Source organism: Nonomuraea roseola, assembly GCF_039535395.1.
Taxonomy (GTDB): Bacteria; Actinomycetota; Actinomycetes; order Streptosporangiales; family Streptosporangiaceae; genus Nonomuraea; species Nonomuraea roseola.
In genome coordinates this window covers 396308-451705 of the sequence record NZ_BAAAXC010000006.1, presented here as the reverse complement: position 1 = coordinate 451705, position 55398 = coordinate 396308, and the positions used below count along the sequence as shown (strand labels likewise).

Annotated in this window: 54 protein-coding genes and 1 riboswitch (2 of these 55 only partly in view); of the genes, 24 read left to right on the top strand and 30 right to left on the bottom strand. The window is 71.1% G+C overall.

Annotated elements, in window-relative coordinates:
• Positions 1 to 85 carry the 5' end (the start) of a pyrimidine reductase family protein gene (locus ABFX55_RS07805; protein ID WP_346119038.1) on the bottom strand. It extends 635 nt beyond the left edge of the window, so only the first 85 of its 720 coding nucleotides appear in the window; the start codon lies at positions 83 to 85; the stop codon falls past the left edge of the window.
• A gap of 156 nt (positions 86 to 241) precedes the next feature.
• On the opposite strand from ABFX55_RS07805, the gene ABFX55_RS07800 reads away from it, so the two are divergent.
• Positions 242 to 613 (top strand): hypothetical protein, encoded by a 372-nt coding sequence (locus ABFX55_RS07800; protein WP_346119036.1) that lies wholly within the window; start codon positions 242 to 244, stop codon positions 611 to 613.
• Between the two features lie 21 nt (positions 614 to 634).
• Here ABFX55_RS07800 and glgX read toward each other — a convergent pair whose 3' ends face one another.
• The 4 genes from glgX to ABFX55_RS07780 form a co-directional block, all read right to left on the bottom strand.
• A complete protein-coding gene (gene glgX, locus ABFX55_RS07795; protein WP_346119034.1) occupies positions 635 to 2761 on the bottom strand; it encodes a glycogen debranching protein GlgX in 2127 nt (708 codons plus the stop codon).
• 124 nt (positions 2762 to 2885) lie between these two features.
• Entirely contained in the window at positions 2886 to 3314 is a 429-nt protein-coding gene (locus ABFX55_RS07790) for an OsmC family protein (protein ID WP_183646218.1), read from the bottom strand.
• A 97-nt stretch (positions 3315 to 3411) separates the two neighbouring features.
• Positions 3412 to 3939: a hypothetical protein gene (locus ABFX55_RS07785; RefSeq protein ID WP_346119032.1), complete on the bottom strand. Its 528-nt coding sequence runs from the start codon at positions 3937 to 3939 to the stop codon at positions 3412 to 3414.
• A gap of 119 nt (positions 3940 to 4058) precedes the next feature.
• Complete coding sequence (locus ABFX55_RS07780; RefSeq protein WP_346119030.1) at positions 4059 to 5426, bottom strand: ankyrin repeat domain-containing protein; 1368 nt, start codon at positions 5424 to 5426, stop codon at positions 4059 to 4061.
• 145 nt (positions 5427 to 5571) lie between these two features.
• Here ABFX55_RS07780 and ABFX55_RS07775 point away from each other — a divergent pair, with 145 nt between their 5' ends.
• The gene (locus tag ABFX55_RS07775; protein WP_346119028.1) at positions 5572 to 6231 is read left to right on the top strand and encodes a DUF1707 SHOCT-like domain-containing protein; all 660 of its coding nucleotides are present in this window, start codon (positions 5572 to 5574) and stop codon (positions 6229 to 6231) included.
• Positions 6232 to 6329: 98 nt separating this feature from the next.
• On the opposite strand, the gene ABFX55_RS07770 is transcribed toward ABFX55_RS07775, so the two are convergent.
• The 6 genes from ABFX55_RS07770 to ABFX55_RS07750 all read right to left on the bottom strand — a co-directional run bounded on the left by ABFX55_RS07770 (position 6330) and on the right by ABFX55_RS07750 (position 10107).
• Complete coding sequence (locus ABFX55_RS07770; RefSeq protein WP_379478998.1) at positions 6330 to 7184, bottom strand: sirohydrochlorin chelatase; 855 nt, start codon at positions 7182 to 7184, stop codon at positions 6330 to 6332.
• Positions 7166 to 7894 (bottom strand): phosphoadenylyl-sulfate reductase, encoded by a 729-nt coding sequence (locus ABFX55_RS07765; RefSeq protein ID WP_346119026.1) that lies wholly within the window; start codon positions 7892 to 7894, stop codon positions 7166 to 7168. The genes ABFX55_RS07770 and ABFX55_RS07765 overlap by 19 nt, the downstream gene beginning before the upstream one ends.
• Positions 7891 to 8034 carry an Insertion element protein gene (locus tag ABFX55_RS07760; RefSeq protein WP_183646205.1) on the bottom strand — a complete coding sequence of 48 codons (144 nt, stop codon included), beginning with the start codon at positions 8032 to 8034 and terminating at the stop codon, positions 7891 to 7893. Before ABFX55_RS07760 ends, ABFX55_RS07765 begins: the two co-directional genes overlap by 4 nt.
• On the bottom strand, positions 8031 to 9704 hold the full coding sequence (locus tag ABFX55_RS07755) for a nitrite/sulfite reductase (protein ID WP_346119024.1): 1674 nt from the start codon (positions 9702 to 9704) through the stop codon (positions 8031 to 8033). Before ABFX55_RS07755 ends, ABFX55_RS07760 begins: the two co-directional genes overlap by 4 nt.
• 116 nt (positions 9705 to 9820) lie before the next feature.
• Positions 9821 to 9904 (bottom strand): putative leader peptide, encoded by an 84-nt coding sequence (locus tag ABFX55_RS49710; protein WP_350655632.1) that lies wholly within the window; start codon positions 9902 to 9904, stop codon positions 9821 to 9823.
• A gap of 62 nt (positions 9905 to 9966) precedes the next feature.
• Entirely contained in the window at positions 9967 to 10107 is a 141-nt protein-coding gene (locus ABFX55_RS07750) for a hypothetical protein (protein ID WP_346119022.1), read from the bottom strand.
• 1 nt (position 10108) lies between these two features.
• Between ABFX55_RS07750 and ABFX55_RS07745 the strand changes: the two genes are divergently transcribed.
• The 6 genes from ABFX55_RS07745 (at position 10109) to ABFX55_RS07720 (ending at position 15819) form a co-directional block, all read left to right on the top strand.
• The gene (locus ABFX55_RS07745; protein ID WP_346119020.1) at positions 10109 to 10879 is read left to right on the top strand and encodes a TIGR03084 family metal-binding protein; all 771 of its coding nucleotides are present in this window, start codon (positions 10109 to 10111) and stop codon (positions 10877 to 10879) included.
• 32 nt (positions 10880 to 10911) lie between these two features.
• Positions 10912 to 11283, top strand: coding sequence for a YccF domain-containing protein (locus ABFX55_RS07740; protein ID WP_183646197.1), 372 nt, complete (start codon positions 10912 to 10914; stop codon positions 11281 to 11283).
• 65 nt (positions 11284 to 11348) lie between these two features.
• Positions 11349 to 12311: a YihY/virulence factor BrkB family protein gene (locus ABFX55_RS07735; RefSeq protein WP_346119018.1), complete on the top strand. Its 963-nt coding sequence runs from the start codon at positions 11349 to 11351 to the stop codon at positions 12309 to 12311.
• Positions 12312 to 12323: 12 nt separating this feature from the next.
• Positions 12324 to 12406, top strand: a riboswitch (ZMP/ZTP riboswitch).
• Between the two features lies 1 nt (position 12407).
• Entirely contained in the window at positions 12408 to 13685 is a 1278-nt protein-coding gene (gene glyA / locus ABFX55_RS07730) for a serine hydroxymethyltransferase (RefSeq protein ID WP_428834758.1), read from the top strand.
• Between the two features lie 303 nt (positions 13686 to 13988).
• Complete coding sequence (gene rsgA, locus ABFX55_RS07725) at positions 13989 to 15089, top strand: ribosome small subunit-dependent GTPase A (RefSeq protein ID WP_346119016.1); 1101 nt, start codon at positions 13989 to 13991, stop codon at positions 15087 to 15089.
• A 100-nt stretch (positions 15090 to 15189) separates the two neighbouring features.
• Complete coding sequence (locus ABFX55_RS07720) at positions 15190 to 15819, top strand: phosphoribosyltransferase (RefSeq protein ID WP_346119014.1); 630 nt, start codon at positions 15190 to 15192, stop codon at positions 15817 to 15819.
• Positions 15820 to 15822: 3 nt separating this feature from the next.
• On the opposite strand, the gene ABFX55_RS07715 is transcribed toward ABFX55_RS07720, so the two are convergent.
• Positions 15823 to 16287: an ATP-binding protein gene (locus ABFX55_RS07715; protein WP_346119012.1), complete on the bottom strand. Its 465-nt coding sequence runs from the start codon at positions 16285 to 16287 to the stop codon at positions 15823 to 15825.
• A 179-nt stretch (positions 16288 to 16466) separates the two neighbouring features.
• On the opposite strand from ABFX55_RS07715, the gene ABFX55_RS07710 reads away from it, so the two are divergent.
• Together ABFX55_RS07710 and ABFX55_RS07705 are read left to right on the top strand one after the other, a co-directional pair.
• Positions 16467 to 17357, top strand: coding sequence for a helix-turn-helix domain-containing protein (locus ABFX55_RS07710; RefSeq protein ID WP_346119010.1), 891 nt, complete (start codon positions 16467 to 16469; stop codon positions 17355 to 17357).
• A 64-nt stretch (positions 17358 to 17421) separates the two neighbouring features.
• Positions 17422 to 17655, top strand: coding sequence for a DUF397 domain-containing protein (locus ABFX55_RS07705; protein WP_346119008.1), 234 nt, complete (start codon positions 17422 to 17424; stop codon positions 17653 to 17655).
• Positions 17656 to 17889: 234 nt separating this feature from the next.
• Here the strand turns inward: ABFX55_RS07705 and ABFX55_RS07700 are convergent, their stop codons facing one another.
• From ABFX55_RS07700 to ABFX55_RS07685, 4 genes are all read right to left on the bottom strand, one after another.
• On the bottom strand, positions 17890 to 18201 hold the full coding sequence (locus ABFX55_RS07700; protein WP_183646185.1) for a WhiB family transcriptional regulator: 312 nt from the start codon (positions 18199 to 18201) through the stop codon (positions 17890 to 17892).
• Positions 18202 to 18301: 100 nt separating this feature from the next.
• Positions 18302 to 19135 (bottom strand): sucrase ferredoxin, encoded by an 834-nt coding sequence (locus ABFX55_RS07695; protein WP_346119006.1) that lies wholly within the window; start codon positions 19133 to 19135, stop codon positions 18302 to 18304.
• A 160-nt stretch (positions 19136 to 19295) separates the two neighbouring features.
• Positions 19296 to 20777 (bottom strand): glycerol-3-phosphate dehydrogenase/oxidase, encoded by a 1482-nt coding sequence (locus ABFX55_RS07690; RefSeq protein ID WP_346119004.1) that lies wholly within the window; start codon positions 20775 to 20777, stop codon positions 19296 to 19298.
• A complete protein-coding gene (locus ABFX55_RS07685) occupies positions 20774 to 21271 on the bottom strand; it encodes a TetR/AcrR family transcriptional regulator (protein WP_346119002.1) in 498 nt (165 codons plus the stop codon). Before ABFX55_RS07685 ends, ABFX55_RS07690 begins: the two co-directional genes overlap by 4 nt.
• Positions 21272 to 21303: 32 nt before the next feature.
• Here ABFX55_RS07685 and ABFX55_RS07680 point away from each other — a divergent pair, with 32 nt between their 5' ends.
• A complete protein-coding gene (locus tag ABFX55_RS07680) occupies positions 21304 to 22842 on the top strand; it encodes an FAD-binding oxidoreductase (protein ID WP_346119223.1) in 1539 nt (512 codons plus the stop codon).
• Here the strand turns inward: ABFX55_RS07680 and ABFX55_RS07675 are convergent.
• On the bottom strand, positions 22811 to 23194 hold the full coding sequence (locus ABFX55_RS07675) for a hypothetical protein (protein ID WP_346119000.1): 384 nt from the start codon (positions 23192 to 23194) through the stop codon (positions 22811 to 22813). The two genes, ABFX55_RS07680 and ABFX55_RS07675, sit on opposite strands and share 32 nt — an antisense overlap.
• 100 nt (positions 23195 to 23294) lie before the next feature.
• On the opposite strand from ABFX55_RS07675, the gene ABFX55_RS07670 reads away from it, so the two are divergent.
• Positions 23295 to 24782, top strand: coding sequence for a metallophosphoesterase family protein (locus ABFX55_RS07670; RefSeq protein ID WP_346118998.1), 1488 nt, complete (start codon positions 23295 to 23297; stop codon positions 24780 to 24782).
• A gap of 138 nt (positions 24783 to 24920) precedes the next feature.
• On the top strand, positions 24921 to 26519 hold the full coding sequence (locus ABFX55_RS07665) for a bifunctional 3'-5' exonuclease/DNA polymerase (protein ID WP_346118996.1): 1599 nt from the start codon (positions 24921 to 24923) through the stop codon (positions 26517 to 26519).
• 600 nt (positions 26520 to 27119) lie between these two features.
• On the opposite strand, the gene ABFX55_RS07660 is transcribed toward ABFX55_RS07665, so the two are convergent.
• From ABFX55_RS07660 to ABFX55_RS07635, 6 genes are all read right to left on the bottom strand, one after another.
• On the bottom strand, positions 27120 to 28385 hold the full coding sequence (locus ABFX55_RS07660) for an MFS transporter (protein ID WP_346118994.1): 1266 nt from the start codon (positions 28383 to 28385) through the stop codon (positions 27120 to 27122).
• A gap of 146 nt (positions 28386 to 28531) precedes the next feature.
• Positions 28532 to 29347, bottom strand: coding sequence for an MOSC domain-containing protein (locus tag ABFX55_RS07655; RefSeq protein WP_346118992.1), 816 nt, complete (start codon positions 29345 to 29347; stop codon positions 28532 to 28534).
• Between the two features lie 31 nt (positions 29348 to 29378).
• Positions 29379 to 31622 (bottom strand): serine/threonine-protein kinase, encoded by a 2244-nt coding sequence (locus tag ABFX55_RS07650; protein WP_346118990.1) that lies wholly within the window; start codon positions 31620 to 31622, stop codon positions 29379 to 29381.
• A 148-nt stretch (positions 31623 to 31770) separates the two neighbouring features.
• Positions 31771 to 33150, bottom strand: coding sequence for a YlbE family protein (locus ABFX55_RS07645; protein ID WP_346118988.1), 1380 nt, complete (start codon positions 33148 to 33150; stop codon positions 31771 to 31773).
• Positions 33147 to 34496: an AllF/FdrA family protein gene (locus tag ABFX55_RS07640; protein ID WP_346118986.1), complete on the bottom strand. Its 1350-nt coding sequence runs from the start codon at positions 34494 to 34496 to the stop codon at positions 33147 to 33149. The genes ABFX55_RS07645 and ABFX55_RS07640 overlap by 4 nt, the downstream gene beginning before the upstream one ends.
• A complete protein-coding gene (locus ABFX55_RS07635) occupies positions 34493 to 35356 on the bottom strand; it encodes an oxamate carbamoyltransferase subunit AllH family protein (protein ID WP_346118984.1) in 864 nt (287 codons plus the stop codon). Before ABFX55_RS07635 ends, ABFX55_RS07640 begins: the two co-directional genes overlap by 4 nt.
• Before the next feature lie 110 nt (positions 35357 to 35466).
• Here ABFX55_RS07635 and ABFX55_RS07630 point away from each other — a divergent pair, with 110 nt between their 5' ends.
• The 3 genes from ABFX55_RS07630 (at position 35467) to ABFX55_RS07620 (ending at position 38659) form a co-directional block, all read left to right on the top strand.
• Positions 35467 to 37047, top strand: a complete 1581-nt coding sequence (locus ABFX55_RS07630; RefSeq protein ID WP_346118982.1) for a PucR family transcriptional regulator — start codon at positions 35467 to 35469, stop codon at positions 37045 to 37047.
• 10 nt (positions 37048 to 37057) lie between these two features.
• A complete protein-coding gene (locus ABFX55_RS07625) occupies positions 37058 to 37267 on the top strand; it encodes an RNA-binding S4 domain-containing protein (protein ID WP_183646163.1) in 210 nt (69 codons plus the stop codon).
• An 81-nt stretch (positions 37268 to 37348) separates the two neighbouring features.
• The gene (locus tag ABFX55_RS07620) at positions 37349 to 38659 is read left to right on the top strand and encodes a uracil-xanthine permease family protein (RefSeq protein WP_346118980.1); all 1311 of its coding nucleotides are present in this window, start codon (positions 37349 to 37351) and stop codon (positions 38657 to 38659) included.
• Positions 38660 to 38837: 178 nt separating this feature from the next.
• Here ABFX55_RS07620 and ABFX55_RS07615 read toward each other — a convergent pair whose 3' ends face one another.
• The 5 genes from ABFX55_RS07615 to ABFX55_RS07595 are packed head-to-tail and all read right to left on the bottom strand — an operon-like array spanning position 38838 to position 43839.
• On the bottom strand, positions 38838 to 40310 hold the full coding sequence (locus ABFX55_RS07615) for an acyl-CoA synthetase (RefSeq protein ID WP_346118978.1): 1473 nt from the start codon (positions 40308 to 40310) through the stop codon (positions 38838 to 38840).
• 17 nt (positions 40311 to 40327) lie between these two features.
• Complete coding sequence (locus ABFX55_RS07610; RefSeq protein WP_346118976.1) at positions 40328 to 41638, bottom strand: MFS transporter; 1311 nt, start codon at positions 41636 to 41638, stop codon at positions 40328 to 40330.
• Between the two features lie 13 nt (positions 41639 to 41651).
• On the bottom strand, positions 41652 to 42110 hold the full coding sequence (locus ABFX55_RS07605; protein WP_346118974.1) for a MaoC family dehydratase: 459 nt from the start codon (positions 42108 to 42110) through the stop codon (positions 41652 to 41654).
• Positions 42107 to 42970, bottom strand: coding sequence for an amidohydrolase family protein (locus tag ABFX55_RS07600; RefSeq protein ID WP_346118972.1), 864 nt, complete (start codon positions 42968 to 42970; stop codon positions 42107 to 42109). The genes ABFX55_RS07605 and ABFX55_RS07600 overlap by 4 nt, the downstream gene beginning before the upstream one ends.
• Positions 42967 to 43839 (bottom strand): SDR family oxidoreductase, encoded by an 873-nt coding sequence (locus ABFX55_RS07595; protein ID WP_346118970.1) that lies wholly within the window; start codon positions 43837 to 43839, stop codon positions 42967 to 42969. The genes ABFX55_RS07600 and ABFX55_RS07595 overlap by 4 nt, the downstream gene beginning before the upstream one ends.
• A gap of 76 nt (positions 43840 to 43915) precedes the next feature.
• Here ABFX55_RS07595 and ABFX55_RS07590 point away from each other — a divergent pair, with 76 nt between their 5' ends.
• The 7 genes from ABFX55_RS07590 to ABFX55_RS07560 all read left to right on the top strand — a co-directional run bounded on the left by ABFX55_RS07590 (position 43916) and on the right by ABFX55_RS07560 (position 51496).
• A complete protein-coding gene (locus ABFX55_RS07590) occupies positions 43916 to 44758 on the top strand; it encodes a PaaX family transcriptional regulator (RefSeq protein WP_346118968.1) in 843 nt (280 codons plus the stop codon).
• A gap of 192 nt (positions 44759 to 44950) precedes the next feature.
• Positions 44951 to 46303, top strand: coding sequence for a uracil-xanthine permease family protein (locus ABFX55_RS07585; protein WP_346118966.1), 1353 nt, complete (start codon positions 44951 to 44953; stop codon positions 46301 to 46303).
• Positions 46300 to 47163 carry an FAD binding domain-containing protein gene (locus ABFX55_RS07580; protein ID WP_346118964.1) on the top strand — a complete coding sequence of 288 codons (864 nt, stop codon included), beginning with the start codon at positions 46300 to 46302 and terminating at the stop codon, positions 47161 to 47163. Before ABFX55_RS07585 ends, ABFX55_RS07580 begins: the two co-directional genes overlap by 4 nt.
• Positions 47153 to 47635, top strand: coding sequence for a (2Fe-2S)-binding protein (locus tag ABFX55_RS07575; RefSeq protein ID WP_183646152.1), 483 nt, complete (start codon positions 47153 to 47155; stop codon positions 47633 to 47635). Before ABFX55_RS07580 ends, ABFX55_RS07575 begins: the two co-directional genes overlap by 11 nt.
• Positions 47632 to 49986 (top strand): aerobic carbon-monoxide dehydrogenase large subunit, encoded by a 2355-nt coding sequence (gene cutA, locus ABFX55_RS07570; protein WP_346118962.1) that lies wholly within the window; start codon positions 47632 to 47634, stop codon positions 49984 to 49986. The genes ABFX55_RS07575 and cutA overlap by 4 nt, the downstream gene beginning before the upstream one ends.
• Positions 49983 to 50996, top strand: coding sequence for a leucine-rich repeat domain-containing protein (locus tag ABFX55_RS07565; protein WP_346118960.1), 1014 nt, complete (start codon positions 49983 to 49985; stop codon positions 50994 to 50996). Before cutA ends, ABFX55_RS07565 begins: the two co-directional genes overlap by 4 nt.
• 119 nt (positions 50997 to 51115) lie before the next feature.
• Positions 51116 to 51496 carry a hypothetical protein gene (locus tag ABFX55_RS07560; RefSeq protein WP_346118958.1) on the top strand — a complete coding sequence of 127 codons (381 nt, stop codon included), beginning with the start codon at positions 51116 to 51118 and terminating at the stop codon, positions 51494 to 51496.
• Here ABFX55_RS07560 and ABFX55_RS07555 read toward each other — a convergent pair.
• On the bottom strand, positions 51486 to 52715 hold the full coding sequence (locus tag ABFX55_RS07555) for an MFS transporter (RefSeq protein WP_346118956.1): 1230 nt from the start codon (positions 52713 to 52715) through the stop codon (positions 51486 to 51488). The two genes, ABFX55_RS07560 and ABFX55_RS07555, sit on opposite strands and share 11 nt — an antisense overlap.
• A 122-nt stretch (positions 52716 to 52837) precedes the next feature.
• On the opposite strand from ABFX55_RS07555, the gene ABFX55_RS07550 reads away from it, so the two are divergent.
• Positions 52838 to 54550: a M4 family metallopeptidase gene (locus ABFX55_RS07550; RefSeq protein ID WP_346118955.1), complete on the top strand. Its 1713-nt coding sequence runs from the start codon at positions 52838 to 52840 to the stop codon at positions 54548 to 54550.
• A 154-nt stretch (positions 54551 to 54704) separates the two neighbouring features.
• Here ABFX55_RS07550 and ABFX55_RS07545 read toward each other — a convergent pair whose 3' ends face one another.
• A protein-coding gene (locus ABFX55_RS07545) for a LacI family DNA-binding transcriptional regulator (RefSeq protein ID WP_346118953.1) crosses the window boundary here: on the bottom strand, positions 54705 to 55398 show its 3' portion. It continues 359 nt past the right edge of the window; only the last 694 of its 1053 coding nucleotides appear in the window; its start codon lies beyond the right edge, outside the window; its stop codon occupies positions 54705 to 54707.

Genomic DNA, 55398 nt, shown 5'->3' with positions numbered 1-55398 from the left:
CGCGCAGCCAGGGCCGGTCGGCGGGGTAGGCGTAGGCCTGGGGGATGTCTGGATCGTCTGTTATGTCGGGATGGATGCGACGCACCCCTCTACCTTGGCACACGGCCCCGACAACCGGGGTGAAGGGCGTTATTAGCAGTTTGGTGTATCAGAGGACGTACATAGCTGTTTGTGCATAACGTGGCGGCAGGGATCGGGGAATCTGGGAGGCCCTGTGGGTCTGGTCACGGTTGCGGCCTGGGTGATCAATGCTCTGATCGGCGTCTATCTGCTCTACCTCTGGCTGTCGGGCGGTGGGCTGCGCCAGCAGGCGACCAAGGTGACGCGCTTCCCGACCACCTTGATCTTCTCCCACCCCGCGCTGGCCGTCACGGCCCTGGCCTTCTGGGTGGCCTACCTTCTGACCGGCCAGCGCCTGCTGGCCTGGCTGGCCTTCGGCGTGCTGTCGGTGGCCGCGCTGCTGGGCTTCACCATGTTCACCCGATGGCTGGGCGGCGGACGGCACGCCAGGGGCGCCGAGCAGCGCTTCCCCGTGCTGGCCGTGGTGGCGCACGGCCTGGTCGGGCTGACGACCTTCGTCCTGGTGCTGGTGGCCGCCTCCTCGATCGGCTAGCCACGGCCCTCGCCCGGCGAGCTAGACGACCCGCCGCGGGTGGCGCAGAACCTGGATGCTCCTGGAGGTGACCTCCACCTGCGTGCCGGGCGCGAGCTGCTCGTCGGGATAGGGGTCCTCGCGGGGCGTGTCGTCGTTGGTGTCGAGCACGACCACCCACGAGGCGGAGAACTCCGCGCCGGGCAGCGTGAACGTCATGTCCTCATGGTGGGCGTTGATCAGCAGCAGGAAGGAGTCGTCCACGATCCGCTCGCCGCGAGGGCCCGGCTCGGTGATCGCCTCGCCGTTGAGGTAGACCCCCATGGACTTGGCGTAGCCGGTGTGCCAGTCACCCGCGCTCATCTCGGCGCCCGCGGGGGTCAGCCAGACCAGGTCGCGCCTGTTGTCCTCATGGGTGCGCCCCGCGAAGAAGCGGCGGCGCTGGAAGACCGGGTGCTCGCGGCGCAGCCTGGACAGCGCGCGGACGAAGTCGAGCAGCCCGTTCTCGGTGCGGGCCAGCGACCAGTCGACCCAGGAGATGTCGTTGTCCTGACAGTAGGCGTTGTTGTTGCCGCGCTGCGTGCGGCCGAGCTCGTCGCCGTGCGAGATCATCGGCACGCCCTGCGACAGGAACAGCGTGGTCAGGAAGTTGCGGCGCTGGCGGTGGCGCAGCCTGACGATCTCGGGATCCTCGACAGGGCCCTCGGCGCCGCAGTTCCACGAGCGGTTGTCGTCGGTGCCGTCGCGGTTCTCCTCGCCGTTCTCCTCGTTGTGCTTGCGGTTGTAGGAGACCAGGTCGTTGAGGGTGAAGCCGTCGTGGCATGTGACGAAGTTGATGGAGGCGACCGGGCGGCGTCCGGAGGAGGCGTAGAGGTCGGCGGAGCCGGCCAGCCTGGAGGCGAACTCGGGCAGCGCCGAGCCGGTGCCGCGCCAGAAGTCGCGCACCGAGTCGCGGTACTTGCCGTTCCACTCCGTCCACAGGGGAGGGAAGTTGCCGACCTGGTAGCCGCCAGGGCCGACGTCCCACGGCTCGGCGATGAGCTTGACCTGCGAGATCACCGGGTCCTGCTGGATGAGGTCGAAGAAGGCGCTCAGCCTGTCGACGTCGTGCAGTTCGCGGGCCAGCGCGGCGGCCAGGTCGAAGCGGAAGCCGTCGACGTGCATGTCGAGCACCCAGTAGCGCAGCGAGTCCATGATCAGCTGCAGCGCGTGCGGTGAGCGCACGTTGAGGCTGTTGCCGCAGCCGGTGTAGTCGAGGTAGTAGCGCCTGTCGCCGTCGTGCAGGCGGTAGTAGGCGCTGTTGTCGATGCCGCGGAAGCCGAGGGTCGGGCCCATGTGGTCGCCCTCGGCGGTGTGGTTGTAGACCACGTCGAGGATCACCTCGATGCCCGCCTCGTGCAGCGCCCGCACCATCGCCTTGAACTCCAGCACCTGCTCGCCGCGCTGCCCCGCGCTGGAGTAGGCGCCGTGCGGGGCCAGGTAGGCCATCGTGTTGTAGCCCCAGTAGTTGGTCAGCCCTCGGGCGACCAGGAAGTGCTCGGGGACGAAGTGGTGCACCGGCATCAGTTCGACCGCGGTGACCCCGAGCGAGAGCAGGTGGTCGATGACCGCGGGGTGCCCGATGCCCGCGTAGGTGCCGCGCTGCTCCTCGGGGATCGAGGGGTGGCGCATGGTGAGCCCGCGCACGTGCGCCTCGTAGATGACCGTCTGGTGGTACGGCGTGCGCGGCGACCTGTCGTTGCCCCACTCGAAGAACGGGTTGATCACCACGTTCTTCGGCATGTACGGCGCGCTGTCGACGGTGTTGAGCTTCGCCGGGTCGGTGAAGTGGTAGGGGAAGACCGCCTCGTTCCAGCGCAGCTCGCCCTCTATCGCCTTGGCGTAGGGATCGAGCAGCAGCTTGGCGGGGTTGCTCCGGTAGCCGCGTGAGGGATCGTAGGGGCCGTGGACGCGGTAGCCGTACCGCTGGCCAGGGGCGATCCCCGGTAGGTAGCCATGCCATACGAAGCCGTCGACCTCGGGCAGGTCGAGGCGTTCCTCGGAGCCGTCATCGTGAAACAGGCACAGCTCGATCCGCTCGGCGACCTCGGAGAACACCGCGAAGCTGGTGCCGACTCCATCCCAGGTGCCGCCGAGTGGATAAGGCTCGCCCGGCCAGACCTCTCGCATGTGGCCCAATTGTCGCATGTGTCCGCCCCTTCGTCGCCAGGACGGCTCTAGCACCTCACCTGGAGTTCCAATTCGGGTCATCTGAGCGGCCTCCCACGCGGGGCGCGCGGGAGGCCGCGATGCGTCAGGAGAGCAGTTCGGCGTTGAGCGTGATGGTCGTGCCGGTGAGCGCCTTGCTCACCGGGCAGTTCGCCTTCGCCGCCTCGGCCGTCTCCTGGAACTGCTCGGCCGTGATTCCGGGCACGTGGGCGCGCACGCTGAGCACGATGCCCGTGATGCCCTCGCCCGGCTGGAACGTCACGTCGGCCTTGGTCTCCACGGTCTGCGGAGGGGTGCCGGCCTGGGCGAGGGCGTGCGAGAACGCCATCGAGAAGCAGGAGGAGTGCGCCGCCGCGATGAGCTCCTCCGGGGAGGTCTTGCCGTTCGCGGCCTCGGCGCGCGAGGGCCAGGAGACGTCGAAGGTGCCGACCTTCGAGGTGTCGAGCGAAACGGTGCCCGAACCGTCGAGCAGCGCGCCCTTCCACTGGGTCGTCGCGGTACGAGTGGTCGCCATGGCGATGTCCTTTCGCTGGAAAATCCCAACATATCCCGGTAACCGTGCGTAACCTGCCACGCCAGGGGGCGTGTCATCGCGCGGGCTCGCCCGCCCGTCAGGCGCAGCCGTGCGACGAGGTCCGCAGGCAGGCCCAGCCCGCCCTGCCCACCGGCGCGGCCTCGCCGGGAGGCCTCGTGTCGCGGCTGCCGGTGTCGGAGGGGAAGATCTTGACCGTCGCCCCGGTCCTTTCGCGTCGCAGCAGCAGCTGGCCCGCGTGGTTGTTGTGCGCCGAGCCGAACGAGCCGACCCGCAGGTCGGTCCACCTGCCGGCGGCGCTCAGCACCCACTGCGTGCCCAGGTAGCCCGCCTTCTGCCAGAAGCAGGCCACGCCCGAGTCGCAGTCGCCGAGGCCGTCGAAGCGCGCGCAGGTCTCGGGGAAGACGTGGACGGACAGCGCCCCGCCGTCGTAGGAGACGGTGTTGGCGTCGACCCGCCTGCCCCCTGGATGCCGCCGCAGCTGGGCGTCGAGCGCCCTGGAGGCGTCGGCCGCGCACGCGTCGCGGCGCGGCGCGGCCGCCTGGGCGACGGGGACCGGCAGGAGGGCGACGAGCAACGCCGACGCGACAGCGAGTCTGGTCTTCACACACGCTCCTTGCGGGTGGCCAAGCCGGAAGTGACCACGGAACGTTAGCGCGACCTGACGCTCCGTGTGGCCCGAACGGCCTCACGGCGTGGCTCGTCAGCCGCCTCCCCCCGGCGCCGTCAGGAGCCCAGCGTCGCCCTGGCCTCCTCGGCCACGTCGCGGGCGTAGTCGTCGTCGCTTTCGGCCAGCACCCGCTCGATGCCCTGCCTGGCCCGCTCGTCCTTGCGCAGCGCGAGCCCGCGGGCGGCCTCGGCCACGGTGTGCAGGTCGGTGTCCGTCAGCCGCGCGGCCAGGGCCTCCCTGATGCCGGGAGTGTCGGCGTCGAGGTTGGCGAGACCGGTGGTGGCCCAGTCGCGGACCTCCTCCTCGGAGTCCCCCGTCATGTCGATCAGCAGCGCCAGCCCCTCGGCGTGATCGTTCGGCAGCACGTCGGCCAGGGCGATGGCGTCGGTCATCGTCCGCTTGTGGCCGGGCCTGCCGATGATGTCGAGCACCTGCGGCAGCGCCCTGTGGTCGCCCTGGTGGCCGAGCGCGGACAGCACCGAGCGCAGCACCTGCGGGTTGCCCTCCGTGGTGGCCATCTTCTGCAGCAGCGGCAGGGTGCGCTCGCGATAGGGCTTCTCGCCGTCCTCGGTGACGCCGAACTGGGCGATCGCGTCGACGCCGAACTCGCGCTCGCGGGCATCCTCACTGACGCACAGCCTGGACAGCGCCTCGTAGGTCTCCTCGTCGCCGCGCCTGGCGAGGTTGTCGGCGACGATCCACCACGTCTCGGCGTCCTCGTCGGTGTCGCGGTGCGCCAGCGCCCGCGCGACCAGCTGCTCCACCGGGGTCTCGACGCCCTCGGCCTCCTCCAGCACGGTCGCGATCGCGGCGTGGCCCCGCTGCGCCTGGGCCTCGACGGTGCGCTCGCCGTCGGCGGTCAGCGCCGTCACCGTCACCAGCTCGGTGCCGTCCTTGGCGTACTGCCTGGTCACCACGTACTGCCTGTCGTCGGGACCGTCGTGCTGGATCTGGTCGAGCAGCGCGCTCTCGAGATGCACGCCCACCCAGTCGGCCGCGATGTCGAGCGCGCTGTCGCCGTCGCCGTCGTACTTCCCGACGTCCGCGCCGGCCGCCAGCAGCACCTGCACCACGCCGAGCGCGCCGCGCCTGGCCGCCAGCGTCAGCGGCGTGTCACCGGCGTCGTTGGCGGTGTCGACCTCGGCGCCCGCCTCGATGAGCACCTGGGCGCTCTCCGCGTTCCCGTTGGCCGCCGCCCACGCCAGCGCCTGCCAGCCGCCGGGCTCCCTGCCGTTGACGTCGGCTCCCGCGGCCAGCAGCGCGCCCACGACCGGCACGTGGTTCCACGCCGCGGCCCCGCACAGCGGGAGCCCCTCGTCCTCGCCCTGGCTGACCACGTTGGGGTCGGCGCCACCGGCCAGCAGGTCGCTCACGGTCTCCAGGTTTCCGGCCAGCGCCGCCCGGTAGAGCTGTTCCTCATGCATGTCACGGACCCTAGCGCAGCCCAGGCCCTGGACCTGGATCTCGACCTGGATCTCGACCCGGCCGAGCCGTGCCCGCCGCCGTGGAGAGCGAGCGGTTCGGGGGTTGCCCCTCCGCAGGAACGACAAAACGCGATATGTTGCGTCTATGAGTGAACCGGGGGAACTGCGCGCCTCTGACATGGAAAGGGAGGCCGTCGTCGAGCGGCTGCGGGTCGCCTCCGTCGAGGGCAGGCTCACGCTGGTCGAGCTGACGGACAGGACCGAGGCGGCCTATCTGGCCACCACGCATGCCCAGCTGGCGCTGCTCACCCAGGACCTGCCCGCCGAGGGCACGTACGCGCCCTCGCCCGTTCCCGCGCCCTCCCGCAAACGGCGCTGGTTCGTGGCGATCATGGGTGACACCAAGCGGCGCGGCAAGTGGAAGGTCGAGCAGGAGCTCGGCGCGGTGGCGGTCATGGGCGACGTGCTGCTCGACCTGCGCGAGGCCGAGGTGCGCACCAACGTCATCGACGTCACCGCGGTGTCGGTGATGGGCGATGTGAAGATCATCGTGCCTGACGGCGTGGACGTGGACCTCGACGGCATGGCGATCATGGGCGACAAGAAGGTCGACGTGATGGAGGCGGCGCCCGGCATGAACGTGCCGGTGGTGCGCGTGCACGCCTACGCCGTCATGGGCGACGTCAAGGTGATCGGCGACTCCAGGGCCAAGCCGATCAAGCGCGGCTGGTCGGCGTGGCGCGAGCACCTCGGGCTGGGCGGCGAGCACCTGTGGGGCGAACCCAGGCAGCTCGGCCGCGACTGATCGCGCCCGGCTGAGCGCCTCCGAGCGCCCCCAGGGCCCTTGCGTGAGGCAGGACGGCCGAGACCGCGGACAGGGGCCGTGACGGTCCCCTCAGGCCCTCAGGCGGGCACCCTGACAGGCTCGTGCCTCAGCGCGCCCGTGTAACGCTCCAGCACGACCTCCACGAGTTCAGGGGAAGGGCCGAGCACGTCGGCCACCACGTCGGCGCCGGCCGCCAGCGTGTCCCTGCGCACCTTGTCGGCGAAGAACCCTGGTGCGAGCAGGTACGGCGCGACGGCCACCCTGGGCGCTCCCGCGGCCCGCAGCGCCGCCACGGCCTCGGCGGGCGTCGGCCCCGCGGCCGAGGCGTAGGCCGGGACCACATCCCACCATCGGCCTCCACCGCCTTCCTGGAACCCGGGAGCCGCCCAGGAGGGGCGGGCCGCCCAGGCGCTCGCCAGGTCGGCGATGACGGCGTTGGCCCTGGCGTCGCTCGAACCCGCCGAGACCAGCACCAGCGCGGTGTCGGGCGCGCCAGGCCGTACCCCGGCCTCGGACAGGCGGCGCTCCAGCGCCGGCAGCAGCAGCGGGTGCGGGCCCAGCGTCGTGCCGTAGCGCACCCGCAGCAGCGGGTCGCGGGCGCGCGCCTCGGCGAGGGCGGCGGGCAGGTCGACGCGGCTGTGGTACGCCTCGGTCAGCAGCAGCGGCAGCACGACCGCCTCGCGCAGGCCGTGCAGCGCCTGGGCGAGCGTGGGCGGGCCGTGGTCGAGATAGGCCGAGCGGACGGTCAGGCCAGGCCGCGCCTGCCTGACCCGCTCGAGAAGCGCCTCCACGGTCGCGGCGGCGCGCGGGTCACGCGACCCGTGCGCCACCGCGACCAACGGGACCGCGCCCCTGCCAAGGCGCGCCCCCTCACCCGCCGGATGCCGCCCGGCGGAGGTCGGAGGTGCGGAGATCACAGGTGAATGCCGCATTCGGTCTTCCCCATGCCCGACCAGCGGCCGCTGCGAGGGTCCTCGCCGTCGGCGACCTGGCGGGTGCAGGGCGCGCAGCCGATCGAGGGATAGTTGTCATAGTGCAACGGGTTGATCAGCACGCCGTTGTCGGACATGTAGTTGTCGACGTCGTCCTGGGTCCACCTGGCGATCGGGTTGACCTTGACCATCTGGCGCTTGGCGTCCCACTCCACGACCCTGGTGCCCGTGCGGGTGGGCGACTCGTCCCGGCGGATGCCGGAGATCCAGGCGAGGTACGGCTCGAGCGCCCTGTTCAGCGGCTCCACCTTGCGCAGGTAGCAGCACAGGTCGGGGTTGCGGCCGAACAGGCGGGGACCGAGGTCGCGCTCCTGTTCACCGACCGTCCGCGAGGGCTGCACGTTGATCACGTTGACGTCATAGACCTGCTGGACCGCGTCACGGGTGCCGATCGTCTCGGCGAAGTGGTAGCCCGTGTCGATGAACAAGACGTCCACCCCCGGCTTCACCCTGCTCACCAGGTCGATCAGCAGGGCGTCGCTCATCGAGGAGGTCAGGCACAACCGGTCGCCGAACGTCGCGGCCGCCCACCGGATGATCTCGCGGGCGGGGGCGTCCTCCAGGAACACGGCAGCGGACTCGACGATGGCCTGCAGGTCGAGCGTGCCGCGTTGCTCTCTTAACGTGACTTCGAGGTCGACGAGCGTCATATCTTCACTCCGATTCCGAGAAACTTCAGCTTGAAGGCGCGCACGCAGGACCTGCAGTACCAGCCCCCGTCGCCCTCGTAGGGCTCCAGGTCCTCGTCGCCGCAGTAGGGGCAGTGGAAGGGGACCGCTCGCTCGCTCACTTCAGGTCCCCCTCGTCTGCTCGCTGGACCCAGTCGGAGAACGACTCGCCGTCCTTCTTCTGCTCCTCGAAGTGGGTCACGACCCGCTCCACGTAGTCGGGCAGCTCGTCGGCGGTCGTCTTCAGCCCCCGGACCTTGCGGCCGAAGCCCGGGTTGACGCCGAGGGAGCCGCCCAGGTGGATCTGGAAGCCCTCGACCTGCTCGCCCTGGTCGTTGACGACGAGCTGGCCCTTCAGTCCGATGTCGGCTACCTGGATGCGGGCGCAGGAGTTGGGGCAGCCGTTGACGTTGACGGTGAGCGGCTCGGCGAAGGTCGGCAGCCGCTTCTCCAGCTCGTCGATCAGGTGGGAGGCCGTCGCCTTGGTCTCGACGATGGCGAGCTTGCAGTACTCGATGCCGGTGCAGGCCATCGTCTGGCGGCGGAAGGTGGAGGGGTTGACCTGCAGGTCGATGGCCTCCAGCTCGGCCACCAGCGAGTCGACCCTGTCGGGCGCGACGTCGAGGATGACCATCTTCTGCTCGACGGTGGTGCGCACCCTCGCCGAGCCGTGGCGCTCGGCCAGGTCGGCGATCAGGTGCAGCTTGTCGCCGTCGACGCGGCCGACCCTGGGCGCGAAGCCGACGTAGAAGTTGCCGTCCTTCTGCGGGTGCACGCCGACGTGGTCGCGGCGGCTGTCGCGGGGCTGCTCGGGCGCGGGGCCGTCGGGCAGGTCCTCCTTGAGGTACTCGGTCTGGAGCACGTCGCGGAACTTCTCCACGCCCCAGTCGTTGACGAGGAACTTGATGCGGGCGCGGTGGCGCAGGCGGCGGTAGCCGTAGTCGCGGAAGATGCCGATCACGCCGCCGTAGACGTCGCTCACCTGGTCGGGGCGGACGAACACGCCGATGCGCTTGCCGAACATCGGGTTGGTGGACAGGCCGCCGCCCACCCACAGGTCGTAGCCCTTCTCGCCGTGCTCGTTGACGACCGCGACGAAGGCCACGTCGTTGATCTCGTGCACGGTGCAGTGCGCGGGGCAGCCCGAGATCGCCGTCTTGAACTTGCGCGGCAGGTTGGAGTAGGCGGGGTCGCCGATGAAGCGGTCGTGCACCTCGCGGATCTGCTCGGTGGCGTCGAGCACCTCCTCGGTGTCGATGCCCGCCAGCGGGCAGCCGAGGATCACGCGCGGCGTGTCACCGCAGGCCTCGGTGGTCGACAGGCCCACGGCCTCGAGGCGCGCCCAGATGTCGGGCACCGCCTCGATCTCGATCCAGTGGTACTGGATGTTCTGCCGGTCGGTGAGGTCGGCGGTGCCCCTGCCGTACAGGTTGGAGATGTCGGCGAGCACCCGCAGCTGCTCCAGCGACAGCTGGCCGCCGTCGATGCGGACGCGGAGCATGAAGTACCGGTCGTCGAGCTCCTCGGGCTCGAGGACGGCCGTCTTTCCGCCGTCGATGCCGGGCTTGCGCTGGGTGTAGAGGCCGTACCACCGCATGCGTCCGCGCAGGTCGGCAGGGTCGATGGAGTCGAAGCCGCGCTTGGAGTAGACGTCGATGATGCGCTGGCGGACGTTCAGCCCATCGTCGTTCTTCTTGTTCTCCTCGTTCTTGTTGAGCGGCTCGCGGTAGCCGAGAGCCCACTGACCTTCGCCGCGCGGGCGCTTGTGATGCCGGCTGGCAGGGGTGGTCATAGCGCGTCCTTTGGGTTCGTGGGCGCGCGTTACCCTCCTCCTGCCTCATCGTCGAGTGCAGGGGCTGAGCTTTGGGCTGGTGCGACGCGCGCGCCGTTACAGAAAACGGGAAGGAGTTAGCGGGCGTCGCTACAGATGGCACTGCGGACACGCTGAAGGTCGACGTGACGTCGCACGACGAGCATCGGGTCCGCTGGCATACCTCGAACCATACCTCGGTGGTCGGGTATGTCCAAGGCCGGGTCCACAGTCTGGACGATCTTCAGCCCTGTCTGGGCCAGTCGAGCTCCGACTCCTGAGGCGTCTCCTCGCCCTGGTGCTGGCAGTCGCACCAGGATCCGCCCCTGCACTCCTCGTGCAGCCGCTCCTTGCACTTCTCGCAGATCACCTCTTGATTATTCACCGTGGACTTCTTCGCAGAACTACTCGCCGACCTGCGCGCCGAGACCGCCGACCTGGAGGCCCTGCTGGAGGGCGCCGACTGGGAGCTGCCCACCCCGGCCGAGGGGTGGACCGTCCGCGACCAGGTCGGCCACCTGGCCTGGTTCGACGAGGCGGCCACCAGGGTGGTCACGGAGCCGGGCTCCCTCCGCACGGACGTGTCCGTCGACGACCTCGTGATCGAGGCCCGCGCGCTGCGGGCCGAGGCGGTGCACGCCTGGTTCCGTACGGCCCGCGCCCGCATGCTGGAGACCTTCGCCACGCTCGACCCCAGGACCAGGCTGCCGTGGTACGGCCCGCCGATGTCGGCCGCCTCCTTCGCCACCGCGCGCCTGATGGAGACCTGGGCCCACGGACAGGACATCGCCGACGCGCTGGGCGTGACCAGGACGCCCACCGCCAGGCTCAGGCACGTGGCGACGCTGGGAGTGCGGGCGATGCCGTACGGGTTCGCGGTGCGGGGCCTGCCCGCGCCGCGCGACCCCGTGCGGGTGGAGCTGACCATGCCGGACGGCACGCCGTGGACGGCGGGCCCCGAAGGGGCGGCGGACGTGGTGCGCGGCCCGATGCTCGGCTTCTGCCTGCTCGTCACCCAGCGTCGTCACCTCGCCGACACCGGGCTGGTCGCCGAGGGCGCGACGGCGGGCGAGTGGATGGCGGTGGCGCAGGCGTTCGCGGGCCCGCCCGGCAAGGGCAGGGCTCCCTCAGGGACGATTCAGGGCGATACCGGATGATCCTTTTGGATAGGTCCTGACATGCTGGAACCATGCGGACAATCCTGAACGTCATCTGGCTGGTCCTGGCCGGGATCTGGCTGGCGATCGGCTATGTGATCGCCGGAATCATCTGCTGCGTCCTGATCGTCACGATCCCCTTCGGCATCGCCTCGTTCAGGATCGCCGCCTACGCGCTGTGGCCGTTCGGCAGGACCGTCGTGCGCGACTCCGACGCGGGCGCGATGTCGACCATCGGCAACGTCGTCTGGCTGGTCTTCGCGGGCTGGTGGCTGGCGCTCGGGCACGTCATCACCGCGATTCCGCTGTTCGTCTCGATCATCGGCATTCCGCTCGGCGTGGCCAACATCAAGATGATCCCCGTCTCCCTCCTGCCTCTCGGCGCGCGTATCGTCGAAACCTGACACGAGATGGGATTGTCACAGGTCGTCGCGGGAAGTGACCGGTGACAACGAATACCTTGGGTGCCATGACGTCCACCGACGTACCGCCGCGCTCCAAGCGGCGCGGCCCGCGGCTCAGCATGAGCCGCGCGAGGGAGCGGCTCAACTGGGTGCTCGACACCCGGTCGTGGGCCATCGTTCGCGCGTCCGTGGACGCCGGCGTCACCTACCGGGTCACGGGCCTGGCCGGTGAGGCCGCCTTCTTCGCGCTGCTGTCACTGCCGCCGTTCGTCCTCGCCCTCATCGGCGTGCTGGCCAAGCTCGGCGTCTGGCTCGGGCCGACCATCGTCGAGGAGGTGCGGACCTGGGTCGAACGGCAGGCCGCCCTGCTGTTCACCCCCGAGGCCGTCGCGGGCGTGGTGACCCCGCTGATCGAGGACGTGCTGCGCGACGACGCGGGCAAGGTCTCACTGATCTCGCTCGGCTTCCTGCTGTCGCTGTGGTCGGGCTCGAGGGCGCTCTACGTCTACGTGGACCTCATCTCCGTCGCCTACGGCCTGGGCGAGGAGCGCGGCATCATCCGCACCAGGCTGATGTCCTTCGGGCTCTACCTGATCGGCCTGGTGATCGGCATCATCGTCATGCCGGTGCTGGTCATCGGGCCGACCCTGCTGAAGGACGGGCTGCCGCCCGACTACGGCGCGCTCGTCGACGTCCTCTACTGGCCGATCGTGATCCTCGGCTCGGTCATGTTCCTGACCGTGCTCTACCACGTGAGCGTCCCGGTGCGCACGAAGTGGTACAGGGAGCTGCCCGGGGCGATCCTGGCGCTGTTCCTGTGGATCATCTGCGCGGCCGTGCTGCGCGCGGTCCTGGCCGCCTGGATCTCGCCCGTCTCCATCTACGGCTCGCTGGCCACGCCCATCGCCGTGCTGTTGTGGCTGTACATCACCGCTCTCGCCGTCCTCATCGGGGCGATACTGAACGCCGAGGTCGACAGGCTGTGGCCGGGCGACGGAGCGACGAGGGCCAGCCGTACGGCCGGCTGACATCCGATATCGTCTAGGCGTCGCGACTGGCGCATTTGGGTGGGGCTACCACCGGGGAGCGGAAGGGGCGAAGGCCGAGCGCCTGGGTCTTCGCACATTGTCAATGACGACAGGGGAGTCATGAGTTCTCTCGCCAACGTGGACCCGCAGATCGCCGACCTCATCAAGGCCGAGGAGCGCCGCCAGGCCGACACCGTCAAGCTGATCGCCTCCGAGAACTACGTCTCCAAGGCGGTGCTCGAGGCCACCGGCACGGTCCTGACCAACAAGTACTCCGAGGGCTACGCGGGCAAGCGCTACTACGAGGGCCAGCAGGTCATCGACCAGATCGAGACCGTGGCGATCGAGCGTGCCAAGGCCGTCTTCGGCGTCAACCACGCCAACGTGCAGCCCTACTCGGGCTCGCCCGCCAACCTGGCCATCTACATGGCCTTCCTGCAGCCGGGCGAGACCGTCATGGGCATGGGCCTGCCCTTCGGCGGCCACCTGACCCACGGCTGGTCGGTCAGCGCCACCGGCAAGTGGTTCAACCCCGTCCGCTACGGCGTGCGCCAGGACACCGGCCGCATCGACATGGACGAGGTCAGGGAGATCGCGCTGCGCGAGCGGCCCAAGCTGATCTTCTGTGGCGGCACCGCGATCCCGCGCACCATCGACTTCGAGGGCTTCGCCGAGATCGCCCGCGAGGTCGGCGCCGTCCTCGCCGCCGACATCGCCCACATCGCCGGTCTGGTGGCCGGTGGCGCGCACCCCTCGCCCGTCGGTCACGCCGACGTCATCTCCACCACCACGCACAAGACGCTGCGCGGCCCGCGCGGCGCCATGCTGATGGCCACCTCCGACGAGCACGCCACCGCGCTGAACAAGGCGGTCTTCCCCGGCCTGCAGGGCGGCCCGCACAACCACACCACCGCGGCGATCGCCGTCGCCCTGCACGAGGCGGCCCAGCCGTCCTTCCGCGAGTACGCCGCGCAGGTCGTCGCCAACGCCAAGGCCCTGGCCGAGGAGCTGTCCTCGCGCGGGTTCGACCTGGTCTCGGGCGGCACGGACAACCACCTGATCCTGCTCGACCTCACGCCCAAGGGCATCGGAGGCAAGCCCGCCGCGCAGGCGCTCGACAGGGCGGGCCTGGAGACCAACTACAACACGGTGCCGTTCGACACCCGCAAGCCGTTCGACCCATCCGGCATCCGCATCGGCACCCCCTCGGTGACCTCCCGCGGCATGAAGGAGGCCGAGATGCGGCAGATCGGCGCGTGGATGGACGAGGTCGTCACCGCGCTGGCCAAGGGCGACGCCGAGGACGTCATCACCCGAGTCCACCACGAGGTCAGCGAGCTCACCGCGCAGTTCCCGGCTCCCGGGCTGGGCTGACCCTCACCGCACCGCCGACGCGCCCGCCGCCCCCTCCTCGGGGGACGGCGGGCGCTGTCATGAGCCGCCCATGGCCGGGGAGAGGAGCGACGCACGAGCCCGCGTCGGGGCGCCGGCCGCCTGAGCGGCTGGGCCAGGCGGGCCACAGGGCTCGCGTGGTAAGGTGCCCGCAGGCAGACGGCCACGAGACACAGGAGGTGAGGACTATGCGGGTCTTTCTGAGCTGCACGCTGTCCGAATTCCTCCGGGTGCCCGCCTGACCGATTCCGCGCGGGGCCCGGTTTCCCGAAGGGTACCCAAGCGTTGAACACGCACGATCTTTCTCTGCTCGGCTGGACCGACTCGCTGGCCGCCGAGCTTCCCGCGGGCACCGTCCCCGCACGAGTGGCCAGGGTGGACCGCGGCGCCGCCGAGGTCATCTCCGCCGACGGGCACCACCAGGTCAGGTACGGCTCCCGCGTACGGCGGGCCTCGTCCGACGACCCCGTGGCCCTGCCCTGCGTCGGCGACTGGGTGGCGCTCAAGGAGCTGCCCGAGGGGCGTCACGAGCTCGAAGCGGTGCTGCCCCGCCGTACCGCCTTCGTCAGGGGCGGCGTCAGCCGCACCTCGCGTGGCGGGCTCTCAGGCGACGGTCAGGGGCAGGTGCTGGCGGCCAACGTCGACCTCGTCTTCGTGGCCGAGCCGTCCATGCACGCCACCGACTTCGCCGACCTCGGCCGCATCGAGCGGCTGGTCGCGCTGGCGTGGGAGAGCGGCGGCACGCCCGTCGTCCTCATCACCAAGTCCGACCTGTTCGAGCGGGGTCTCGACGACCTGCTGGCCGACGTCGCCGCCGCCGCGCCCGGCGTGGCGGTGCACGCCGTCTCCTCCGTGCAGGGCGAGGGGGTCGCGCTGGTGCGTGACTACCTGGCGGGCTCACGCACGGCCGTCGTGCTCGGGCCCTCGGGCGCGGGCAAGTCCACCCTGGTCAACGCGCTGGCCGGGGACGGGGTCATGGAGACCCAGCTGGTCCGCGCGGGCGACGGCAGGGGGCGGCACACCACCGTGCACAGGGAGCTCATCCCGCTGCCGGGCGGTGGGCTGATCATCGACACGCCCGGCATCAGGCGGGTCGGGCTCTACGAGATGACCGACGGCGTGGACCTGGTCTTCGCCGACATCGAGGCGCTGGCGGGCTCCTGCAGGTTCGGCGACTGCGGGCACGACGGCGAGCCCGGCTGTGCCGTACAGGCGGCGGTGGAGAGCGGCGAGCTGGCGGAGCGGCGCCTGGAGAGCTGGTTCAAGCTGCAGAGGGAGGCGGCCTGGATGGCCGGCAGAACCGACGCCAGGCTGCGCAAGGAGCAGCAGAACAGGTGGAAGATCATCCACAAGGAGATGCGCCGCTCGGGCCGCAACAGGCCGTAGCGGGGCCGTTCCCGCGCCGGCACCGGTGACCTCGCGTGGAGGTCACCGGTGACCCGGTTCACGGGGAGGGCTTCCCTCCGGCAGCGGGTATCACCGCGGTATGGCGCATCTCTTCATCGACAGGGCGCAGGCGGGCGCCCTGCTGGCCGAGCGCCTGCTCGGCCTGCACGACCCGGTCGTGCTGGCGCTGCCCCGCGGCGGGGTGGCCGTGGCGCTGCCCGTGGCGCGCAGGCTCGGCGGGGTCCTCGACGTCCTGGTCACCAGGAAGATCGGCTACCCCGACTCGCCGGAGCTGGGTGTGGGGGCGATCGCCGAGGGCGGCGAGCCGGTCTTCGACGAGGAGCTGATGGCCCGCCTCGACCTCACCACCGCCGACCTGGAGGAGGTGGTGGAGCGCGAGCGAAGGGAGCTGGCGCGCAGGGTGCGGGTCTACAGGGGGAGCAGGGCGCTGCCGGACGTGGCGGGGCGCGACGTCGTGGTGGTCGACGACGGGCTGGCCACCGGCGTCACCGCCAGGGCCGCGCTGCGCGCGCTGGCCGCCGCCGAGCCCGACAGGCTCACGCTGGCCGCACCGGTCGGAGCGGCGCGGACGGTCAGGATGCTGCGCGGCGAGGCGGACGAGGTGGTGGTGCTGGCCACGCCGCCGGACTTCCGCGCGGTCGGCCAGTGGTATGAGTACTTCGACCAGCTCGGCGACGCCGAGGTGCTCGCGCTGCTGCGGGCGCGCTGAGTCTCAGACGAGCGCCGCCCAGACGAGCTTGCCGCCGCCTGGGGGATGAAGCCACCCCCAGGCCGTCGCCAGCGCCTCGATGAGCGGCAGCCCCCTGCCGAACTCGGCGAGAAAGCCCGAGGTGGAGGCCACGGGCACGGCTCCGCTGAAGTCCTGTACGGCGCAGCCGAGCCTCCTTTCCGAGCACATCAGCCTGAGCGACATGGCGCCGCCCCCGTGCCTGATGGCGTTGGTGATCAGCTCGGAGACGACGAGCTGCGCGTCGAAGACGGCCGTCTCGCCGGAGTCCCAGCCGGTGAAGGTGGCGCGCACGAACCGCCTGGCGCTGCCCACCAGCGCGGGATCGGCGGGCATCGTGAACTCCAGCAAGGCGACCTGCTCGCCAGGTTCGCCTGACAGCAGGGCCTCGAGCCACGCGGGCGGTGCGGTGCCCTTCGTGGCGTGCCATGGTGCTGCGGAAGTGGTCATGGAGGTCCCCGGGGCTCGGATACTTCACGCGGTCCAAGTGTCCATATTTACGGCGGGCGCTTACCGATGCAAGACTTTTCATGTTTTACAGATGCAAGTCGCATTTGCACGTGCGCTTGGAACGTCCCACTGCTGATCCGTGTAAGACTGAGATCTTTCCCGACGAAGGAGACGGCGCAATGGAAGCGGCGGAGAATGTGCGGCCCCTGAGCCCCGCCAAGGGCGGCGGCCCCACGGTGCTGCGCATCCTGCTCGGCGCCCAGCTGCGTCGGCTCCGCACGGCCAAGGGCATCTCCAGGGAGGACGCGGGCTACGCCATCCGCGCCTCGCACGCGAAGATCAGCCGCCTCGAGCTGGGCCAGGTCAGCTTCAAGGAGCGCGACGTCGCCGACCTGCTCACCCTGTACGGCGTGATCGACCCCGACGACAGGGCGCGCCTGATCGAGCTGGCCAGGCAGGCCAACCAGCCTGGCTGGTGGCACAAGTACAGCGACCTGCTGCCCGGCTGGTTCGAGGTCTACATCGGGCTGGAGGGTGCGGCCTCGATCATCCGCACCTACGAGAACCAGTTCGTCCCAGGGCTGCTGCAGTCGCCCGACTACGCCCGCGCGGTGATCTCGCTGGCCCACGACAGGGCGCCGGCCGGCGAGATGGAGCGCAGGGTGGCGCTCAGGACCACCAGGCAGCAGCGGCTGACGGGGGAGCGGCCCGTGTCGCTGTGGGCGGTGCTGGACGAGGCGGTGCTGCGCCGCACCATCGGCGGCGCGCAGGTGATGCGCGCCCAGGTCGAGCACCTCATCGAGGTCTCGGAGCTGCCGAACGTGACCGTCCAGGTCATGCCGTTCGACAGGGGCGGGCACGCGGCGGCCGGCGGGCCGTTCTCCATCCTGCGCTTCCCCGAGCCCGAGCTGCCGGACGTCGTCTACATGGAGCAGCTGTCGAGCGCGCTCTACCTGGACAAGCTCGCCGAGTCCGAGCACTACACGAAGGTCATGGACAGGCTGAGCGTCCAAGCGGACACTCCCGCCGAAAGCCGACGATTTCTTGAGCGGCTGCGCAAGATCGTCTAGTTGCCCGTATCCTCATGCCCTGCAAGCACTGATGCACGTGCATTCGCGCGCACGAGGAGGAACCATGGGGGAGATTCCCAACGGCATCACCGCGAGCAGTCTCGCGGTGGCCTGGCGCAAGGGCAGGCGCAGCAATCCCGACGGCAACTGCGTGGAGGTGGCCGCGCTGCCGACGGGTCAGTACGCGGTCCGCAACTCCCGCTTTCCCGACGACCCCGCACTGATCTACACCAAGGCGGAGATCACCGCCTTCGTCCTGGGCGCGAAGGACGGGGAGTTCGACGACCTGATCGCCTGAATCCTCGCGGGAGGGCGTGGAGGCCGGGTTCCGAAAGGGCGATGCGCGTGGTCACCGGCATGACGAGAAGGCTCCGGTTCGCTGAACCGGAGCCTTCTTCGCTTGAAACGTCTTGGGCCCTTCGCAGAAGTGAAGGGCGCTCGCCTGATCAGGCAGTTGTCCCGACCGGGTTCGAGTTGGTCATCGGGACAACTGCGTGATCACGCAGCTTTCTGGGCGCTGCCGGGGTGGAACTCAGGCGGCGGAGATGCCGGCGCTGGCCGCGCGGCGCATACGACGACGACGCTCGGAAGCGCGCTCGTCCTCGTTCAGACCGCCCCACGTGCCGTACTTCTCGGGCCGGGACAGCGCGTAGTCAAGGCACTCGGCGCGCACGGGGCACTGGCCGCAGATCGCCTTGGCCTTCCGCTCGCGAACGTCACGCTCGGGCTGCCGCTCGCCGTCGGGACCGAAGAAGAGCACGAGGTCCTCACCTCGGCACGCGGCATCATCCTGCCAACCCCAGCTGGGGCGCGGGCGGGCGATCTGCCGACGTACCTGAGACATGAGAAAACCACCTTCGTGAGAGGTATTTCGTAGTTGAGCCGCATTGGACGCTTTCGGCGTCACTGTTCCAACGCAGGGGTGGACCGTGATGTTCCCGTGATCAGGTGAGGGCGGGCGTGGCGTACCGCACAGGCGCGAGCCTGTCCAGCGAGACCAGCCGGTAGGTGGTGATCGTCTCGGCGCAAGCCGTACCACACGGTGCTTGGAACACCGATGGCTCAACCACAACCTGGAACCGGACCTCACCGCAGCGCACGATGGCTTCGGTGACGTCGCCTTCCGACCTTGAGGATTCCACGGCCACTCCGCCGACCGAGAGCTCACCCGTGTGGACACGGGCGAAATGCTCGGCGGCTTGCGATGGCTCAGGGATGCCTGCGCGTCCCCGGTAACGGTCGAGAATCACCTCGCCGGACCGGTACGCGTTGGCCGCTGCGATCGCAGCAGCCTGAGACATGCTGCCGTAGAAAATTCCGTGTGGCAAGCACACGAGGTTGGCGGCGTAGCGATCGCCGCCAACATGTGAGGTTTCCCACACTCTGTCCGGCAAAACTTCTGCCAGGCGACGAGCGAGGGGTAGTCCAATGCGGGCGCAACACGCATTGCGCTTGGCGTGCGTGCAGACCAGAAATACCGGCTCGTCTTCAAGTATGCAGGACTCTGGGACCACTCCGGCCATCACGGCGTCCAAGTCAAGATCGTCCGGACCTGCGATGACACCCCCCGCGAGCCAGGGGTTCTCTCCCGCCGCGTAGCCGACTAGCACACGCAGGCCCTGCCCCCGCTGGCGGGTCCTGCGCCCCGGACGGCGGATCAACTGGGGCCTGATACCGCGTTCCGACGCTCTGCGCACGAGTTCCGCGATGTCGGTGGGAAGGTCGCAGTTCTCCAGATGTGACGCCCACGGACCGTCGTGCTCGATCAGCAGCCACATGCGGGCGCCCACTGTGGCGCTCGCAAGGGTCGGCACGTCACCGGTGTGAGCGCCGGCCGGATGGTCACAGCCCCTGCGCATGTGTCACTTCCCCCGATCCCCGTCTTAGGTAAGACTAACCTAACGCTTTAGGGGGTGTGCGGGAGGGGCCAACACGCGTTCAGAGAGTCAACGCGTGACGGGCGGCGCCGGTCGCGGCCTCCCTGTCCTCGGCGACGAGCCCGATCCTGGTGCGGCGATCGAGCAGGTCCGCCTCGTCGAGCGCGCCCTCGTGCCTCACCGCCCAGACCAGCTCGCCGAGCGTGACGCCGGCGCCGACAGGCTCGGGGTGCTCCCGCGTCAGCGCCCGCACGGCCTCGGCCTCGCCGCCGTACCGCGCGGCCAGCCGTGAGGAGCCGTCATAGGGCCGCGCGCCGACCAGGGGGAGGCGATGCGTCACGCAGGGCCCCGCGGGCAGGTGCCTGAGCTGGACCGCACGGTCGACCGCGTCCTGGGCCATGCGCCGGTACGTGGTCAGCTTGCCGCCGGTGACGGTGATCACCTCGTCCGCCGACGTCAGGACGGCGTGCCTGCGAGACAGGTCGGCCGTGCGGCCCTCGGCCTCCAGAAGCGGCCTGAGGCCCGCGTAGGCGCCCGCCACCTGGCTCCTGGCCACCGGGACCTCGAGGACGGTGTTGAGCACGGTCAGCAGGGCGCTCACGTCCGTCTCGGGGACCTCGGGCACGTCGGGCACCGGCCCCTCCAGCGGCTCGTCGGTGAGCCCCACGTGGACCCGCCCGTCGGCCTGGGGGAGCACCAGGGCGAAGCGGTTGCTCTCGCCGGGAATCGGCACGTGCAGCCCCGCGCGCAGCCCGGCGAGGGTCTCGCCGCGCAGCACCAGGTGGGTGCCGCGCGAGGGCCGCAGCCTGAGGCCGGGAGTGAGCCCGCCCGCCCACACGCCCGCCGCGTTGATCACCGCGCGCGCCCTGATCGTGAACGACTCGCCGGTCAGCTCGTCGCGCACCTGCGCCCCTTCGCGGTGCAGCTCCAGCGCCCTGCACCTGGTCAGGATCCGCGCTCCGTGACCCGCCGCGGTCCTCGCGAGCGCCACCACCAGGCGGGCGTCGTCCAGGAGCCTGCCGTCCCACGACAGCAGGGCGCCGCGCAGGCCGCGCTCGCGCAGCACGGGCGCCAGCCCCCTCGCCCTGGACGTGGACAGCCTGGATGGCCCCGGCAGCAGGCGGCGCGGGGTGCGGGCGGCGGCGCGCAGCCCGTCGCCCATGCGGTAGCCGGTCATGACCAGCGCCGCCTGCGCCCTCGACACCTCGGGGGTGAGCGGCAGCAGGTACGGCGCCGCCGTCACCAGATGCGGCGCGGTGCGGGTGAGCAGGATGCCGCGCTCGACCGCGCTCTCGCGCGCCACGCCGACCTGCCCCTTGGCCAGGTAGCGCAGGCCGCCGTGGATCATCTTGGAGCTCCATCTGGAGGTTCCGAAAGCCAGGTCGTGCGCGTCGATCGCGGCTACTGTGAGGCCACGGGAGGCGGCGTCGAGCGCCACTCCCGCTCCCGTCGCGCCGAGCCCCACGACCAGCACGTCCACGGTCTCGACGCGAACCCGTTCCAGCTCGGCCAGCCTGCGCGCGGCGTTCAGTGAGGTGTTCATGTGAGATACCTCTCCAAGAGGGTCGCCAGTTCGGCGTCGAGTGTCTCGGGGTCGGCCATGGTGTGGGCCGACAGGAGGAACGACTGGGCGGTCAGCAGCACGGCCCGCGCCCGCGCGGGGGTCATCGCGCCTTCGAGTACGGCGAGGATGGCGTCGTGGCTGGCGCCCCTGCGCCGCGTCAGGTACGGCAGCAGCAGCTCGGGGTCGACGTCCACGATCTTGCGCCACAGCGGGTGCTCGCGCAGCGCGCGCACGCCCTCGACCACGGCGGCGACGGGGTCCGACAGGTCGAGACCCGACACCACCCGCAGCCACTCGCGCGTCATCAGGTCGCCCACCAGGCTGCCGACGTCGGGCCAGCCCCGGTAGATCGTCATGCGCGACACCCCCGCCCGCCTCGCGACGTCGGTCAGCGTCGTACGCCGCACCCCGTAGGCCAGCACGCAGTCGTACGCGGCGTCCAGCACGGCGTCATTGTGACGAATTGCCGTCATATGTCACAGTGTAAGGCGTGGAGAACGAACCGATGCTGTGGAGCGGCTGGGGCGACCCCGCCAAGGCCCGCGAGCTGCCCGACCAGATCCGCACGCTCCTGCACGACCTCATGGGCGTGCGCGAGCCGGCCGAGGCGGCGGCGCTCGAGGAGGTGCGGCTCCCTCAGCCGACGCTCTCCCCTGCGGCGCTGGCCGAGCTGGCCGCGGTGGTCGGCGCGGCGCACGTGCGCACCGACCACGAGAGCAGGGTCAGGCACACGAGGGGCAAGTCCACGCCCGACCTCATGCGCATGCGCGAGGGCGACGCCTCCGACGCGCCCGACGCGGTCGTGCTCCCAGCCGGCCACGAGGAGGTGCTGCGCGTGCTCGAGGTGTGTTCCGCGCGCCGGGTGGCCGTCGTGCCGTTCGGCGGTGGCACCTCGGTCGTCGGCGGGCTCGTCGCCGGCCAGGGCGTCGTCGCGCTCGACCTGGGCAGGCTCGACCGCCTGGTCTCCGTCGACACCGAGTCGATGGTCGCCGAGCTCGAGCCTGGGCTGCGCGCCCCCGACGCCGAGCGGCTGCTGGCCGAGCACGGGCTGACACTGGGCCACTTCCCCCAGTCCTACGAGTACGCCACGCTCGGCGGGTTCGCGGCCGCGCGCTCCAGCGGCCAGGCCTCGGCCGGCTACGGACGCTTCGACGACATGGTGGTCGGGCTGACCGTCGCCACTCCGAGCGGCGCGCTCGACCTCGGCAGGGCGCCGAAGTCCGCGGCGGGGCCCGACCTGCGCCAGCTGGTCCTCGGCTCCGAGGGCGCCTTCGGCGTCATCACCTCCCTGCGCCTGCGGGTGCGCAGACGGCCGTCCGCGACGGTCTACGAGGGCTGGCGGTTCGAGTCGTTCCAGGCGGGATCGGCGGCGATGCGCAGACTCGCCCAGGAAGGGGTGCTGCCTGCCGTCCTGCGCCTGTCGGACGAGACCGAGACGATGATCGGACTGGCCAGGCCCGAGGCCATCGGCTCGGGAGACTCCGGCTGCCTGCTGATCGCCGGGCACGAGAAGGACCGTGAGGCGGCCGCCGCCGTCCTCGCCGAGCAGGGCGGCGCCCACCTCGGCGCCGAGCCTGGCCAGGCCTGGGAGCACGGCAGGTTCGCCGCGCCGTACCTGCGCGACTCCCTGCTCGCGGCGGGCGCCACCGTCGAGACGTTGGAGACGGCGGGTTTCTGGTCGAACCTGCCCAGGCTGTACGACGCGGTGCGCCTCACCCTGCACGCCGAACTCGGCTCACCCCTGGTCATGTGCCACATCTCGCACGTCTACGAGACCGGGGCCTCGCTGTACTTCACCGTGGTGACCAACCAGGGCCTGCCCGAGTGGGAGCGGGCCAAGCGGGCCGTCAACGAGGCCATCGTGACAGCGGGCGGCACGATCTCGCACCACCACGGTGTCGGCAGGGACCACAGCCAGGCCTACGCCGAGGAGATCGGGCCCCTCGGCGTGGAGATCCTGCGCGCGGTCAAGCAGCGGCTCGACCCGCAGGGGATCATGAACCCCGGCGTCCTCATTGCTTGTCCGCCTCCCTCAGCAGGTTGAGGGCCTCGTCCTTGCGGTCGAGGGCGGTCAGCACGTCGGCCACGCAGTGCAGCGTCATGGCCAGCGGCGCCCCGCCGAGCCCCCTGGCCAGGCCGAGCGCCTCCTCGGCCATCGGCAGCGCCCGCGCGGGATCGCCGCGCGCCAGCCGCAGCTTCGCGCCCTCGCGTAGCGCCCTGACCAGCAGGCCCGTGTGCGCGACCGGGTCGCGGGCCGCCAGCCCCCTGGCGCCCGCTATCGCTCTTTCGACGTTCCTCACCGCTCGCCCGCCGAACCGCCGCTGCGTCGCGGCGTAGGCGAGCAGCCCCTCGACGGCGTCGGCACTCAGCCCATCCCCTGAACCGTTGCGGGCCATCGCAGCCCCCCGCACGATCGACAACCGCTTGCTTGGGGGATGAAGGCTACCGCACGTGGTCACTCGATGACAGGCCCAGTGATCGGGTAAAGATATGGTCATGGTCGAAGTCGCCGCAGAGCGTGGAAAGCGGTCCTCCTCCCGCACCTCCGAGGAGGGCGCGGGCTGGCGCTGCCAGCAGATCGGGTCGTACAAGGGCCTTCGGCCCAACACCGACACCTTCTCCTGGTTCCATCCGCGCACGCTCTGGCGCTCACGCAACGAGATCCTCGCCGGCCTGTTCGGCGATCCTTCGGGCGAGGTACGGCGGCGCTGGGTCGAGGCGCAGCGGGCGCGCGGCGTCGACGGCGACTTCAGGATCAGGCCAGGCGTGGGCAAGAGCTTCAGCTTCTTGCTCTTAGGCGATCCAGGAGAGGGCGACGACTCCCAGTACGCGGTCGTGCCGGGCATGCTGCACGTGGGCGCGGGCACCTCGTTCGCGGTGATCGCCAGCGACGTCGTCTACCCGACGGGGGCGGGCAACGAGTACTGCGACAAGTTCTTCAGGCCCTACAAGGACTACCAGGCCCCCGTCTACGCCATCCCCGGCAACCACGACTGGTACGACGGGCTCGGCGGGTTCATGCGCGTCTTCTGCGACGCGCCGCCGCTCAAGCCCCGTCCCGACAGGGGGCTGCGCGCGCTGCTGTGGCGCAAGTCGGAGCGGATCGACGAGCAGGCGCTCGCCGAGGCGCGCAAGCTGCGCGGCGCCCCCTCCCAGCAGGCGGTGCAGCCCGCCCCCTACTGGGCCATCGAGAGCGAGAGCCTGCTGATCGTGGGCGTCGACACCGGCATCAAGGGGGCCATCGACGCCGAGCAGACCGCGTGGCTGCGCCGTACCTCGCTCGACCCCCGGCCGAAGATCCTCATCACCGGCAAGCCGATCTACACGCGCGACGTCCACAAGCCCTCGGCGCTGGAGGGCGGGGGCACCATCGACGACATCGTCCGCGACCCCGCGCACCGCTACGTCGCGGCGATCGGCGGTGACGTGCACAACTACCAGCGCTACCCGGTCAGGGTGGGCGACAGGGTGATCCAGTACATCGTCTCGGGCGGGGCGGGGGCCTTCATGCACGCCACGCACACGATCGGCAGGGTCGGCGTCGCCGGGGTGCACGAGGACGACTTCAAGTGCTATCCGCTGCGCGGCGACTCGCTGTCGTTCTACAGCCAGCTCTACGCCAAGCGCCTGCGCATGCGGTGGCTCTTCCTCACCCCCGCCGAGGCGGCCTGCATCATGGCCGACCGGATCAAGAACACGCCGGTCAGGCGGATCGACCCGGCCGTCACGATCACCCGAAGGATGAGGTGGGCCGCGCGCGTGCTCGGCGCGTGGCCGATGCCGTTCAGGCTGCCGGTCGGCAGCGTCTTCCACCGCTACCTGTCGGAGCTGTCGGACTGGGACACCCCGCCGTTCTTCAAGAGCTTCCTGCACCTGGAGGTGACACCCTCGCGGCTGACCATCCGCTGCTTCGCGGCGACCGGCTGCCTTCCGCAGGAGCTCGACCCGCCGCTGGAGGACGAGGTGTCGATCTCCCTTCTCTAGCGCGTGCGCCGCCGGGTTCTCCGGCGCGGGCCCGCCGGTTCTCCAGCGTGGGGCCGCCGGTTCTCCAACGTGGGGCCGCCGGTTCTCCGGCGCGGGCCCGCCGGGGAAATGTCGGTACGGCCTGGCAGGCTGGAAGGCGTGTACGTCGCGCTGACCTCCGACCCCTCAGGGGGCGGGTCCCTGCTCCCCGTCGGGGGCGAGCTCCGCAGGGCCGACGACCTCGGGCGCGCCGTCCGTGAGATGGAGGAGCGCAGGCCGCGCTGGGTCTTCGCCGACGCCCGCCACCTCTATCCCGGCCTGCTGGCCGCGGGCGTGCGGGTGTCGCGCTGCCATGACCTGGCCCTCACCGAGGGGCTGCTGCTGGCGCACGAGGGCCGCTACGGCGAGGCGCGCTCGGCCGAGGCGGCCCACGCCAGGCTGCACGGGCTCCCGGTGCCCGACGACGAGGGCGCGGGCCCCGCCGCGCGGCAGGACACGCTGTTCGAGCCCGAGCGGGCCGAGCTCGGCGCCGACGCGCTGGCAGAGGTGCTGCACGACCAGCTCGCCAGGATCGAGGCGCTGCCCGACCCCGGCAGGTTCAGGCTGCTGGTGGCCGCCGAGTCGGCAGGGGCGCTGGTGGCGGCCGAGATGGGCCACGACGGCATGCCGTGGCGCAGAGACATCCACGACGAGCTGCTCACCGAGCTGCTCGGCCCGAGGCCCGTGCACGGCATGCGGCCGGCCAAGCTCCAGGCGCTCGCCGACCAGGTGACGGCCGCCTTCGGCCACCCCGTCAACCCCGACTCCGTGCAGCAGCTGGTCAAGGCGTTCAAGGGGGCGGGGGTGGCGCTGAAGACGACCAGGTCCGGCGAGCTCAAGCAGATCGAGCACCCCGCCGTCGGGCCGCTGCTGGCCTACAAGGAGCTGGCCAGGCTCTACAGCTTCCATGGCTGGGCGTGGGCCGACCAGTGGGTGCGCGAGGGCAGGTTCAGGGCCGAGTACGTCGTGGGCGGCGTCGTCTCGGGGCGGTGGGCCACCAGCGGAGGAGGCGCGCTGCAGATCCACAAGATGATGCGCAGGGTGGTGGTGGCCGACGAGGGATGGGCGCTGATCGTCGCCGACGCGGCGCAGCTGGAGCCCAGGGTGCTCGCCGCCATGGCGGGGGACCGCGGCCTGGCCAGGGCGGCGGGCGAGATCGACCTCTACTCCGCGCTTGCCAAGGCGTTCGGGGGCGAGCGCGACCACGCCAAGATCGCGATGCTGTCGGCGATGTACGGCGGCACCAGCGGCGACGCACCCAAGCTGCTGGCCGTGATGCGCGAGCGCTTCCCGCTGGCCTACCGCTTCGTCGAGGACGCGGCCAAGGCAGGGGAGGAGGGCAAGCTCGTCAGGTCGTGGCTGGGCCGCACCAGCCCGCCGCCCTCCCAGCGGTGGAAGGACCTCGTCGCGGGGCCCGACGGTGCCAGGGCGGCGCGCGACAGGGGGCGCTTCACCCGCAACTTCGTCGTCCAGGCCACGGCCGCCGAGTGGGCGCTCGCGCTGCTGGCCGTGCTGAGGGGGCTGCTGCCCGAGCCCGCGCGGCTGGTGTTCTTCCAGCACGACGAGGTGATGGTGCACTGCCCGCTCGAGCAGGCCGAGCAGGTGACCGCGGCGATCGCCACCGCCGCGGCCGAGGCGAGCAGACTGCTGTTCGGCGCGACGCCCGTGCGTTTCCCGATGGAGGCCGTCACGGTCTCGTGCTACGCCGACGCCAAGTGACGGCCGCGCCCGCGGCTCTCCCCGGACGGTCCCAGACCGCGTTTCCGGCGCCCTGACCAGGGAGAGGGGCGAACTCCGGGACGGCGGGCCCCGGTTGACGGGGGAGCATGGGGCGCCGGGCGAGCGCTCTGGTCACCCGAGACGTCTGCGACCGAGCGGCGGCGGTTCGGGTTCACCTGGGGGAGCGTAGGTCGATGGGGTGGGGCTGGCCTAGGACTCATCCGGGAGAGGTTTGCGACGGGGTGAGAGCTCTGGTCACCCGGGAGGGGGCGCGACAGGGCGGCGGCGGTTCGGGCTGCCGGGGGAGCGTGGGTCGATGGGGTGGGTCGTCCGGGTTCACCCGGGGAACCGTAGGTCGATGGGGTGGGCTGGGGTTCACCCGGGAGAGGTCTGCGACAGAGCGGCGGCGGTTCGGGTTCACCCCGGGAGAGCGTAGGTCGATGGGGTGGTCGTTCGGGTTCGCCCCGGGAGTGCAGGGCGACGGGGGTGAGGGTTCTGGGTTATGCGGGAGCGTCGGTGGCCGGGTGGTGGCTCTGGTTCATCTGGGAGCGGCGGTGGCCGGTGGTGGTTCGGGTTTACCCGGGGTGGCGGGGTGGGGGTCTACGCGGGGGCGCCGGTGGAGGGGCGGGCCAGGGCGAGCCACAGGCCGGTGGCCGTGACCATGACGCCGACCACGAGGCCGAGCACGCCGTACGAGAGCGCACCCACGATCGCTCCCGCGATGATGGTGCCGGTGGCGCCGCAGATGTTCATGAGCAGGTCCGACAGGCCCTGCACGGCGGGGCGGCGCTCGATCGCCACCGACTCCGACAGCATCGCCGAGCCCGCCACCAGACCGCACGACCAGCCGATGCCCAGCAGCGTCAGGCCCGCCGTGACCTGCCAGACGCGGTCGCCCGCCGTACCCGCCAGCGCCGCCGACGCCACCAGCAGCGCCATGCCGAGCACCAGCACGGGCACCTTGCCGACCTTGTCGGCCAGCCACCCGACCACCGGCGACAGCACGTACATGCCGGCGATGTGCAGGCTCAGCACCAGGCCGATGACCTTGAGCTCCGCCCCCTCGTGGCGCAGGTGGACAGGGGTCATCGACATCACCGACACCATCGCGGTGTGACTGACCGCGATGGCCAGCAGCGCGGCGCGGGCGGCGGGGGTGGCGCGCAGGGTGCCCCACGCGTCCTTGATCGTCTTCGACCTGCCCCCGGTGGCGCCGGCCGTCCCGGTGAGCTGCCTGGCGAGTTTGAGCGGGTCGGGGCGCAGCCCCGCCACCACGATGAGCAGCGCCACCGCGAAGGCCAGCGCGGCGAAGGCGAAGGGGCCCGCGGTCGGCACCAGGCCCATGCTCATGCCGAGCCGGTCGGCGGGGTCGGCCAGGTTGGGGCCCGCGACCGAGCCGATCGTCGCCGCCCACACCACCAGCGACAGGTGCCTGCCGGCGTGGCCGGGAGGCGAGAGGTCGGTGGCGGAGTAGCGCGCGGCCAGGTTGCCCGCGCTGCCGCCGCCCACCAGCACCAGACCGGCAAGCAGCAGCGGCCACGAGGCGATGCTGATGGCCAGTACGGAGATCACGCATCCGGTCAGCGCGGCGACGTAGGCCAGGCCGAGCCCGGCCCTCCTGCCGCCCTTGCCCGCCGCCTTGGCCGCGGGCAGGGCGAGCAGCGCCGCGCCGAGCACGGTGGCCGTTCCCGCGAGGCCGCTGATGGCCTCAGAACCGGACAGGTCGAAGACGACCAGCGAGCTGAGCGCCAGGCCCACCGCCACCCCGACGCCGCCGGTGATCTGCGCGGCGGACAGGACGGCGAGGGTGCGGCGCTGCACCCGTTCGACGGACGGCGATCCTGGTTTGGCAGGGGCGGTGGTCACCGGTGAAGTGTCGCATAGCCCCTGACATCCGCCCAAAGGGGACTGCGAGCCTGGGGGTGGGTCAGGAGGGGACGACCGCTCAGAGGGAACGCGGGCCTGGGGTGGTCAGGAGGGGACGACCGCCCAGAGACGCGGGCCTGGGGTGGTCAGGAGGGGACGACGGGGTCGCCGATCCTGATCACGCCGGTCCCGTCGGGGATGAGGTTGACGGCGAACAGCAGCTGCTTGTCGATCCTGCGGTACTTGGCGAGCGTGCGCAGCGGCTCCTTGCCCTTCTCCAGGGTGTCGGGGTCGATCGTGGTGAGCACGCACCTGTCGCACGGCTTGGTCACGCGGAAGTCCACCTCGCCGATGCGCACGCGCCTCCACCCGTCCTCGGCGAACGGCTCCTCCACGCCCGAGACCACCACGTTCGGGCGGAACCTGCGCATCGGCAGCGGCGCGGGCACCTCCTCGCCCCGCTCGGCCGCCGTCTCGGCGATCCAGTCGTTGAGCCGGTCGAGGGAGGTGGTCGAGGCGAGCAGCACGGGGTAGCCGTCGGCGAGCGACACCCGGTCCTGCGGCGTGCCGTGCTTGGGGTTGACGGGACGGCGGGTCGGGTCGTCGAGCCACACCAGGCGCACCGAGCGGCCGAGCAGGGCCGAAAGCCACTCCGCCGCTTCGTCGCCGCAGTCGGTGAGCTTCACCTCCGTGCGCCACACGCGCACCTCGGTCAACAGGGTCGTCGGCGTCACCCTGAGAGGCTCGCGGTGCGGCCCCGTGAGGGTGAGCGTGCCGTCGGACACCTCGGCCCTGCAGGTCAGCAGCCGAGGCTCCTCCCTGGCGGTCAGCATCTGGCCTTCGGGGGTGGCCACCAGGTATCGGCGGTCATCCTTCAGCCCCCAGGGCTCGACCTCGGCCTCGGGGACGTCGTGCCCCATCGTGGACTTGACCGGATAGAAATGGACGCTCGCCAGTTTCATGGCGGCGACGGTACCCCATATCCCCCTGACGCTAGGAAGCGGGGCTGAAGGTGTTCAGGAACACCTCGCGGGTCTTGGCCTGGTCGTCCCACTTGAGCTGCGGCGCGACGAACGTGATCGTGAAGGCGCTCTGTCCCGTCAGCGTGACGTGCCTGGTCAGGGCCTGCATGGGCACGCCGTTCGACTGGGTGTACTGGTACTCCCAGTCGGCGGCCTTCCACCCGCGGTACTTCGCCTCCTGCAGCTGCACCCTGAGGTAGCCGTCGACGCCGCCGTCGGCCTCCCGTCCGGTGAGCTCGGCGAGCCCGCCGTCGTTCTGCGGGGTCGCGGGCTCCACCGTGATCTTCATACCGGAGTCCTTCGGCCCGTCGAAGACCACCTTGTCGGCGGAGGTGCTCAGCTTCCACGCCGAGGGAACCGCGGCGGTGAAGCCGTCGGGGGTGTGCTCCTTGAACCCCTCGGGCACCGTCACGGCCGCCAGCGGCACGGGGACGGGGGCCGAGGAGGCGGCCGGTGAGGCGCTGGGCGAGGCCGCCACGCCGGGCTCGGACGAGGGGCCGCCCGAGGAGACGATCAGGATCGCGGCCGTCAGCACGCCCACGGCCGCCACGGCGGTCACGACCAGGCGCGGGGTCGGGCGGCCCTCGTGCAGCCAGCCGTCGCCGCCCGCGCTCCGCCTGCGGCCCCTGGCCGAGCGGTCCTCCCTGTCGCGGGTCGTCGCGCGGGTCGTCTGTCCCGAGTTCGGCGACCACGGAGGCTGCGCGGAGGGGCCCGTGCGCACGCTGTCGGTCAGCGGCAGGATCGGCTGCGGGACGGGCGCGGCGGGGGTTCCCGCCACGCGTCCCTGCGAGCCCTCAGGGGAGCCACCAACGCCCGCCTGCGGGGGAGCGCCGTGCGGGCCCGAGGGCGAGCGGAGGGCGTCGTACCCGCTGGGCAACCGGTGGCCGTGAGGATCGGAGGCGCTGCGCAGGGCGTCGTAGCCATGCGCTCCAGAGGAGCCGCCCGCCGGACCGCCCATTGAGCCGCCGAACGGACCGCCCGCCGGGCCTCCCACTGGGCTGCCCGCCGGGGCGCCCGTGGGGTTGCCGGTCGGGCCGCCCATGGGGTTGGCCGTGGGGTATTCGCCCGAGGAGCTGCCGAAGGCGTCGAAACCGGCAGAGGGCGCGGACAGCATGTCGGTGCGGTGCGCGCCCGAAGGGCTCTCCACCCCCGCGTACGGCTCCGCGTGCCCACCGGAAGGGCCGTTCAGCGGGTCATACGGCACCCGCACCGGCCCCGAAGGCGTCTCCACGATCCGCGAGGGCAGCGGCCCCGACGGCGGATCGAGGGGCGGCAGCAGATGCATCGGCGTGGAGTCCGCAGGCGTGGGGATGGGCCCCGCCGACCGCGCCGAGGTGGAGCCGTGGCTGCGCAGCACCCGCTCCATCAGCTCGGCCACCTGGGCGGCGTTCATCCGCTCGGCGGGGTTCTTGCGCAGCAGCCCCTCGATGACCGGCAGCAGGGCCCCCGCCCGCTGCGGCTTGATCGGCTCCTGCGTCAGCACCGCGCCGAGTACCGCGATCGCGTCGGGCCCCTCGTAGGGCGGCCTGCCCTCGACGGCGGCGTAGAGCGTCGCGCCGAACGACCACAGGTCGGCGGCCTGCGTGATGGGCTGCCCCGACAGCCGCTCGGGCGGGACGTAGGCGGGCGAACCCATGAGCAGCCCGGTCTGCGTGATCGTGACATCGCCCTCGATCGCGGCGATGCCGAAGTCGGTGAGGACCACCCTGTCGGCGGTCAGCAGGACGTTGCCGGGCTTCACGTCACGGTGCAGGATTCCGGCCGCGTGGGCGTGCCTGAGCGCGTCGAGCACCCTGACGCCGATCTCGGCGGCCTGGATGACGGGCAGCGGGCCGCTCTGCCGTATGGCCTGCTCCAGCGACCAGGCCCTGACCAGCTCCATCACGATCCACGGCCGCCCGTCCTCCTCGACCACGTCGTGGACGGTGACGATCCCAGGGTGGCCGAGCCGCGCGGCCGAGCGGGCCTCGCGCATCATGCGCCGGTGGGCCACCTGCATGCCCGCATGGTCGAGCCCGTAGGGAAGGATCAGCTCCTTCACCGCCACGGGCCTGTCGAGCAACACGTCGTGGGCGTGCCAGACCATGCCCATGCCGCCCCTGCCCACAGGGGACAGCAGCTTGTACCTCCGGCCGATCAGACGACCCTGACTCTCCACGCCCCCCGGCGCACCGGTTCCCTCGGCGGGAACCTTTCCGAGCAAGCGGTCCGACATCTCCCGCCCCCCATTCCCAACGCAAATTGCGAGGTTCGACACGATATAGGCATGCGATTAGTAAACGGAAGTCGAAGAATGATCAACGTAAGTCAACGGAAGGTAATCTACAGGGTGAGCTGCGGCAACGCGGAAACTGCCAAAGAGATCACTTATCGAATGCGAGCGCGTTCAACGCGGCAATGAACGCCTCGGCGGGCGGGCTCACCAGTCCCGCGCCAACCTGTCCCGTGCCCGCGACCCTGCCCGCGATGCCGGTGTTGACCACGGGAAGCAGACCGGTCCGCGCGACGAGCGCGACGTCGATTCCGACGGGTGTGCCGCGGAAGCCGAGCCCGGGGATCTGGTAGGCGGGGTGCTCGGCGAGCGTGATCTCGTACATCGAGCGGGTGGCGGTGATCGCGTCGCCGACCTCGCCGCCGACGAACCTCACGATCGCGGGGGCGGCGGCCATGGCGAAGCCGCCCAGGCCGGAGGTCTCGGTGATGGTGGAGTCGCCGATGTCGGGGTTGGCGTCGGCGGGGCCGTACGCGCCGAGGTAGAGCCCGTCGGGGACGCCCGCGGGCCCGGTGAACCAGCGGTCGCCCAGACCGGACAGCTGCACGCCGAAGTCGGTGCCGTTGCGGGCCATGGCCACGACCAGCGAGGATCCGGGGACGCCGCGGGCGGCGTCGGTGCTGACCTTGGCCGCCGCCATGGCCGGGTTGAGGAAGAAGTGGTCGTTGCCTCCCGCGAAGCGCAGCACCTGCGCCGCGTGCGCGGGAGCGGCCTCCACCAGGGCAGGGGCGAGCTCGCGAAGGAACAGCGAGGTGGCCGCCCTGTTGCGGTTGTGCAGCTCGTCGCCCATCTGGAGCGCCTGGGCGATCAGCCCGCGCAGGTCGATCGGTCCGGTGACCCGCAGCGCGTCGCGCAGCGAGGGGCCGAGCACCGAGCCCATCCAGCGCAGCCGCTCGAGCACCTCGGGGCCGTAGGCGCCGTAGCGCAGCACCTTGCCCAGGCCCTCGTTGAGCGAGCAGTAGGCGGTGCCGCCGTGCTCGGCGTCGCGCACCTCGAACATCCACATGGAGGGGCTCACCACCCCGGCCATCGGGCCGACCGCGCCGTGGTGATGGCACGAGTCGAGCCGCACCCGGCCCCCTGCGAGCAGGCGCCGCGCCTCCTCCTCCGTGGCGGCCATGTCCTCCAGCAGCACCGCGCCGATGAGCGCGCCGCGCATCGGACCCGAGGCCCGCTCCCAGGTGATCGGCGGCCCGGCGTGCAGGAAGGTGCCCCTTTCCAGACCGAGCGCGTCGGCGGCCGGCCGTACGCCGACCAGTTGGGGCCTGGCCGACAGCAGGCGGCCCACGGCCAGCTGGTTGGCCGCGCTCCTGCGCGGGTCGGCCAGCACGCGCGCCAGCGCGGCGGCGGTGCCCGGCAGCGGCGGCCGCCACTCGACAGGGGTCCTCGGTACGGCCTGCGCGTCCAGCGCCTCGCCGAGCAGGTCGGCGCCGACGGTGATGACGTGCGGATCGGCGGGCAGAAGGGTCACCGTGCGCTCCCTGCGGCGTGACGGGCTGCCTGGGCGTTGGAGGTGAAGACCGACGCGCCCGCCTCGTGGAGGGCCTCGGCCTGCCGGCGCAGGCCCTGCGGGTCGCCCTCGGTGCCGACCAGCGCGATGACGACCTGGACGTCCCCGCGCGTGGCCGCCTCGATCGCAGGGGCCAGGCGCAGCGCGGGGTCGGGGTCGGCGCCGTGCCCGAGCACCACGTCCATCAGCGCCACCTCTCCCGGCTCCAGCTTCGCCAGCGCCTCGAGCCGGAGCGTCGCGTCGATCATCGGATGCGCCCTGCCCCTGGTGAAGACGTCGTCGCCGTAGTCGACGAACCCGCCAGGCGTGATGAGGGAGGCCTCGGTGCACAGCGTGCCGCCCGAGTACAGGCCTCTGACCGATCCCTTCGCGACCGGCCTGCTCCACGAGGGCCAGTCGGGCACGGGACGGCCCAGCCGGTCGAGGACCTGCGCCGTGGCCGAGGTCAGGTCGCCGTCGGAGGTGCCGAGCAGCGCCGTGACCACCGGCGTGCGCAGCTTGTCCACCACCTCGCGCACGGCGCCTGCCACCTCGGGCGCGGGTGGCTTGGAGATCAGCACGATCAGCTCGGTCGCGGGGTCCTCGTCGAGGAGGCGCAGCGCCCGCATCGCCGACACCCCGCCCACCTGCTCCGACAGGTCCCTGCTCCCGACTCCGAGCACCTGGCTGACACCCACCCCCGCCAGATCGAGCAGCGAGGTCACCTGCTGGGCCCCCGTGCCCGAGGCCGCCACCACGCCGACGGGGCCAGGGCGCAGCACGTTGGCGAAGCCGAGCCCCGCCCCGCCGATCACCGCGGTGCCGCAGTCGGGGCCCATGACCAGTCCGCCGCGCTCCTCGGCCAGCCGTTTGAGGAGCACCTCCTGCTCCACGGGAACGTTGTCACTGAAGATCATCACGGGCAGGCCCGCCTCGACGGCGTCGAGCGCCTCCCCGAAGGCGTGCTCGCCGGGCACCGACACCAGCACCAGGTTCCCCTCACCGAGCCTGGCGGCCGAGCGCGTCGTGCGAGGAGGAGAGCCCGCGCTCTCCGTGGCGACCGAACGGCTCGACAGCTCTCCCAGCAGGCGGTCGAGCTCGCCCGTCGCGGCCGTCACGTCCTCGGCCCTCAGCGCCACCAGCAGCTCGGAGGGCTCGGCGGGCGGGATCTCGAAGCCCAGGTCCCTGGCCAGATCGAGGTTGAGCGGCGTGGCCATCGCGACGACCGCCACCTCCACGTCCCGCAGCGCCGACAACGCCTGGCTGACCCGCATCAGGCTCACGGAGTCGTGGTAGACGCCCTGCACCACCTTCACCAGCGAGTTCATGGACGGGCTCCCAGCGCGAGCACGGAGTCCAGGCCGATCCTGACCCCTTGGGCGAGATCCGCGCCTGAGGTGTGGCCGAGCTGGAGCAGCCGTCTCAGCGCGGGCTCGAGCGCCTGCTGCCCCGTGATGCCGCGAAGAACCGCGCTCACCTCGGGACTGGCCTCGCCCCTGGCCGCGCAGTGCAGGAGCGTCGCCGAGATCGGGGTGGTACGGGTGCCGGCGTCGAAGGTGACGGCGGCGGCCAGCCAGTCGGCCAGCCACACCGCGCGCTCGACCTTCGCTGCCGTGCCCAGGTGACGCAACGCCACCAGCAGGCCCGCGAGCACGTCGTCGCCGCTGGGCGTGAGGCCGGGGCCCAGCCCCACCAGCTGCTCGGCGGCGGTCACGGCCCTCAGCAGCGAGCCCGCCGCGCAGCCCGAGGCCAGCAGGGTGATCGCGGCGTTGCCCTCGAGACCCGGGCGCCTGGTGGTCTGGGGCGACAGGGCCGAGGTGGCCTGCGCCAGCCGTACGAGATCGACGGGGGGCAGCGCGGGCGAGGGGTCCCACCAGCGGCGCGCCTTCACCCTGTAGCGTCCGAGCTCGATCACCCCGTTGCCGACGGCGGCCTCGTCGCCCACGCTGACGTGCGGCAGCTCGCCGGCCAGCAGCACGGAGTTGGGCAGCCTCGTCGCCTCCCCGGTGATCAACGCGATCACCGAGGGCTCCAGCTCGGTCCGCACCTCGAGGTACACGCCCATGGACACGGCGGCCAGCACCCTGGCGGGCGCCCTGGCCGACTCGAGCACCGGGCGCACGGCCGAGCTCGCGGCCCCGGTGAGGTGGGTCAGCGGGTGAACCCTTCTCTGCGTGCCGAGCGTCATGGTCCCGACGGTAGAGCGGGCCCTCACCCCTCCGTACGGAGAAATGTGCCAACAGTCGGTCAAAAGGTTGGCTCTTCCTGACACACGCCTTCATCCGTCACAATCGCCTCATGGAGCCCCCCGTCCGCCTGGCAAGCACCGGCACGATCATCCACGGCGTCTCCGTGGGCGAGGTGCTCGGAGTTTCCACGCTCGCAGAGGCGCGGCTGATCGCGGGGCGGTCCGGTCTCGACCGGATCGTCCAGCGGCTCAACGTGATGGAGGTTCCCGACATCCTCGCCTGGGTCAAGCCGCACGAGCTGCTGCTGACCACCGGCTACCCGCTGCGCAACACCCCCCAGTCGCTCGACCGCCTGGTCGCCGACCTCGACGAACGCGGCCTGGCCGCGCTCGCCATCAAGCTCGGCCGCTACGTCGACGAGTTGCCCGACGAGATGGTCGCCCAGGCCGACAGGCTCGGCTTCCCGCTGATCCTGCTGCCCAACAACGTCGGCTTCGACGACATCCTCAACCAGGTGCTGACCGACATCCTCAACAGGCAGGCCGCCGTGCTGGTCCGCGCTGAGGAGGCGCACCGCGCGCTGGTGCAGGTGGTGCTGGCCGGCGGCGGGCTCGGCGAGGTCACCGCCGAGGTCGCGGGCCTGCTCGACGTGGCCGTGGCCGCCCTCGACGGGTCGGGCAGGACGCTGGCCGCCGCGGGCCCGCCCGAGCACGTCGCCGCCCTGCGCCAGCTGGCCGGTACGGCAGGCCGCGCCGGCGACTTCACCTCGGTGCCCATCGTGGCGGGGGGACACCACCACGGCAGGATCGTCGCGCACAGCCCCTCAGGGGTCATCCACGACAGCGACGTCGGCATCCTCGAACGCGCGGCGACCGTCGCCGCCCTCGTCATCACCAGGCAGGACGCGGTCAACGCGGTCGAGAGCAAGTACCGCGCCGACTTCCTGCGCGACGTCCTGACCGGCAGGGCGGGCTCGGGTGAGCGCGTCGCCAACAGGTCGAGGGCCTTCGGCTGGGACCTGGAGCGCCCGGTCACCGTCCTGGTGGCGGAGCTCGACCCCGAGGGCGACGAGCGGACCGCCCAGGACAGGCTCGTCACCTCGTGGACGGCGGCCGTGCGCCGCCACGACCAGCGCGGCGCGGTCGCCGGCTTCTCCCACGAGGTCGTCGCCGTCGTCGACGCCTCGGCCGACAGCGCCAAGGTGGCCCGTGACGCCGCCTCCGCCTTCGCCGACGCCATCTCCTCCTGCACCTTCTCCACCGGGACCAGCCGTACCTGTCCCGGCGCCGATTCCCTGCCCGAGGCCTACAGCCAGGCGCTGAAGGCGGCGCGCGTGGGCCGCCAGCTGCACGGGCCCGGCGCCGTCGCCCACTTCGACCAGCTCGGCGTCTACCGGCTGCTGTCGCTGGTCAACGACACCGCCGAGTTACACGCCTTCGTCCGCGAGACGCTGGGACCGCTCGCCGCGGACGACGACACCGAGAACGCCGACCTGCGCAGGACGCTGCAGGTGCTGCTGGAGACCAACCTGAACGTCGCCGAGACCGCGCGCAGGCTGCACTTCCACTACAACACCCTGCGCTACAGGATCGGCAAGCTGGAGCGGCTGCTCGGCAACTTCACCGAGGACCCCCACCTGCGGCTCAACCTGACCCTGGCCCTGCACGTGCTGCGCATGCGCGGCATCTAGGCTGTGGTGCGTGGACCTGGACTTCGAACTCAACTCTGACTTCATCCCGCTGTGCGACCTGCTGAAGTACTGCGGCGTCACCGAGACGGGCGGGATGGCCAAACACCTCATCGCCGAGGGCATGGTGCTGGTGGACGGCGAGGTCGAGCTCCGCAAGACCTGCAAGATCAGGTCGGGCGCCGTGGTCAGCGGCGACGGCTTCACCATTCACGTGACCTGACGACCGAGCGTGTCCTCCTGACCTCTAAGGTTCTCTCCGACATCAATCAGGAGACGTAACCGCAGGTTGGGAAGTGGTGTGATGGCGCTGGGCTGGAAGGTGCACGGCGACGGGAGGAAGCTCTCGCCGGGCGAGGTGGTCAAGCCCGACGAGCGGCTGTCGTGGCCGCGCATGGTGGGCTTCGGCGCCCAGCACGTGATCGCGATGTTCGGCGCGACGTTCGTCTTCCCTCTGGTGATGGGGCTGGACGCCAACCTGGCGGTGATGATGTCGGGCGTGGCGACGATCATCTTCCTGCTGATCGTCAAGGGGAGGATCCCCAGTTACGTCGGCTCGAGCGCCTCGTTCGTGGGCGCCGTGGTCGCGATCAGGGCGGCGGGCGGCGGTGACGGCACCGTCACGGGCGCCCTGCTGGCGGTCGGGGTGGTGCTCGGCCTCGCGGGACTGGCGATCCACCTGCTGGGCGTGCAGATCATCCACAGGGTCTTCCCGCCGATCGTCACCGGCGGGGTCGTCATGCTGATCGGCTTCGGCATGGCCTACGTGGCGGCCGACGTCTACTGGCCGCAGGACCCGTGGGTGGCGCTCATCACGATGGTGGCGACCTTCGTCTTCATCGGCGTCTTCCGCGGCTTCCTCGGCAGGATCGGTGTGCTGCTCGGGCTGGTCTTCGGGTTCGCGCTGTCGTGGCTGTGGGACAGGACGGGCGGGATGATCACCGCGCCCGGCGGCGACGGGAAGGTCACCGAGCACTTCAGGGTGAACTTCGACGCGGTGGCCCAGGCCGACTGGATCGGCCTGCCCACCCTGCACGGGCCCGTCTTCGAGGTGTCGGCGATCGTGCTGGTGCTGCCCGTGGTGATCGCGCTGATCGCCGAGAACGTCGGGCACGTCAAGGCGGTCGGCGAGATGACGGGCGCGGACGTCGACGCGTACATGGGGCGGGCGGTCATGGCCGACGGCGTGGGCACCGTGGTGTCGACGGCGGTGGGCGGGCCCGCGACGACCACCTACGCGGAGAACATCGGCGTCATGGCGGCGACGCGCGTCTACTCCACGGCGGCGTACTACGTGGCGGCGGTGATCGCGATCCTGTTCGGGCTGTGCCCGAAGTTCGGCGCGCTGGTGGCGGCGACGCCGGGCGGGGTGCTGGGCGGGGTGACCACGATCCTCTACGGCATGATCGGCCTGCTGGGGGCGAAGATCTGGATCGAGAACAGGGTCGACCTGAACGACCCGGTCAACCTGGTGCCGGTGGGCGCGGGGATCATCTGCGCGATCGGGCCCGTGGCCTTTCCCATGACGGGGACGTTCGCGCTGAGCGGGATCGCGCTGGGGACCATCGTGCTGCTGGCCGGCTACCACGGGCTGCGCGCCCTTCACCGGGCCTGACGGTCCTTCCGCGGCGCGGAACGCCCGCCGTCTCCCCGCTCCGTCACCTTCGCGTACGGCCGGGAGGACGGCGGGCGTTCTGCTGAAGGGGATCGGGCGGGGCGACGGCGGGCGTTCTGCTGGGAGGAGGGGTGTGGGGTGGGGGAACGGCGGGCGTTCGTTCGGCTGGTGGAGACCGTCAGGGCGTCGGGCGGTCGCGGAGCGCGGGTTTGTGGATCTTGCCGGAGCCTGTTCTCGGCAGGTCGTCCACCATCTCGAAATAGCGCGGGATCTTGTACTTGGCCAGCCGCCGCAGGAGAAAGCCGCGCAGCTCGTCCTCTGTGACGTCCGCGCCCTGGCGGCGGACGACGAACGCGCGGCCGACCTCGCCCCAGGTCGCGTCCCGCACCCCGACCACGGCGACCTCGGCCACCGCCGGATGCTCGAACATCACGGCCTCGACCTCGGCCGGATAGACGTTCTCGCCGCCGGAGATGTACATGTCCTTGACCCTGTCGACGATGTAGAGGTGCCCCTCCTCGTCGATTCTGGCGATGTCGCCCGAACGGAACCAGCCGCCCTCGGAGAAGGCCGCCGCCGTCGCCTCAGGGTCGCGCCAGTAGCCGGGCGTGACGTTGGGCCCCTGGACGAGCACCTCGCCGACCGCGGCGTCGGCGAGGTCGGGACCGGCCACCCGCACGTTGGCGAAGAAGACGGGGACGCCCGCCGAGCCGACCTTCCTGGCGCTCTGGCTCGCCTCGAGGAAGGTGGCCCCCGGCGCGGTCTCGGTGAGCCCGTACCCCTGGCAGAACACCAGGCCCCGCTCCTGGTAGGTGTGGATCAGCGGGGCGGGGATCGCCGCCCCTCCGCCCATGAGGTTGCGCAGCGAGGACAGGTCGGCGCCGGCCCACCGGGGGGAGCGGGCGAAGGCGGCGAACATCGTGGTGACGCCGAACATCCAGGTGATGCCGTGCTTCTCGATGAGGTCGTAGCAGTCCTCCACGTCCCACGAGGGCATGATCACCGAGCAGCCGCCCTTGACGAAGGTCGGCAGCAGCGTCTGGTTCAGCGCCGCGACGTGGAAGAGCGGCGCGCTGATCAGTGTCACCTCGTCGCCTGTCACATCGACGCCGACCATGACGTTGAAGGTGTTCCACACGAGGTTGGCGTGGGTGAGCATCGCCCCCTTGGGGCGGCCCGTCGTGCCCGAGGTGTAGAGGATGAGGGCGACGTCGTCGAGCGTCACCGGCACGTCGAGCGGCGTGGCCTCGCCCTCCGACAGCCAGGGCTCCAGCTCCTCGAGCGAGAGCGTGAGCGGTGCCGAGGCGGCGGGCGGCGCGCACTCCGGCGCGTGGACCAGGACGCTCGCGCCCGAGTGGTCCAGCATGTAGGCGATCTCGGGAGGCGCGAGCCTGAAGTTCAGCGGGACGAAGATGCCACCCAGCAGGTGCGTGGCGAACATCGTCTCGGCGAAGGCGGGGTGGTTGGGGCCGAGGTAGGCGACCCGGTCCCCTGCTCTCACCCCTGCCTCGCGCAGCCGCGAGGCCAGCCTGGCGGTCCGTTCGTGGACCTCGGCGTAGGTGACGCGCCGGTCCCCGAACACGAAGGCGGTACGGCCCGGCGTCATCCTGGCCCGCCGGGCCGGCCACCCGCCCACTCCTGCGTTCCTCATGGTTGAGCGACCTCCGGTCAGGAAGAGGGAGCCGGGCCCGAGGCCAGATCCTCGCGGCTGGTCTCCTTGAGCGCCAGGGCGCAGAGCACCGTCAGCAGGCAGAATCCGGCGATGATCGAGGAGATCACGACCGTCCCTCCGCCACCCGTGGCGGCCTGGATCTGGGCGAAGAGCAGGGGGGCGAGGCCGGCGCCGAGGCCGGCGATCTGGTAGCCGAGCGAGGCGCCGGTGTAACGGCTGCGGGTGCTGAAGAGTTCGGCGTACAGCGCGGCGAGCGGGCCGTACATCATCGGATGGATCACCGACTGGCCGAGCACGAGCGCGAGGACGAGCAGGCCCACACTGCCCGTGTTCGTCAGGGGGAACAGCGCGAAGGCGAACCCGGCCATGATCACCGCTCCGGTGAGCACGATGGGGCGCCGCCCGACCCGGTCCGACAGCGCGGACCAGCCGACGATGCCGAGGACGGCCAGCGCGGACGACAGGGTCAGGCCGTTCAGGATGTCCTGGCGCGCGTAACCGGCCTGCACGCCGTACGCGATGAGAAAGGTGGTCAGCGTCCCCTGGGCGACGAAGGCGGACAGGCCGACGCCCACCGCGAGCAGGAGCGTCCTGGGGTGGTTGCGCAGGACGTCGCCCAGCGGGGTGCGCACGGCCTGCTCCCTGGCGGCGTTGAACACCGGGGTCTCCTCCACCCGCAGGCGGACGAACAGGCCGACGGCGAGCAACACGACGCTGATGAGGAAGGGGACGCGCCAGCCCCATGCCAGGAACGCCTCGTCGCCCACGACGGCCGCGGTGCCGCCCAGCGCCGCGGTCGAGAGCACCATGCCGAACGGTGCTCCCGCGTTGGTGAAGCTGGCCCACAGGCCCCTGCGCCTGGTGGCGTGCTCGGCGGACATGAGCACCGCCCCGCCCCACTCGCCGCCGACCGCGATGCCCTGGAGGATCCGCAGCACGACGAGCGCGACCGGCGCCAGGGCGCCGATCTGGGCGTACGTCGGGAGCAGTCCGATGAGGAAGCTGGCCGCGCCCATGAGGATCATGGTCAGGACCAGCATCTGCTTGCGTCCGAGCCGGTCGCCGAAGTGGCCGAAGACGACGCCTCCGAGCGGCCTGGCGAGGTAGCCGGTGGCGAAGGTCCCGAAGCTGGCCAGCGTCGCGGTGAGCGGGCTGAGGTTGGAGAAGAACACCTTGCTGAACACCACCGCGGAGGCCGTGGCGTACAGCAGGAAGTCGTAGTACTCGATGACGCTGCCGAGGAAGCTCGACGCGACCGCGCGGCGGAGCTGGACGGGACTCGAGGTTAAGGCGGGCGGGTTCGGCATGAGAGGGGTGTCCTCACGTGTAGTAGCGATAGATCGCCCTGGCCACGCAGGCGGGCTTGGCGGAGCCGTCGATCTCGACGGCGAAGTCGAGCAGCATCTGCACGCAGTCGTCCGCCACCTCGCTGACGGAGGCGACCGTGCCCGCGAGGCGGATCTTGGAGCCCACCCGCACAGGACTGGGGAAGCGGACCTTCTCCAGCCCGTAGTTGACGCCCATCGCCACGCCCTGGACGTCGAGCAGTTCGTTGAACAGCGGGATGATCAGGGACAGCGTCAGGTAGCCATGGGCGATCGTGCCCCCGAACGGCCCGCCCTTCGCCCTCTCCTCGTCGACGTGGATCCACTGGTGGTCGCCGGTGGCGTCGGCGAAGGTGTTCACCCTGTCCTGGGCGATCTCGAGCCAGCCGCTGCGGCCGAGGTCCCTTCCCTCGAGCGCCCTGATCTCCTCGAACCCGCTCACCGTGACGGTCACGGCTTGAGTCCGAGCAGGTGTGCGGCGTTGTCCTTGAGAATCATGGGTCGTACCTCCGGTTTGATCTCGAGCTTGTCGAAGTCGGCGAGCCAGCGGTCGGGGGTGATCACCGGGTAGTCGGAGCCGAAGAGCACCTTCTCCTTCAGCAGCGTGTTCGCGTACCGCACGAGCTGAGGAGGGAAGTACTTCGGCGACCATCCGGACAGGTCGATGTAGACGTACGGCTTGTGGGTGGCCACCGCGAGCGCCTCGTCCTGCCAGGGGAACGACGGGTGGGCCAGGATGATCCGCAGCTCGGGGAAGTCGACGGCGACGTCGTCGACCAGCATCGGGTCGGCGTGCTTCAGCCGGATCCCGCCGCCTCCAGGCACTCCCGCGCCGATGCCGGTCTGTCCGGTGTGGAACAGCGCGATCGCACCCAGCTCCTCGATGACCTCGTACAGGGGGTAGGCCATCGGGTCGTTGGGCGCGAAGTCCTGGAGCGCGGGGTGGAACTTGAAGCCGCGCACGCCGTACTCCTCGACGAGCCTGCGCGCCTCGCGGACGCCCGCCCTGCCCTTCCACGGGTCCACGCTGGCGAAGGGGATGAGCGCGTCGGGGTGCTCGGCGCAGCTCTCGGCCACCTCCTCGTTGGCGATGCGGGGGTGGCCGGTGGCGTGCTCGGCGTCCACGGTGAAGACGACCGCGGCCATCCTGCGCTCGCGGTAGTAGGCGGCCATCTCGGGGACGGTCGGCCGCGCGTGCCCCTTGAAGTACTCCTTCGACGCGCCGAACAGCTCGGGGCTGAGCGAGCCGTGGCCGTCCCTGGACACCTCGGCGTGCGTGTGGACGTCGATCGCGACGAGCTCGGCGACGTTCATCGGGGGCCGCCGTAGGTCTCGGGGTCGGCGCCGACGCCATCGGCCCAGGAGGCGGCTATGGCGTCGGCGCTCCACCCGCCGTCGGCGAGGGCCACGGCCTTCTCCCTCGGGTGCGACCACAGCGCGAGCCGGTCGCCGCCGATGCCGATGGCCTGGCCCGTCACCCCCGCGGAGGCGTCGGAGGCCAGGAAGACGACGAGCGGCGCGACGTCGTGCACGGTGCCGAAGCCCTCGTCCTTGCGGAGGGAGTCGGGGTAGGGCTCCGCCAGCTCGGCGAAGGCGGGGATCGTCCTGGTCATCTCGGTGGCCGCCACCGGCACGACGGCGTTCACGGTGACCTTCGCCCTGGCCAGCTCCATGGCCCAGGTGCGCGCCATCGCGACGATGCCCGCCTTCGCGGCGGCGTAGTTGGTCTGGCCGAAGTTGCCCCGCTGGCCGGCCGGCGAGGAGACCAGGATCAGGCGGCCGCCGTCGCCCTGCTCGCGCATGCGCACGGCCGCCGCGCGGGCGCAGGTGAACGTGCCGCGCAGGTGGACGTCGATCACCGCGTCGAAGTCCTCGTCGGACATCTTCCACAGGACCCTGTCGCGCAGGATGCCCGCGTTGGCGACCATCACGTCGAGCCGGCCGAACTCCTTGACCGCGGTGGTGACCAGCCGCTCGGCCATCTCGGAGCCGCCGACGGGACCGGCGGCGACGGCGGCCCTGCCGCCGTCGCCGGTGATGGCTCGGGCGACCTCGGCGGCGGTCTCGGCGTCCACGTCGTTGACGACCACGGCCGCGCCGGCGGCGGCGAGCGCTTCGGCGTAGGCGCGGCCGAGACCACGACCTGCGCCCGTGACGACGGCTACTTTCCCGGAGAGATTCACCTCTCGAAAGTAAGGCGATTTTTCGACGCCCGTCAATGGTTTGCCCAACATCAGCTGATCCGTCTACGCTCTTGCCATGGAAGGACCCGTACGCCCGCAGTCGCTGATGTTCACCCTCCTCGGCATCTACGTGCTGGGCCGCGACACCGCCCTGTACTCGGGCAGCGTCATCGACGTCTTCGCCAGGCTCGGCCTGTCGGAGGAGGCGGTGCGCTCGACGCTCACCCGTATGGTCAAGCGGGGTCTGCTGGAGCGGCACCGCCAAGGCCGGAAGGTGTACTTCGGGCTCACCGAGCACGCCGCCGAGGTGCTCGAGGACGGGCGCAGGCGGATCTGGGAGACCGGCGCGGTGAACAACGGCTGGGACGGCACCTGGACCGTGGTGGGATTCTCGCTGCCCGACAGCAGGCGCAGCACGCGGCACGACCTTCGCTCCCAGCTCGTCTGGGCAGGGTTCGGCCTGCTGCAGAGCGGCCTGTGGATCGCGCCGGGCACCAAGGACGTCGCGGGCGTCCTCGCGCCACTCGAGCTCGGCGACCACGTCACCGTGCTGACGGCCAGGGCGTTCAAGCCGACGGAGGCGGCCGACCTCGTCAGGAAGGCCTTCGACACCGAGCAGGTCGCCGGACGCTACCGCGCCTTCCTCGACCGCTGGGACGCCGGCGACCCGCTGCCCGCCGCGCCCGACGACCTCGCCAGGCAGCTGCTCCTGCACAACGACTGGCTGCAGCTCGTCAGGCAGGATCCGCACCTGCCCGCCGAGCACCTGCCGGACGACTGGCCCGCCATCCGGGCCGAGCACGTCTTCCACACGCTGGCGCGCCTGTACGAGCCGCGCGCCAGGAAGCTGGCCGACAGCGTGCTCGACGAGCTGCCCGTTCGGAGCGGCGAAGGAAGGCCGTCGTACGGCGGCGAATGACGCGCCCGCGCGTGATGGGACGGGGGCGGGTGTCTCCCCGCGAGGGGCGGGTGGTCAGGATGGGAGAAAGAAGCGCCGTACCAGGTGGCGAAATCTGGCAGATCATGCCGGTGAACGGCCGCGCGAGCCAGCATACTGTGCCCGCAATGGCCTGCGGGGAAGCCACCGAAGCGACAGAGCGGAGGCGGTCTCATGGTTTTGGGTTGGACGAAACACGGAGACGGCAAGCATCTGGCCCCCGGAGAGGTCGTCAGGCCCGACGAGCGGCTGACCTGGCCCCGCATGGTGGGGTTCGGCGCGCAGCACGTGATCGCGATGTTCGGCGCGACGTTCGTGTTCCCGCTGGTCATGGGTCTCGACCCGAACACCGCGATCATGATGTCCGGCATCGCGACCATCCTCTTCCTGCTGATCGTCAAGGGGAAGGTGCCCAGCTACCTCGGCACCAGCGCCTCGTTCGTCGGCGGGGTGCTGGCGGTCAGGGCGGTGTTCGGGGGTGACACGGCGGGCGTGGACGCGATCGTCACAGGGGCGATCCTGGTCGCGGGACTCGTGCTCGCGCTGGCGGGCCTGGCGATCCACGTGCTGGGCGTGCAGATCATCCACAAGATCTTCCCACCGGTGGTGACCGGCGCGGTGGTCATGCTGATCGGGTTCGGCCTCGCCTTCGTGGTCGCCGACGTCTACTGGCCCCAGGACCAGTGGATGGCGCTGGTCACGATGGTGATCACCTTCGTGGTGGTCGTGGCGTTCAAGGGCTTCACCGGCCGGATCGGCATCCTCATCGGGCTGGTGTCGGGGTTCGTGCTCTCCTGGGTGGCGGACAGGGCCTTCGGGAACATCACCGCCTTCAACGCCGCCACCAGCAAGATCGACACCCACCCGAGGGTCAACCTCGGCGCGGTGGCCGACGCGCCGTGGATCGGGCTGCCCCCCATGCACCTGCCCGACTTCAGGACCTCGGCCGTGCTGCTGGTGCTGCCCGCGGTGATCGCGCTGATCGCCGAGAACATCGGCCACGTCAAGGCGGTCGGCGAGATGACACGCACCGACGTCGACCCGTACATGGGCCGCGCGGTCGCCGCCGACGGCATCGGCACCATGATCACCAGTGCGGTCGGCGGCTCGCCCACCACCACCTACGCCGAGAACATCGGCGTCATGGCCGCCACCCGCGTCTACTCGACGGCCGCGTACTACATCGCGGGGATCATCGCCATCCTGTTCGGCCTGTGCCCGAAGTTCGGCGCGCTCGTGGCCGCCACGCCCGGCGGTGTGTTGGGCGGCGTCACGGTCATCCTCTACGGGATGATCGGTCTACTCGGCGCGAAGATCTGGATCGAGAACAGGGTGGACTTCTCCGACCCCGTCAACATGGTCCCGATCGGCGCGGGCATCATCCTGGCGATCGGACCGGTCAAGCACGTGATCAGCAGTGACTTCATCCTGGACGGCATCGCGCTCGGCACCGTCGTGGTGGTGGCCGGCTACCACCTGCTGCGCGCGATCGCGGGACGAACGCATGTGAGGGAGCGCACCGGTTGAAACCCGCTCCGTTCGACTACTACGCCCCCCGCGACCTCGGCGAGGCCCTCGACGTGCTCGCCGAGGCGGGGGAGCACGGCAAGGTGCTGGCCGGGGGTCAGAGCCTGATCCCGCTGCTCAACATGCGCCTGGCCGCCCCCGAGCGGCTGGTCGACATCAACAGGATCGCCTCGCTCGAACCCTTCGAGGTCACGCCCGACGGCGTGCGGATCGGCGCGCTGGCCAGGCACTCGCAGGTGGAGCGCTCGGACGGGATCGCCGCGGTCCAGCCGCTGCTGCGCCAGGCGCTCAAGCTGGTGGCGCACCCGGTGATCCGCAACCGCGGCACCGTCGTCGGCAGCCTGGTGCACGCCGACCCCGCCGCCGAGCTGCCGGCCGTGCTGGCGCTGCTGCGAGGGTCGGTACGGCTGGCCCGCGCGGGCGGCGTCCGCGACGTGCCCGCGGGCGAGTTCTTCACCGGGCCGCTGGAGTCGGCGCTCGAACCGGGGGAGCTCGCCGTCTCCGCCCACTTCCCCCGGCTGCCCGAGCGGACGGGCAGCTCGTTCGTCGAGGTGGCCAGGAGGCACGGCGACTACGCGCTGGCAGGAGTGGCCGCCGTGGTCACGGTGGACGACGATCTGCGGGTGAGCGAGGCGAGGGTGGTGTGCGTCGGGGTCGGGCCCGTCCCTCTGACGGCCGACGTGAGCGAGTGGTGCGAGCGGCGCCCCGCCTCGACCGTCGACTGGGCGGCGGTGGCGCGGGCCGTACAGGATCGGACGGAACCGGAGGCCGACATCCACGCGACGGCCGAGTACCGCAGGCACCTGGTAGGGGTGCTGGCCGTGCGGGCACTGACGGAGGCGGCGAGACATGCGGTATGACATCACGCTGGTGGTCAACGGCATCGTGCGCAGGGTCGGCGTGCCGGCCAGGCGGCTGCTGTCGGACTGCCTGCGCCACGACCTCGGCCTGACCGGCACGCACGTGGGCTGCGAGCACGGCGTCTGCGGGTGTTGCACCGTGCTGCTCGACGGCGAGCCGGTGCGCTCCTGCCTGACGTTCGCGGTGACCGTGGACGGCAGGCAGATCACCACGGTGGAGGGCCTGGCCGGGCCTGAGGGCATGTCGCCGGTGCAGCGGGCCTTCGCCGAGTGCCACGGGCTGCAGTGCGGCTTCTGCACACCGGGCTTCCTGTGCACAGCGACGGCGCTGCTGAGACAGAACCCGACGCCGACCGACGAGGAGGTCCTCGAGGGGATCTCCGGCAACCTGTGCAGGTGCACCGGCTACCAGAACATCGTCAAGTCGGTCCACAGGGCCGCCGAGCTGATGGCCGAGGAGGAGGGGCGATGACGACGCGGCTGTTCGGCGAGCGCGTCCAGCGCAAGGAGGACCCTCGCCTGCTCACAGGGCAGGGCCGCTTCCTCGACGACCTGGGCCCCGACGCGCTGGCCGTCGCGTTCGTCCGCTCCCCTCACGCGCACGCCCGCATCCTCGACATCGACGTCTCGGCCGCCCTCGACGTGGAGGGCCTGGTCGCCGTCTACACCTGGGAGGACCTGCCTGGCCTCGTGGCCGAGCCGCTGCCGCTGCTCATCCCGCACCCCGCGCTCACCCACGGCCGCACCGCCTACCCGCTGGCCAGGGAGGTCGTCAGGCACGTCGGCGAGCCCGTCGTCATGGTGGTCGCCGAGGACCGCTACCTCGCCGAGGACGCCTGCGCGCTGATCCGCGTCGACTACGAGCTGCTCAAGCCGGTCGTCGGCGTCGAGGAGGCGGTGCACAGCGCGGCGCTGGTGCACGAGGACGTGCCGGGCAACGTGGGCGCGCGCCTGGTGCAGGAGGTCCCCTCCAGGTCGGGGCAGAGCGCCCGCGAGGTCATCGAGAGCGCGCCGCACACGCTCGCCTTCAGGCTCGACATCGAGCGCAGCGCGAGCTCGCCGCTGGAGGGGCGCGGCGTGCACGCCCGCTGGGACGGCACCGACCTGCGCGTCCACTCCTCCACCCAGACCTCCACCAGTGTCAGGATGGCGATCGCCGCCAAGCTCGGCCTGCCCCTGCCGCACGTCGAGGTGATCGCGCCCGACGTCGGCGGCGGGTTCGGGGTCAAGATCGTGCACCCGTGGCCGGAGGAGATCCTGGTGCCCTGGGCGGCCATGCTGCTCAACCGCGAGCTGAAGTGGACGGAGGACCGGCGCGAGCACTTCATCTCCTCGGCCCACGAGCGGGGCCAGGTGCAGTTCGTGCGGGTCGGCTTCGACGACGACGGTCACGTGCTCGGCCTCGAGGTGACGATCCTGCACGACCACGGCGCGTACACGCCGTACGGGATCATCGTGCCGATCATCACCTCGACGCAGCTGCTCGGCCCCTACAAGATCGGCTCCTACCGGGTCGAGTTCTCCTCGATCTACACCAACACCGTGCAGGTCACGCCGTACAGGGGGGCGGGGCGCCCGCAGGCCGTCTTCTGCATGGAAAGGACGATGGACAAGATCGCGGCCCATCTCGGCAAGGACCGCACCGAGGTGAGAGCGGCCAACTTCATCCAGCCGTCGGAGTTCCCCTACGACCAGGGCATGATCTTCCAGGACGGCCGTCCTCTCATCTACGACAGCGGCGACTACCCTGCGATGCTGGCCAAGCTGAAGGAGCTGATCGGCTGGGACTCCTTCGTGCCGAGAAAGGGTCTCGGCATCGGCATCGGCTGCTACGTCGAGGGCACAGGGGTGGGGCCGTACGAGGGCGGACACGTGCAGGTCACCTCAGACGGGCGGGTGCACGTGTCCACGGGCCTCACCTCGCAGGGCCAGGGCCACGAGACGGTGTTCGCGCAGATCGCGGCCACCGAGCTGGGCGTGCCGATCGAGCGGATCTCCGTCGTCACGGGCGACACCCGCAGGTTCGGCTACGCCGTGGGCACGTTCGCCTCGAGGGCGGCCGTCGTCAGCGGCAACGCCATCGCCCTGGCCTGCAGGAAGGTGCGGGCAAAGGCGCTGAGGATCGCCGCGGAGGCGCTGGAGGCCGACCCCGCCGACCTGGAGATCAGCGACGGTCTCGTGCACGTCGCCGGGGCGCCCGGCGCCTCGATCCCGCTGTCCACGGTCGCGGTGCTGTCGAACCCGCTGCGCTACTCCTTCGACGCCGAGACCGCCCGCGCGGGGCAGTTCGCCGGAGGCGCCTCCTTTGACAGACCGCCCGTCGCGGAGGGGGACGAGCCCGGTCTCGAGGGGCGCGACTACTACTCGCCCCTGCGCTCCACCTTCGCGGCGGGCATGCACGCGGCGATCGTCGAGACCGATCCCGACACCGCCGAGATCCGCATCCTGCGTTACGCGGTCGTCCACGACTGCGGCAGGCTGATCAACCCCATGATCGTCGAGGGGCAGATCCACGGCGGCGTGGCACAGGGCGTGGGCGGCGCGCTGTACGAGCGGATGGCCTACGACTCCCACGGGCAGCTGCTGAACGCCTCGTTCATGGACTTCCTCATGCCCTACGCCACGGAGATCCCGCGCATCGAGACCGACCACCTGGAGACGCCCTCCCCGCTGAACCCGCTCGGTATCAAGGGAGCGGGGGAGGCCGGGGTGATCCCGGTGGCCGCGGTGATCGCCGGCGCCGTCGAGGACGCCGAAGGGCTGCCGATCGACAGGATGCCGATCTCGCCCTCGGAGCTGTTCCATCTAAGATCCGGTGGATGACCGAGCTGCGCGCCCAGGGAGCGGGCCTGACCACCATGCCCGCCGTGCCCGATGACGTCCGCCTGATCGACATGGCGTGGAACCGGCTCACGGAGCTGCCCGCGCGGGTGGGCGAGCTGTCCGCGCTGGAGGAGCTGCGGCTCGACGGCAACCTGCTCACCTCACTGCCGCCGCTGCCCCCTTCGCTGCGGGAACTGCACGCCGACGGCAACAGGCTCACCTCGCTGCCCCCGCTCCCGCCGTCCCTGGAGAGCCTGTTCGTGTACGGCAACGCGCTGGAGCGCCTGCCCGCGCGCCTGGGCCCGCTGCGGCACCTGGCTGCCGGAGGCAACGGCCTGGAGGAGGTCCCCGACCAGGTGTGGCGGCTGACCGGCCTCCAGTCGCTCAACCTGGCGGAGAACCGGCTCACCCACGTGCCCGGAGCCATCGGCGGGCTGAGCGGGCTGCGGATGCTCGACCTCGGGCACAACGCGATCAAGGAGATCCCCTCGGAGATCGGGGAGCTCGACCTGACCGGCTATCTCTACCTCAGCGACAACGGCTTCACCCGCGTGCCCGCCTCCATCGGAGGCCTGCGCAGGCTCGCCTACCTCAACCTGACCGACAACAGGCTCACCGAGCTGCCCTCGTCCATCGGCGACATGGCCGCGCTGAAGGAGCTGCGCCTGTACAACAACGCGCTCACCGGCCTGCCGCCCTCCGTCGGGCGCCTGGCCGAGCTGCGCGAGCTGCACCTGCAGGGCAACCACCTGACCTCGCTGCCCGCGCTTCCCCCCTCGCTGCGCGTGCTCGACCTCCGCGACAACGACCTGTCGCGGCTGCCGGAGACGATCGGAGGGCTGACCAGGCTGGTCCACCTCGACCTGCGCAACAACCGGCTCAGGGAGCTCCCGGCAGCACTGCTGGGGATGACCGCGCTGGAGAAGCTGGACCTGCGCTGGAACAAGCTCGACGGCGACCCGCCCGAGCTGCGCGCCCTCGAGGCCAGGGGCTGCGTCGTCCTGCGCTGAACCCCGCCGATCGAACCCCGCCGATCGAACCCCGCCGGTCAAAGCCTGCTGATCGAACGTCGCCGATCGAATCGTGCTGATTGAACTGCGCCGGGTGGGCGCGCGTACCTCCGGGCGTGATGACATATCTCCGCATAGCGGCATTCGCCCTCATGGTCGCGGCCTGCTCGCCAGGCGACGGCGGCGGCGGCTCCTACGGCGCGGCCGTCCAGCCGATGACGGTCGAGCAGCTGGCCGCCAGGGCCGGCTGCACCCCGCACATCCAGATCGACGCCAGCGAGCTCAGGCAGGGCCACTGCGAGACGGCCGACGGGGAGTTCTTCCTCACGACGTTCACCACCCAGCAGGGCAAGGACGCCTGGATGGACACCGCGCCCGAGTACAACCCGCACCTCGTCGGACCGCTGTGGACCGCCCTGTCGAGCAGGCCGGTGCTGGAGCGGGTGCAGCGCAGGCTCGGCGGCGACCTCCACCTGAAGGACCACAGGGTCAAGGGCTGACAGGCTCGGGCAGGTCGCGCATGGTCCGCAGCGGCGACAGCAGCAGCGGGATCACCGACAGAGGCACCAGCGCGCAGGCGATCCACATCGCCGGCACGATCCCGAGGTGCTGGCCGAGCAGGCCGCCGGCCAGCGCGCCCAGCGGCAGCACGCCCCACACCACGAAACGCATCGTCGCGTTCATCCTGCCCAGCAGATGGTCGGGGGTGAGCGCCTGGCGGAAGCTGAGCTGCCCGACATTGTAGACCACGATGCCGACGCTCACCACGAACCAGGCGAACGCGTAGAGGCCCAGCCTCCAGTCGCGCTCGGTCAACGGCACCAGCAGCACGAACGGCGTGGTCAGCAGGTTCGACAGCCAGATCGCCCTGGCCGAGCCCACCCACCGGGAGAACGGCCCGACCAGCGCCGCGCCGACCAGCCCTCCCACGCCCGCCGCCGCGAACAGCAGACCCATCACGCCTGGCGTCACCCCGACGACGTTGACGAGGAAGAGCACGGCGAGCGCGTTGTTCATGGAGTTGGCGAAGTTGGCACTGGCTGTACAGGCGGCGATCATGCGCAGGATCGGGTGGCCCAGCACGAAGCGCAGGCCCTCGCCGATCTCCTTGACCAGCCCGCGCCGCTCCCGGACGCTCGGCACGTCGCGATCGGATCTGATGCCGGCCAGCAGCGCCCCCGACAGCGCGAAGCTGATCGCGTCGACCAGGATCGCCACGGGCGCGGTGACGAGCTGGACCAGCCATCCGGCGACACCGGGGCCCGCCACCTGGGCGCCCGAGCGGACGATCTCCAGCTTGGCGTTGCCTTCGAGGATCTGGTGCCGCTCGACCAGCGAAGGCAGGTAGCTCTGGTAGGCCACGTCGAAGAAGACGGTGGCCACGCCGGCGCCCAGGCCGACCGCGTAGAGCTGCGGCATCGACAGCACGCCGAGCCACCAGGCCACCGGCACGGAGAACAGCAGGACGGCCCGCGCCAGGTCGGCGGTGATCAGGATCCGGCGGCGGGGCATCCGGTCCACCCACACGCCCGCCGGCAACCCGATGAGCAGGAACGCCGCCGTCTCCGCGGCCACCAGCAGGCCCATCTCGAACGGCGTCGCGCGCAGGGCCACCACCGCGACCAGGGGCAGGGCCACCATGCTCACCTGCGTGCCCACCTGGCTGATCGTGTCGGCGCCGAAAAGGAGCATGAAGGCGCGCTGCCGGAAGAGAGCCACCTGCGCATGGTGCCCAACGACCGGAGTGCAATCAACTCGAATAGTCATGCCCTACTCATGACAAAGCCGGGGCGTGGGTTCACGATGACGCCACAAGCCGACCAACAGTAGGGGGGCGCGCCATGAGTCGACACTTCGACCGCATGCGCTACCACATCGCCGACGACCCGGACGCGGGAGGCAGGCCCCGGCCGCCTGGCGCGTTCACCGGCATCGCACCTGGACTGGAGTCCGTCGCGCCGCGCTTCACCTCCAACGAGGCCGCCGCGAGGTTCTATCTCGACCACAAGCTCGCGGAGGAGCCCGAGACCGCGGGCTTCAGGGCCGCGCTGGCCACCGAGTCACCCACCAGGGTGCCCGACCTCGCGCTCAGATCCTCCCGCCAGACCCCCGCCTCCGGCACCACGCTGGTCCGCTTCGACCAGACGCACGCGCAGATCCCGATCTTCGGCAGCGACGTGCTCGTCGAGCTCGACCAGTCGCGCGAGCTGGTGGCCATGGACGCACGGCTGGCCGAGGTCAGCGGCGCGCCCGACGTTCCCACGCTCGACGCGCCCGCCGCCGTGGCCGCCGTGGCCGCGGCCACCGGCACCGCGATCGAGGGCGCCGGCTCGATGCCGCCCGCTCTCACCTACTACCTCGACGACGCAGGGACCTGGCACCTCGCCTGGCACCTGCACGGGCTGCCGGCCGTCCTGCCCGAGGCCAGGCCGGGGCCAGGCCACACGGGTCACGGCATGGAGGACCCCTCGCCCCGCGAGCTGTACCCCCGCGTCGACTACCTGGTGGACGCGCAGGACGGAGCGATCCTGTTCTACTTCGGGGTCACGCCGACCGTGGACGTGCCCACGAAGCTGCGCGGCGTCGACGAGAACGGCGTGCACGTCGACCGGATCTGGGGTGACAAGCTGGCCTCGGGCTTCGCGCTGCGCGACAGGCTCAGGAACATCCTCACCTACGACCTGGCTCTCGGCGACCTGGCGGAGAACCCTCAGCTGACCGACCCGGTACAGGTGAGCGACCCCGACCTCGGCGAGAAGTTCAAGGCCGCCGTCTCGGCCCACGCCAACGCCACCAAGGTCTTCGACTTCTACCGCGGCGTGCTCAGCCGCGACAGCGTCGACGACCAGGGCATGGCGCTGACCTCCGTCATCAACTGCATCTTCAGCCCGCACGGGCCAGGGCCCGAGTGGAAGAACGCCGCGTGGTTCGACAACCGCATGTGGTACGGCCAGATGCGCAACCCCGCGGGCGTGCTGGTCAGCACCGCCCGCTTCCTCGACGTCATCGGGCACGAGCTCACGCACGGCGTCATCGACACCTCCAGCGGCCTGGTCTACAGGAACCAGTCGGGGGCGCTGAACGAGTCCTTCGCCGACATCCTCGGCATCACGATCAGCAACTGGTACGAGGCCGAGACGCCGGAGAACGTCGCGGGCTGGAACTGGGAGCTGGGCAGGGGCTGGCGGCCCACCGGCGCGGGGCTGCGCTCGCTCAGCGACCCCGTGGCCTTCGGCCAGCCCGCGCACATGCGCGACTTCGTGCACACCACCGCCGACAACGGCGGCGTCCACATCAACAGCGGCATCCCCAACAAGGCGGCGCACCTGCTGTTCACCGCCACCACCGCGCAGGGGACACCGGTCCTGGACGCCAGGGACTGGGTCGTCCTGCTCTACCTGGCGATGGTGCGCCTGAGCAGGCTCGCGCTCTTCACCGACGTGCCCGTCGCGTTGAGGGACGTGGCCAAGGTCTACCTCGCGGGCAGCCCGAATCAGCTCAACCCGGTGCTGGCGGCGATCGACTCGGCCTACTCGGCCGTCGGCATCGAGTAGTCGCGCCTCGTCCAGGGAGAGCGCGCCCTCCCTGGACGAGCCCCCGCGCTCGCCGGATCCTGCGCGTGGCCCGGCTTGTCCCGGCCCTCGGATCTCCAGCGGCGAGACGGCTCTGCCGAGGAACATCAGGCTGTTCATCCGGCGGCCGAGATCGTCAGGGCGTACGGGCGACGGCAGCCGGCCTGCGGGGAGGGGCGGTCGAGGCGCGAGGCACGAGCTCGTGACCGGTACGGCGGCGCCGAGGCCGTGAGGCGGGCGGTTTGAGCACCAGCTCGAGGGCCTGGGCGCCCATCGCCACCATCGGCAGTCGCACGGTGGTCAGCCCTGGGTGGACGTCGGCGGCGACGGGGATGTCGTCGAAGCCCGCGACGGAGACGTCCGAGGGAACCCTGCGGCCCGAGTTCAGCAGCCAGGACAGCGCCCCGACGGCCATGGGGTCGTTCAGCGCCACCACGGCGGTGAGCCCCGGGTCGCGCCGCAGCAGGCGGGCGGCCGAGGAGGCGCCGCCCTCGCGGGTGAAGTCGCCGTGGATGACGGGAACGGCCGACCAGTCAAGGACGGAGGAGGCGGCGGCCCTCAGCCCCGACAGGCGGTCCTCGACCGTGGTGAGGTTGGCGGGGCCCGCGACGACGCCGATGCGCCGGTGCCCCAGGCCGAGCAGGTGCTTCATGATCGTCACACCGCCGTTGACGTTGTCGGGGAGCACGGCGTCGACGGGCAGGTGGTGGCGGCCGATGACCGCCACCCGCCCCCCTGCGGCGGTGAAGGAGCGCACCTCCGCGGCGATGTCGGCCTCGGCCGCCGTGCCGATGTAGCCGGAGCCCGCCAGCACGATGGCGTTGACGCGG

Coding starts and splice junctions, on each gene's coding strand:
- ABFX55_RS07585 (WP_346118966.1), top strand. CDS start 44,951: ATGGTTTTGGGTTGGACGAAACACGGAGACGGCAAGCATCTGGCCCCC.
- ABFX55_RS07590 (WP_346118968.1), top strand. CDS start 43,916: ATGGAAGGACCCGTACGCCCGCAGTCGCTGATGTTCACCCTCCTCGGC.
- ABFX55_RS07565 (WP_346118960.1), top strand. CDS start 49,983: ATGACCGAGCTGCGCGCCCAGGGAGCGGGCCTGACCACCATGCCCGCC.
- ABFX55_RS07620 (WP_346118980.1), top strand. CDS start 37,349: ATGGCGCTGGGCTGGAAGGTGCACGGCGACGGGAGGAAGCTCTCGCCG.
- ABFX55_RS07755 (WP_346119024.1), bottom strand. CDS start 9,704: ATGACCACCCCTGCCAGCCGGCATCACAAGCGCCCGCGCGGCGAAGGT.
- ABFX55_RS07735 (WP_346119018.1), top strand. CDS start 11,349: ATGACGTCCACCGACGTACCGCCGCGCTCCAAGCGGCGCGGCCCGCGG.
- ABFX55_RS07630 (WP_346118982.1), top strand. CDS start 35,467: ATGGAGCCCCCCGTCCGCCTGGCAAGCACCGGCACGATCATCCACGGC.
- ABFX55_RS07635 (WP_346118984.1), bottom strand. CDS start 35,356: ATGACGCTCGGCACGCAGAGAAGGGTTCACCCGCTGACCCACCTCACC.
- ABFX55_RS07780 (WP_346119030.1), bottom strand. CDS start 5,426: ATGCATGAGGAACAGCTCTACCGGGCGGCGCTGGCCGGAAACCTGGAG.
- ABFX55_RS07575 (WP_183646152.1), top strand. CDS start 47,153: ATGCGGTATGACATCACGCTGGTGGTCAACGGCATCGTGCGCAGGGTC.
- ABFX55_RS07705 (WP_346119008.1), top strand. CDS start 17,422: ATGGGGGAGATTCCCAACGGCATCACCGCGAGCAGTCTCGCGGTGGCC.
- ABFX55_RS07765 (WP_346119026.1), bottom strand. CDS start 7,894: ATGACGCTCGTCGACCTCGAAGTCACGTTAAGAGAGCAACGCGGCACG.
- cutA (WP_346118962.1), top strand. CDS start 47,632: ATGACGACGCGGCTGTTCGGCGAGCGCGTCCAGCGCAAGGAGGACCCT.
- ABFX55_RS07600 (WP_346118972.1), bottom strand. CDS start 42,970: ATGAACGTCGCCGAGCTCGTCGCGATCGACGTCCACACGCACGCCGAG.
- ABFX55_RS07700 (WP_183646185.1), bottom strand. CDS start 18,201: ATGTCTCAGGTACGTCGGCAGATCGCCCGCCCGCGCCCCAGCTGGGGT.
- glgX (WP_346119034.1), bottom strand. CDS start 2,761: ATGCGAGAGGTCTGGCCGGGCGAGCCTTATCCACTCGGCGGCACCTGG.
- ABFX55_RS07615 (WP_346118978.1), bottom strand. CDS start 40,310: ATGAGGAACGCAGGAGTGGGCGGGTGGCCGGCCCGGCGGGCCAGGATG.
- ABFX55_RS07775 (WP_346119028.1), top strand. CDS start 5,572: ATGAGTGAACCGGGGGAACTGCGCGCCTCTGACATGGAAAGGGAGGCC.
- ABFX55_RS07715 (WP_346119012.1), bottom strand. CDS start 16,287: ATGACCACTTCCGCAGCACCATGGCACGCCACGAAGGGCACCGCACCG.
- ABFX55_RS07550 (WP_346118955.1), top strand. CDS start 52,838: ATGAGTCGACACTTCGACCGCATGCGCTACCACATCGCCGACGACCCG.
- ABFX55_RS07790 (WP_183646218.1), bottom strand. CDS start 3,314: ATGGCGACCACTCGTACCGCGACGACCCAGTGGAAGGGCGCGCTGCTC.
- ABFX55_RS07560 (WP_346118958.1), top strand. CDS start 51,116: ATGACATATCTCCGCATAGCGGCATTCGCCCTCATGGTCGCGGCCTGC.
- ABFX55_RS07720 (WP_346119014.1), top strand. CDS start 15,190: ATGGCGCATCTCTTCATCGACAGGGCGCAGGCGGGCGCCCTGCTGGCC.
- ABFX55_RS07685 (WP_346119002.1), bottom strand. CDS start 21,271: ATGACGGCAATTCGTCACAATGACGCCGTGCTGGACGCCGCGTACGAC.
- ABFX55_RS07675 (WP_346119000.1), bottom strand. CDS start 23,194: ATGGCCCGCAACGGTTCAGGGGATGGGCTGAGTGCCGACGCCGTCGAG.
- ABFX55_RS07695 (WP_346119006.1), bottom strand. CDS start 19,135: ATGTGGCTGCTGATCGAGCACGACGGTCCGTGGGCGTCACATCTGGAG.
- ABFX55_RS07770 (WP_379478998.1), bottom strand. CDS start 7,184: ATGCGGCATTCACCTGTGATCTCCGCACCTCCGACCTCCGCCGGGCGG.
- ABFX55_RS07640 (WP_346118986.1), bottom strand. CDS start 34,496: ATGAACTCGCTGGTGAAGGTGGTGCAGGGCGTCTACCACGACTCCGTG.
- ABFX55_RS07710 (WP_346119010.1), top strand. CDS start 16,467: ATGGAAGCGGCGGAGAATGTGCGGCCCCTGAGCCCCGCCAAGGGCGGC.
- ABFX55_RS07740 (WP_183646197.1), top strand. CDS start 10,912: ATGCGGACAATCCTGAACGTCATCTGGCTGGTCCTGGCCGGGATCTGG.
- ABFX55_RS07690 (WP_346119004.1), bottom strand. CDS start 20,777: ATGAACACCTCACTGAACGCCGCGCGCAGGCTGGCCGAGCTGGAACGG.
- ABFX55_RS07610 (WP_346118976.1), bottom strand. CDS start 41,638: ATGCCGAACCCGCCCGCCTTAACCTCGAGTCCCGTCCAGCTCCGCCGC.
- ABFX55_RS07680 (WP_346119223.1), top strand. CDS start 21,304: ATGCTGTGGAGCGGCTGGGGCGACCCCGCCAAGGCCCGCGAGCTGCCC.
- ABFX55_RS49710 (WP_350655632.1), bottom strand. CDS start 9,904: ATGCCAGCGGACCCGATGCTCGTCGTGCGACGTCACGTCGACCTTCAG.
- ABFX55_RS07670 (WP_346118998.1), top strand. CDS start 23,295: ATGGTCGAAGTCGCCGCAGAGCGTGGAAAGCGGTCCTCCTCCCGCACC.
- ABFX55_RS07650 (WP_346118990.1), bottom strand. CDS start 31,622: ATGTCGGACCGCTTGCTCGGAAAGGTTCCCGCCGAGGGAACCGGTGCG.
- ABFX55_RS07655 (WP_346118992.1), bottom strand. CDS start 29,347: ATGAAACTGGCGAGCGTCCATTTCTATCCGGTCAAGTCCACGATGGGG.